Source organism: Sphingopyxis sp. 113P3 (assembly GCF_001278035.1).
Lineage (GTDB): Bacteria > Pseudomonadota > Alphaproteobacteria > Sphingomonadales > Sphingomonadaceae > Sphingopyxis.
Genome location: NZ_CP009452.1, coordinates 2,514,074 through 2,570,207 on the forward strand (window position 1 = coordinate 2,514,074; position 56,134 = coordinate 2,570,207).

Here is a 56,134-nt window from a genome sequence, read left to right on the forward strand (position 1 = left end):
GAGGCGAACCGGCTGCCGTGCATCTATCTTGTCGACAGCGGCGGCGCGAACCTGCCGCACCAGGCCGAGGTTTTTCCAGACCGCGACCATTTCGGGCGCATCTTCTTCAACCAGGCCAATATGAGCGCGAAGCGTATTCCGCAGATCGCCTGCGTGATGGGAAGCTGCACCGCCGGCGGTGCCTATGTTCCCGCGATGAGCGACGAGACGGTGATCGTCCGCGATCAGGGCACGATTTTCCTCGCCGGCCCGCCGCTGGTAAAGGCCGCAACCGGGGAAGAAATCAGCGCCGAAGACCTCGGCGGCGGGGACCTCCACGCCAGAAAATCGGGCGTCGTCGACCATCTGGCCGAGAATGACGAGCATGCGCTGACCATCGTGCGCGACATCATGTCGCATCTCTCGGGTCCGTTCTTGTCGAGCGAAGTAGAGACACCGGGAGGTGGCGCGCGGACTTCGGGCATCTCGACTTCGCTCGATGCGAACGGGTTTAGAGAGCCCAGACCACCCAAGTATGACGCGGACGAACTCTATGGCATCATCCCGCAGGACGTGCGCGCTCCCTACGATGTGCATGAGGTGATCGCGCGGATCGTAGACGGTAGCGAGTTCCATGAGTTCAAGGCGAGCTATGGGGCGACGCTGGTTTGCGGCTTCGCGCATATCTGGGGCATTCCAGTCGCCATCCTTGCCAACAACGGCGTGCTGTTCAGCGAGTCTGCACTCAAGGGCGCCCATTTCATCGAACTGGCGCAGCAGCGGCGCATCCCCCTGCTCTTCCTCCAGAATATCAGCGGCTTCATGGTCGGCGGCAAATATGAGGCAGAGGGTATCGCCAAGCATGGCGCCAAGCTAGTGACCGCCGTCGCCACAGCTGCCGTGCCGAAAATCACCGTGCTGATCGGCGGCAGTTTCGGCGCGGGCAATTACGGCATGTGCGGGCGCGCTTATTCGCCTCGCTTTCTCTTCACCTGGCCCAATGCGCGCATCAGCGTGATGGGTGGCGAGCAGGCGGCAAGCGTGCTGGCAACGGTCCATCGCGATGCCGACAAATGGACGCCCGAAGAGGCTGAAGCCTTCAAGGCACCGATCCGCCAGAAGTACGAGGACGAAGGCAATCCCTATCACGCGACGGCGCGCCTCTGGGACGATGGCATCATCGACCCCGCGCAGACGCGTGACGTGCTGGGACTGGCTTTTGCTGCCACGCTGAACGCCCCGGTCGAGGACCGCGGGTTCGGTGTGTTCCGGATGTGAGGAGATGAACCATGTACTTTAAACTGGCTTTCGCCTTCGCGCTTTGTGTTGCCGCCCCCGTTTTTGCGCAGCACCAGAAACATGGCGCCGATGACGAATCTCGGGCGGTGCTTGCCACCATCGACCGAATGTTCGATGCGCTCGCTACGAAGGACCCCGCGGCCATGGCGGCGGTGACGATCGCCGAGGGACGCGCGACCGCCGCAACGATCGGTGAAGACGGCAAGGAAAAGCTGCATTTCAGTACTTGGGGCGCGTTCGAGCAGCATCTTGCCGGAATCCCGGGCGCGCCGGTGGAAAAGCTCATCGATCCGCACGTGCACGTCGAGGGCCCGATTGCGATGGTCTGGTCTCCTTATGTGTTCACACTCGACGGCAAGCTGTCACATTGCGGGATCAATCATGTCGATCTCGTCAAGCAGGATGGTGCGTGGCGCGTCCTCAACATCACCTGGACGCAGCGCAAGACAGGATGTCCGGAGCAATGATCGCGCGGCGCTGGCATGGCATCGTTCCGAAGGCCAAGGCGGACGCCTATCGGCAGCTGATGCTCGACGTCGCCATCCCCGATTACCGGTCGGTGCCCGGCAATCGCGGGGCGTGGTGCCTGCACCGTGAAGAGGGTGACGTCGTGCATTTCGAGATGCTGACCTTCTGGGACGATCTTGCCGTTGTCGAGGCCTTCGCCGGGACGCCGGTCGACACGGCCAAATATTATGATTTCGACGCGGATTTCCTGATCGAGAAGGAACCGCACGTTCTGCACTTCGAGGTTAGCGAAGCACCATGATCCGATCCCTCCTCATCGCCAATCGCGGCGAAATCGCCTGCCGTATCATCCGCACCGCGCGCGCGATGGGTATCAGGACCGTTGCGGTCTATTCGGACGCCGATGCCCAGGCGCTGCATGTTCGCGAGGCCGACGAAGCCGTGCATATCGGGCCGTCGCCGGCGCGCGAGAGCTATCTGGTCGGTGAAAAGATCATCGCCGCCGCGAAGGCGACCGGGGCCGAAGCGATACATCCAGGCTATGGCTTCCTCTCTGAAAATGCCGAGTTTGCGCATGCGGTGACCGACGCGGGATTGGTGTGGGTCGGGCCGAAGCCTTCGTCGATCACGGCGATGGGCCTCAAGGACGCCGCGAAAAAGCTGATGGCTGACGCCGGGGTACCGGTGACGCCGGGCTATATGGGCGAAAATCAGGATCCCGCCTATCTCGCCGAACAAGCGGCGCAGATCGGCTATCCCGTGCTCATCAAGGCCGTTGCGGGCGGCGGCGGCAAGGGGATGCGAAGGGTCGACGCGGCGGCGGACTTCGCCGACGCACTCGCCTCGTGCCAGCGCGAGGCGGCCGCGTCCTTCGGCAACGACCATGTGCTGATCGAGAAATATATCCTGACCCCGCGCCATATCGAGGTGCAGGTGTTCGGCGACACGCACGGCAATGTCGTCCACCTCTTCGAGCGCGACTGCTCGCTCCAGCGCCGCCACCAGAAGGTGATTGAGGAAGCCCCTGCCCCCGGCATGGACGAAGCGACACGCGTCGGGCTTTGCGCTGCCGCGGTGCGCGCGGCGAAAGCGGTCGACTATGTCGGCGCGGGGACAATCGAGTTCATCGCCGACGCCAGCGAGGGCCTGCGCGCCGACCGCATCTGGTTCATGGAAATGAACACGCGGCTGCAAGTCGAGCATCCGGTGACCGAGGAAATCACCGGCGTCGATCTGGTCGAATGGCAGCTTCGCGTCGCGAGCGGCGAACCGATCCCGCTCAAGCAGGATGAGCTTTCGATCAACGGTTGGGCGATGGAAGCGCGGCTTTATGCCGAAGACCCTGCCAAGGGCTTCCTCCCTTCGATCGGCACGCTCGAACTCTTCCAGCTCCCCGAGCATCTCGGGCGCATCGACACCGGCGTCTATGAAGGCGCCGCGGTTTCGCCCTTCTATGACCCGATGATCGCCAAGCTGATCGCCCATGGCGAGGACCGCGACGAAGCGCGTGAGTTTCTGTCCGAGATGCTTGAGGACAGTGCGATCTGGCCGGTGAAGACCAATTCGTCCTTCCTTATCGCCGCGCTCGACCATCCGGACTTCGTGGCGGGCACGGTTGATACGGGCCTGATCGCCCGCGACGGCGACCGCATGACCGCCGAACCGAGGCCGTCCGAACAGGCGTTGACCAACGCCGCGATGGCGATGGTGCCCCGCTCGTTACAGGCGGGGTTCCGCCTCAACGCGCCCGATGTCCGAACCGCAGCTTTCTTGCTCGACGGCAAGCGCGTCGACGTGACGCTGCACGGCCCCGGCACCGAGCAATCGGCACCGGCGATGCTCGTCGCCGAGCGCGGCGCGGTCTGGCAGCTCACGCCCTGGCGTGCCGCGGGCGGTGCTGGCGGCAGTGCGGGCGACGGCGCGATCCTGTCGCCGATGCCGGGCAAGATCATCGCGGTCGATGTCGCCACGGGCGACGCGGTGACGAAGGGACAGAAGCTGCTGACGCTCGAAGCGATGAAGATGGAGCACAGCCTGACCGCGCCATTCGATGGGGTGGTCGCCGAGCTCAAGGTGACACCTGGCGCGCAGGTGCAGGTCGAGGCGCTGCTCGCCAGGATCGAGGCGGCCGAATGAGCGGCCTTATCCTCCGCGACGCGGCGAAGGCCGACCTTCCCGCGATCCTCGCGATGCTCGCAGAGGATGTGGTCCCGCCGGGGCGCGAAGCCGATCCGTCGGACCCGCGCTATCTGACCGCGTTCGAGGCCATCGACGCCGATTCGAACCAGCGCCTGATCGCAGCCGAAGTGGACGGCCGAGTCGTGGGCACGATGCAACTCAGCTTCCTGCCGGGGCTTTCCTTCATCGGAAGCTGGCGCGGACAGATCGAGGCGGTACGGATTGCCGCCGGCCTGCGCGGGCAAGGACTTGGCGAGCAGATGATTCTGTGGGCGGTCGAGCAATGTCGCGCGCGCAATTGCAAGCTCGTCCAGTTGACAACTTCGGCTACACGCACCGCGGCGCACCGCTTTTACGCGGGGCTAGGCTTCGTACACAGCCATGTCGGCATGAAACTGCATTCGAGGGACTGACGATGGCAGGCAAATTTTTTGACGAATGGACGATCGGCGATACGCTGACGCATGACATAAGGCGCACCGTCACCGAAACAGACAATCTGCTGTTCACGACGATGACGCATAATCCGCAGCCGCTGCACCTCGACATCGAGGCGGCGAAGGCGTCGGAGTTCGGGCAGATCCTCGTCAACGGTACCTTCACCTTCAGCCTGATGGTCGGGTTGTCCGTCGGCGACACGACGCTCGGCACGCTCGTTGCCAACCTCGGTTACGACAAGCTCATCATGCCGAAGCCGGTGTTCATCGGCGACACGCTGCGCGCGACGAGCGAGGTGATCGGCCTCAAGGAATCGAAATCGCGTCCAAATGCGGGTATCGTGACCTTCCTGCACCGCTGCATCAACCAGCGCGACGAGGTCGTTTGCCAGTGCGAACGATCGGCACTGATCAAGAAGAAGGACGCCTGATGCGCCTCCGCTCGCTTCTCTTCGTCCCCGGCGACCGGCCCGAACGCTTTGCCAAGGCGGCGGCGTCTGGTGCCGACGCGATCATCCTCGACCTTGAGGATTCGGTTTCGCCCGCGAACAAGCAGGCGGCGCGTGAAGCCATTGCCGATTATCTCGCCGGCACCCGCGAAGTGGTGACGCTGGTGCGCGTCAATCCGCTCGACGGGCATATGACCGCCGCCGACGTCACCGCCGTCATAGGCGCCCGGCCCGACGCGATCATGTTGCCCAAGGCCGAAGGGGCGTCGAGCATCGCGCAGCTCGACACGATATTGCGCAGTGAATCCGCCTCCGATGCGTCGCTGCCCGCAATCCTGCCGATCGCGACCGAAACGCCATCGGCGATCTTCACGCTCGGCAGCTACCGCGAGGTCAGGGACCGGCTCGTCGGCCTGACGTGGGGCGCCGAAGACCTTCCGGCGGCGATCGGTGCGGCGACGAGTCGCGAGGCCGACGGCAGCTATACCGAGCCCTATCGGGTCGCGCGCGCGCTCACGCTGTTCGCGGGGCACGCCGCAGGGGTTGCCGCGATTGATACGGTATTCCCTGCAATCAAGGACGAGGCGGGGCTCGCGGCCTATGCGGCGCGGGCGCGGCGCGACGGCTTCACGGGCATGATGGCGATCCACCCCTCGCAGGTCGCGCCGATCAACGCGGCCTTCACGCCCTCGGCCGACGAGGTCGCGCGCGCGCAGGCGATTGTCGATGCCTTTGCGGCGAATCCGGGCGCGGGCGTGCTGCAGGTCGATGGCAAGATGGTCGACGCTCCGCACCTCAAGCAGGCTCGGCATCTGCTGTCGCTGGCGGACTGACCCCCCAAAGCCATCATTCCAGTTCGCATCGAGCGAAGTCGAGATGCCCATCGTCACGGCGCCACGTTTATGGGTGTCTCGACTGCGCTCGACACGAACGGATCGAGGATTCAGCCTTTCCGCCGAAAAGGCCGCCGGCGTTTCATCCACGCCGTGCCGCGGTGCCAGCTTTTCTTCAGGCCGCGCTCGGTCAGGCTTTCGAACATCACGTCGGGACTCGTTGGATCGAGCAGCTCATTCTCGGCGATGAAATCGTCGAACGGCCCGGGGGCAACCAAGTCGAGCAGTTCGAGCGAGCGTCCCTCACCCCGAAGCACCTCGATCGTTTCGATCAGCGACCCGCTGCGTGCGAAGTGGCGCGCGACCTCTGCCGGTTCCACGCCCAGATGTTCGGCAATCAACGATTCACGTAGCCGCGCGATCGACGGTTCGATCCCACGGTTCGCCGAAAGCGCCGCGTCGATCGTGACGTCGCACTCGCTGTCGAGCCCCATCGAGCGATTGTTCAGATTGGCCGATCCGACGCGGATCAGCCGGTCGTCAACGATCGCGGTCTTGGCGTGGACATAGATGGGATCGCCGCGCGCGGTCCGGGGATAATAGACCCGCAGCCGGTCGCCGTGCTTCGCCTTGGAGATCTCGCGCACCAGCTTCACCCGCGCGGCGTCCATCGCCACCTGTTCAAGCCAGCCGTCGGCTGTTTCCGGCATCACCATGACGAATTCCGGGGGATCGTCCTGGTTCAGACGCTCAGCGATGGCGGCGGCGATCTTGCCGCAGGTGAAATATTGATTCTCGAAATAGATGAACCGCTTGGCACCCGCAATGAGGTCGAGATAGAGCTGTTCGATCTCGCGGATTTCGGGGTAGCCGTCATATACCGCGCGGGTCCGCGAGATCGCCACTTCGACATCGCGAAAATCGGCCTCAAGATCCTCAGGCCAGCGCTCGCCAGCCCCGCGCAAGTCGCGGAGCGGTTTGTTCGTCGCGCGCTGCCAGCGTTCGTTACCAAGAGCGGCAAGCGCTTCGCCGACCGGCCCCGAGAGGATCATCGTCGAATCGTGCCACGGCATATAGGGCTTGCCGTTCGGCGCGAGACGGTGCGGGTCGTCATCCTGGTGCTCGCGCGTGTCCCAGCGGCGCGCGCCCACGTCGATCCCGCCGCACACCGCAAGATGGTCATCGAACACCGCGACCTTCTGGTGATGACTACACCCCACCGGATGCGCACTGTCGAGGCGGAAACTGATCGAGCGCGTGACCTTCCAGCGCACGATCATCGTGAGGATGCTGGGGATCGCGAAATGTTTCAACCCCCCGAAATTCCAACGCAGGATGTCGATGTCGCGCTCGGGACAATTCTTGGCGAGGCGCAGCATGTAATGGCCGAGTGCCTCGCCGCTGCCATCGGCATCGGGAGTCAGCGAAATGCGCGGATCAAAATCCCAGCCGATCAGCAGGATGCGTTCCTTCGCCTCCGCCATCAGCCGCGCGAGCAGTTCGTAATAATCCGCCGCGTCGACGATCATGCGCGCCTTAGTGGCGCGCTCGATCCGCCAGCAATTGCGCCCCGCTTCGACGATGGGGGTGGGATCGGCCTCGCTCATCGCCGACGCCACGCACGGCAGCGAAGAAGGTTGCGTGAAGGCTCCGTCAGGCCGCGAAAAATTGCGCGGGCGCAAGCGCCATCATCGCTTCGCTGCCGGCCTCGATCTTCCGCCGCAACGCGCCCGCGTCGGGCATGAAGCGCTCGCCGAAATAGCGCGCGGTGACGAGCTTGGCGTCGAGGAAGCCCTTGTCGCCCCGGCCCTCGTCCAGCGCCTTCTGAGCGGCTTCGGCCATACGCAGCCACATCAGGCCCAGCGCGACGATACCCATGATGTGCATGTAATGGTGCGCCCCCGCACCGACATTGTTCGGATTGGTCATGCCGTTCGCCATGAACCACATCGTCGCGGCCTTGAGTTCGCCGTTCGCCTTTTCGAGGCGCGTCGCGAAATCGGCGAGCGGGCCGTCCTGGGCGGCGGCGCATTCGGCGTCGACGATCGTGAAAAAGGCCTGCACCGCGCGCCCGCCGTTCTGCGCGAGCTTGCGACCGACGAGGTCCATCGCCTGCACGCCGTTCGCGCCCTCGTAGATCATCGTGATGCGCGCATCGCGGACATATTGGCTCATGCCCTGTTCCTCGATGTAGCCGTGACCGCCGAACACCTGCTGCGCGTTGGTCGCGACTTCATAGCCCTTGTCGGTGCCATAGCCCTTGATGACCGGAGTTAGCAGGCTGATGAGATCGTCGGCCTGCTGCCGCTCCTCCTCGCTCTCGGCAGCATGAGACAGGTCGACCTGGAGCGCACCCCAGAGGCAGAGCGCGCGCAGTCCCTCGACCAGGGCCTTGCCGTCCATCAGCATGCGGCGCACATCGGGGTGGACGAACAGGGGATCGGCTTTCTCCTGGGGGTCCTTGGGCCCGGTCAGCGCGCGGCCCTGGCGACGGTCCTGCGCATATTGGACGGCGTTCTGGAACGCGACATCGGCCTGCCCCAGTCCCTGAATGCCGACGCCGAGGCGCGCGGCGTTCATCATGATGAACATCGCCGCGAGGCCCTTATTCTCCTCGCCGACCATCCAGCCTTTCGCACCGTCATAATTCATCACGCAGGTTGCGTTGGCGTGAATGCCCATCTTGTGCTCGATCGAGCCGCACGAAAGGCTGTTGCGCTCGCCGAGCGAGCCGTCGTCGTTCACGAGGAACTTGGGCACGATAAACAGTGAAATGCCCTTGACGCTGTCGGGCGCGTCGGGGGTCTTCGCGAGAACGAGGTGGATGATGTTGTCGGTGAGGTCGTGCTCGCCCGAAGAGATGAAGATCTTGGTGCCCGTCACTGCATAGCTGCCGTCGCCGTTCGGCACCGCCCGCGTGCGGATGAGGCCGAGGTCCGTACCGCAATGCGGCTCGGTCAGGTTCATCGTGCCGCCCCATTCGCCCGAAACCATCCTGGGGACGTAGAGCTGTTTCTGCTCTTCCGAGCCCTTGGCGAGAATGGCCGCGATCGCACCCTGCGTCAGCCCGGGATACATGGCGAAGGCCTGGTTCGCCGCCATGCGATATTCCTCGACCGGAAAGCCGACCACGTGCGGGAGTCCCTGCCCGCCGAACTCCTCGGGCTGGGTCAGCAGCGTCCAGCCGGCATCGCAATAAGCCTTATAAGCTTCCTTGAACCCCTTGGGCGTCGTCACCGAGCCGTCCTCGTGCCGCGTGCAGCCTTCCTGATCGCCCGAATAGTTGATCGGGAAGAGCACTTCCTCGCAGAATTTTCCCGCTTCGGTCAGCACCGCCTCGATCATGTCGGGCGTCGCGTTGGCGAAGCCCGGCAGGCTCGCATAGCGCTCAATGCCAAGCACATCGTTGATCAGAAAAAGCGTGTCCTGCACAGGAGCGCGATAGGCGGGCATGGGGTATCCTTCCTGGAATCGGGTTACAGGGCGCGATCGGGTCTTGCCTGGGAGGCGCTCAGTCGGCCTTCTGGCCGGCGTCGACCTTCTTCACCATTTCGATGAAGCGTGACAGTTCATCTACAGCACTGTCAATATCATCGCGCTGACGACGCAGGAGCGCAATCCGTTCCTGGCACTTTTCGATCGTCACCTGGCGTTGCAGCTTGCGGCCATCGCCGACGTCGTAAAGATCGATCATTTCGCGAATGTCCGCGAGGCTGAAACCGGTGCGCTTGGCGCGAAGAATCCAGGCGAGGCGGGCGCGATCGCGCTTGGAATAGATGCGCGACAGCCCCTTGCGCGAAGGGCTGATCAGCCCTTCATCCTCGTAAAAACGAAGTGCGCGCGCCGTCACGCCGAATTCGGTCGACAAATCGGTGATGCTGAACTGTTCACGTCCCAGATGGTCCGGCGTGTCGATATGGGCGTGGCCGTATTCGTCGGTCATGGTGACAGAATTAGTTTCCGTTGACGTGAACGTCAAGTCTCGCAGAATCAGGAGATCTCCGCAGGCTCAATCGCTGCACGGCAGGCTCATATTGCCTTCTTGGTCGCGCATCTGCAAGCGTTTCGCATCGGCCGCCGACCAACTGGCGCGCGGCAAACGAAGCCCCGCCAGTGATGTCCGACCCGGACAAAGGCTGTCACATTGCGACGGAAGCTTGCCTGGCAGCCGCAACTCATCCTCTTCTTCGTGCAGCACGATGCTGCAATCCTCGACGCTCGTGAAGGTGAAACGCCAGCCCTCCCCTTCGCGCGCCACCGACCCGGCCGCGCGGCAGGAAAGACCCGCACCGAACGCCGCGCTGACGGCAAAGCGCCAGGACCCAGTGCCGGCCGGAACGACGCAAAGCGCGTCCCGGCCAAGCTCGTGCGAGCGCTCGAACACCCCGGTCGGCTCGGCCGCATCGCGCCGGATTACGCCGCGCTCTCGCGCTGCGATTTCGAGCGGGTTGCCTGTGTCGATGGAGCGGTCCTGCTGCTCCGGCAGAGGCCGGTTGCAGCCGGCCAGCAGCAGCGCGCTCAAAAGGAGCGGCCAGCTAGCCCTGCGCATCATCGTCGAGGAACGTCAGGGTCCCGTCGTCCTCCACCCGGCGATAAAAGCAGGAACGGCGCCCGGTGTGGCAAGCGGGGCCCGCGGGTCGCACGACCAGAAACAGCGCGTCCTGATCGCAATCGACACGCATCTCCACCATCGACAATCCGTTGCCGGAGGTCTCGCCCTTGCGCCACAGCGCGCCGCGCGAGCGCGACCAGAAATGCGCCTGCCCGGTTTCCCGCGTCAGCCGGATTGCTTCTGCATTCATATGCGCGACCATCAACAGTGCGTGGGTGTCCGCCTCGACGACGATCGCGGTTACCAGCCCCGCGGCATCGAAGCGGGGCAGGAAGCGGTCGGTGGTGTCGCGCGGGTCGGCCATGCAGGCGCTTTAGGACAGCCACAAGGTGGCTGAAAAGGCCCCTTGGCGAAAAGAGTCCAAACAAGGGGGCGACATTTGCCTTCGGCCCTCCTATATGCGCGCCAGTTGCCGCCCCCAACGCCCCGGATCATCATGCTGACGACCCATCCTTTCGACGACGACAAACTCCGCGAGGAGTGCGGCGTCTTTGGCATTCATGGCGCCGATAGCGCCGCCGCCGTGGTTGCCCTTGGCCTCCATGCACTGCAGCATCGCGGACAGGAAGCGGCTGGCATCACCGCCTTTGACGGCAGGGAGTTTCACTCGCATCGGGCAATGGGTCATGTCGCGGGCAATTTCGACCGTGACGACATCATGCGTCAGCTCGGCGGTGCATCCGCGATCGGCCATGTCCGCTATTCAACCACCGGCGAGACCGCGCTGCGCAATGTCCAGCCGCTGTTCGCCGACCTTGCAACCGGTGGTTTCGCCGTCGCGCACAACGGCAATATCTCGAATGCGACGGCGCTGCGGAAAATTCTCGTTCGCCGCGGTTCGATCTTCCAATCGACCAGCGATACCGAGGTCATCATCCACCTTGTCGCAACCTCGAGCTATCGCACCTTGCTCGACCGCTTCATTGACGCACTGAAGCAGGTCGAGGGCGCCTATTCGCTGATCGTCCTGACCGCAGAGGGCATGATCGGCTGCCGTGATCCGCTGGGCATCCGTCCGCTTGTCATCGGCAAGCTCAACGACGCCTTCATCCTCGCCTCAGAAACGGTGGCGCTTGATGTCGTCGGCGCAGAGTTCGTCCGCTCGGTCGAACCCGGCGAACTCGTCATCATCCGCGACGGCGAACTGACCTCGCACCATCCGTTCGCGGATCGGCCCGCGCGCCCGTGCATCTTCGAATATGTCTATTTCTCGCGCCCGGATTCGATCGTCGACGGCACGAGCGTCTATTCGGTACGCAAGGCGATCGGCGCGGAACTCGCGCGCGAGAACCCCGTCGAGGCCGATCTGGTCATTCCCGTCCCCGACTCGGGCACGCCGGCGGCGATCGGTTATGCGCAGGAATCGGGCATTCCCTTTGAACTTGGCATCATTCGCTCGCATTATGTCGGGCGTACCTTCATCCAGCCGGGCGACAAGGTCCGGCACCTCGGCGTCAAGTTGAAGCACAATGCCAACAAGGCGCTGATCACGGGCAAGCGGATCGTGCTGATCGACGATTCGATCGTGCGCGGGACGACCAGCCTGAAAATCGTGCAGATGATGCGCGATGCGGGCGCGGCCGAGGTGCACATGCGCATCGCGAGCCCGCCGACCCAACATAGCTGCTTCTATGGCGTCGACACGCCCGAACGCGCCAAGCTGCTCGCGGCGCAGATGACGATCGGCCAGATGGCGAATTTCATAAACGCCGACAGCCTCGCCTTCCTGACCATTGACGGTCTCTATCGCGCGCTTGGCGAAGTGAAGCGCAATGACGATATCCCGCAATATTGCGACGCCTGCTTTACCGGCGACTATCCGACCACGCTGACAGATTTCGATGAGCACGCGCTGGAGGATCAATTTTCGTTGCTTGCTGAACGAGTTGTCTGAAATAATGAGCAGAACGTCACAAGAGCTTGCTGGCCAGGTTGCGCTCGTTACCGGCGCGAGCCGCGGTATAGGGGAAGCGATTGCCTTTTCGCTCGGGACCCGCGGTGCCCACGTCGTCATTACCGCGCGCACTGCGGGAGGACTCGAAGAGCTTGAGGACCGCATTCACAACGCCGGCGGTAGCGCGACCATTGCGCCGCTCGACTTGACCGACGGCGATAGCATCGCCCGCCTCGCGAGTGCGATGGCCGAACGCTGGCAACAGCTCGACATGCTCGTCCTCAACGCCGCAATGCTCGGCACGCTGACCCCCGTGGGCGCGATTGATGGCAAGGAATTCAACAAGCTGCTGACCTTGAATCTGGTCGCGCAGCAGGCCTTGATCGCCAACTTCGACCCGCTGCTCCGTCGCGCGGCAAGCGGCCGCCTGCTCGCGCTGTCGACCGGCGTTGCGCGCGAGCCCCGCGCCTATTGGGGCGCCTATGCAGCGTCGAAAGCGGCGCTTGAGGTGCTGGTGACCAGCTACGGCGCCGAAATGCGCAATATCTCCAACGTTCGCACCGCAATCCTCAATCCCGGCGGCACCCGCACCCAGATGCGCGCGCGCGCCTATCCGGGCGAGGATCCACAGAGCATCAAGGAACCCGCCGCAGTCGGCGAGTTCGTTGCGAAACTAATGATCGACGGCTTCGACAGCACCGATTATCACGCGCTGCCCAAGGTGATGGCCGACGCTTAACGCGATCTTTGCTTTCCCCTGTATAGGAAGCCGCTGGTTCGCATTTTGCAAAAGGCATCGCCATGGCCAGCACATTTCTCCGTTCGATCATCGCAACCGCCGTCGGGATTCTCGTCGCTTTCGCTCTCATCCTGCTCGCGCAATATGCGGGCGGCGAGGTGTCGCCCGAGGCCTATGACCCGGCAACCGGCGAGATATTGATCCCCGCGGGCGCCACCGTCGCGCTGGTCATCGGCTGGTTTGCGGGCGCCTTCGCCGGCGGATGGGTCGCGATGCGCGTCTCGGGCCGCGCCGGACCGGGCTGGATCGTCGCGGGCGCGGTGATCGGCGCCGGCATCTACCGCGCGGTCACCCTGGCCGATGCCGGTTGGATGATGGCGCTCGGGGTTCTTGTCCCGCTCGCGGCCGCCTGGGCGGCGCAGCGCACGACGAGCCTCGCTGCGAGTTAAGGGCCCGTCACCCCAGCGCGTGCCGGGATGACGAGATAAGGCAATCTCAGTCGGCTTCGCGGTCCACCGCAGCCTGCACCGCCCTGTAAAAAGCCTCGCGCGCCGCGCCGACGCCCTCGGGGTCGGTGGCTGCGGGCCAGTTGCCGTTCGAGGCGATCACCAGCTTTCGCTTCGGGTCGATGAAAATGCCCTGGCCAAAGATGCCCTGCGCGGCAAAGCTGCCATCGTCGTTGGTCCACCATTGATAGCCATAGCCGCGGCCCGGAATGTCGATGTCCGCCTGCTTGGTGGTTGCCGCGGCGAGCCAGTCGTCCGGCAACACTTTCTGACCATCCGCAACGCCGCCACCGAGGATGAACTGACCGAACCGCGCATAGTCGCGCAGGCTGGCCGACATGCAGCAGCCGCTGATCTCGTGGCCCGTCGGCCCGAGCATCCACACCGCGTCCTGCTCCATGCCAAAGGGCTTCCAGACCTTTTCCGACAGATAGTCGGACAGCGTCTTGCCCGTCGCGCTCGACACCAGAACGCCGATCAGATTGGTTTCGCCGGTCTTGTAGACCCACTTTGAACCTGCGGGCGCTTCGCGCGGTAAGGTCTTCATATAGCTGACGGTTATATCCTCGCCTGCAACCGGCTTCTGGAGGTTGAACTGCGCGACATCGGACTTGGGATCGGTATAATCCTCGTTCCATTTGACGCCGGAGGTCATGGTGAGCAGCTGGCGCACGCTGACATCGTCATAGGCCGATCCCTTGAGACCGGGAATATAGGCCGTCACCTTGTCGTCGAGGCTCTTGATATAGCCATCCTTCACCGCCGCACCGACAAGGGTCGAGGTGAAGCTCTTTGCGACCGAAAAGCTGGTCCAGCGGCCCGTGGCGCCATAGCCGAGCGCATATTTCTCGAGCCGGACCTTCCCGTCCTGAACGATGATCAGTCCAGCATTGCGCTGCTTCGCCATATAAGCGTCGACATCGACGCCGACGTCGAGCGCAGGGCCATCGGGCAGCGGATAGGCGGTCCCGCCCGCCTTGATCGTGTGGACGACGACCTTGGGAACGGTTTCCATGGTACGAAAGGCGGCGTCGCGTTGATCCTGGCTCCAGAACAGCACATTCAGATCCTCTGGCAGATTATCGGTGACCTGGGTTGCAGCGGGCGTTCCATAGCCCACCGCAGCGGCGCAGAGCAGCGCCGCCGCTAGATATCGTCGCATCAACCTTCCTCTCCCCTGTTTTCAGACATTCTTTTCGAGTGTTACCTGGGCGACGTCGATACCGCCGCCGCGGAAGCCGCCTTCGCAATATTGGAGGTAATAGCGCCACAGTCGCACAAAGCGCTCGTCGAACCCGGCGGGAAGCTGCCCCGACGCGACGACGGCGTCGAAGCGCTCGCGCCACCGACGCAGCGTTTCGGCATAATCCTCGCCAAAGCGCCGCACATCACGCCAGGCCAGTCCTCGCGCCTCCGCCAGCGCGCGGAAGCGGCTTTCGGAGATCAGGCAGCCGCCGGGGAAGATATAAGCCTGGATGAAGTCGCTGCCCGCCGCATAGGCCTCGAACAACGTGTCCTTGATCATGATGTACTGGATCGCTGCCTTGCCGCCGGGGCGCAGCAAGCGGGCGATCGCGTCGAGATAGGCGGGCCAATAGGCGTGCCCGACCGCCTCGACCATCTCGACGCTCGCTATCGCGTCGAACGGTCCCTGCACGTCCCGATAGTCGCAAAGCTCGACCTTCGATCGGCCGACAAGATCGACCGCCGCAATACGCGTCGCAGCGACCTCTGCCTGCGCAGGCGACAAGGTGATGCCCGTGTAAAGAACGTCGTGCCGCTCGACGGCGCGCTCGGCAAGGGCGCCCCAGCCGCAGCCGATCTCGAGCAACCGGCTGCCCGAGCGAAGGTCGAGCCGGTCAAGGATCGCGTCGACCTTGGCATTCTGCGCCTCATCGAGCGTCATTTCGGGGCTTGCGAACAGCGCGCTCGAATAATTCATTTTGGAATCGAGCCACAAGCGATAGAAATCATTGCCTAAATCATAATGAGCATGGATGTTTCGCTTTGCCCCGCGGCGGCTGTTGCGGTTGAAGGCGTGGACCAAGCCATTCACCCAGCGCCACGGTCCGTGCGCGCGGCCGACGCTGCCGAGCGCTTCGCCGTTGCGCATGAACAGGTCGAACAGCGGCACGGGGTCGGGCGACGACCATTCGTCGTGCTCCCAGGCGCGATACCACCCAACGGACCCCGTTAGCGCGAGTCGCGCCAGCGCGGCCCAGCTATGCAGATGGACGACGGCGGTGGGCCCTTCATCCCGCGCGCCCAGAATCCGCACGCTGCCGTCGGGCAGATGGCCCTCCAGCGTGCCATAATCGAGGCCGCGGTCGATGCGGTCGAGCATGCGGTGGAACACGCCCGACGGCGCGTGCGCCATCAGCCACGCCAGCCCGCCGCCCGAGCGAAACACCCGGTCGGCACGCAGCAATTCCTTGCCGCGGCGGGGACTGACATGCGTGTTCATTGCATCTTTGTGCCGCAAATGCAGCGGCCTGACAATCGCCTGTGGCATGACGTCATGCCGCCGGTTGGCGTATTCGGCGCAGGAAATGCCCCGTCGCGTCGCAAGTCACGCGGTACGATAGACGTCGGCGTCCATGTCGACTTGTGCGCGGCGTGCGCTTACCAGCCCGGGCAGGAGCCCCTGGCGATCAGAGCTCGGGTCCGCCTTCCTTGACGGTCCACGTCTGCCCCTTCTTGAGCAACCCCTGCAGATCGGCAGTCTTGCCTTCACGCGCCGCCTGGTTCTGGCGAACGACGTCGGCCTCGAAGGTCGGACGCGGGTCGTCGTAGAGGACGCCGAGCGCCATCGGAAATTCGCCGAACCGCATCTCGACGAGCATGTGCGCAACGCTGCGGTTGGTGACGTCATGGACGATCACGCCCGCGGCCTTCCAGTCGCCATCGGCGACGTCGACGACCTTCAGCGTCAGTGCCTCATTGTCGAGCGCGATGCCCTTCGTGCCCTTCGCGAACAGCATCGGCTCGCCGTTCACCAGCCAGAGCTGACGATCTTCGGCGCCCTTGGGCGCGGCGAAGTCCTGGAACACATCCTTGTTGTAGACGATGCAATTCTGAAAAATCTCGACGAACGCCGTTCCCTTATGCGCGTGCGCTGCCTTCAGGACGTTCGGCAATTCCTTCGACACGTCGAAGCCCCGCGCGACGAAGCGGGCGCCCGAGCCCAGCGCGAAGGCGCAGGGCTGCGCGGGACGATCGACCGAGCCATAGGGGGTCGAGGGGCTGTTGGTGCCGACGCGACTGGTCGGCGAATATTGCCCCTTGGTCAGCCCGTAGATCTCGTTGTTGAACAGCATGATCTGGCAATCGAGATTGCGGCGGATGAGGTGCATCGTATGATTGCCGCCGATCGAAAGCCCGTCGCCATCGCCGGTGACGATCCAGATGTCGAGCTCCGGATTGGCGAGCTTCAGCCCCGTGGCGAACGCTGGCGCCCGGCCGTGGATCGTGTGGAAGCCATAGGTTTCCATATAATAGGGAAAGCGCGACGAGCAGCCGATGCCGCTGATGAACACGGTCTTTTCAGGCGGCGTCCCGGTTTCGGGCATGGTGCGCTGCACCGCCTTCAGGATCGCATAGTCGCCGCAGCCGGGGCACCAGCGGACCTCCTGGTCGCTTTCCCAGTCCTTGAGCGTGGTCGTCTTCGCGATGGTGGTCATCTCGTTCATGGTCGTTCCTCTCGGGGCAACAACGCTTTCGCGTCAGCCCAGCGCCTCCTCGATGGCGGCTTCGATTTCGGCGATGCGGAAGGGCTGCCCCGACACCTTGTTGAGCGGCTTCGCATCGACAAGATACTGGTCGCGCAGCACCGTCTTGAGCTGCCCCGTGTTCATCTCGGGGACGATTACCTTGTCATAACTCCTGAGCAGTTCGCCCAGATTGCCGGGGAGCGGCCAGATGTGACGGATGTGGATATGGCTGACGTCATGGCCCTCGGCGCGCTTACGGCGCACTGCCTGATGGATCGGACCGAAGGTCGAGCCCCAACCTACCACCGCGAGATTGCCACCCTCGGCGCCGAGCTCGACGATCTGGTCGGGAATGCGAATGCCGTCGACCTTCGCCTTGCGGAGATTGGTCATCGCCTGATGGTTTTCGGGGTTGTAGTTGAGGTGGCCTGTATCGACCTCCTTCTCGATGCCGCCGATCCGGTGGAGCAGCCCGGGCGTGCCGGGCTTGACCCAAGGCCGCGCCAGCTTTTCGTCGCGGCTGTAGGGTTTGAAACCGCCTTCGGGAACCTCGGTCAGAAACTCGACCGGGAAAGCCTCATAGGCCGTCAGATCGGGCACTGCCCACGGCTCGGCCGCATTGGCGATATAACCGTCGGTCAGCAGCATCACCGGGGTCATATATTGCGTAGCGATCCGGCACGCCTCGATCGCACATTCAAAGGCGTCCCCCGGCGAGCGCGCTGCGATGACGGGCATCGGCGCGTCGCCGTTGCGGCCATAGACCGCCTGATAAAGGTCCGACTGCTCGGTCTTGGTGGGAAGGCCTGTCGAGGGGCCGCCGCGCTGCGAATTGACGATGACGAGAGGGAGCTCGGTCATGATCGCAAGACCCATCGCCTCCCCCTTCAGCGCGATACCGGGCCCCGACGAGCTGGTAACGCCCAGCGAACCGCCATAGCTTGCGCCGATCGCGGCGCAGATCGCGGCGATCTCATCCTCGGCCTGGAAAGTCGTGACGTCATATTCCTTGAGCCGCGACAGATGATGGAGGATCGCCGACGCCGGCGTAATCGGATAGCCGCCGAAGAACATAGGCAGTTTCGCCAGCTGCGCCCCCGCGACAAGGCCGAGTGCGATGCCCTCGGCGCCCGTCAGCGTCCGGTAGAGGCCTGGCGCGACCGGCGCAGGCGCGACATGATGCTGCTTGAGTGGACCCGCCAGTTCGGCGGTCTCGCCATAGGCATGGCCTGCGTTGAGCGCGGCGATATTGGCTTCGGCGAGTTCGGGCGCCTTCGCAAACTTCGCCTTGAGCCATTCGATCAGCGGCGCGCGATCGCGGTCGAACATCCAGAGCGCAAGCCCCAGCGTCCACATATTCTTGCAGCGCAGCGCTTCCTTGTTGCCGAGGCCGAAGGGCTTCACTGCGTCCATTGTCAGCTGGCTGATGTTGAGTTTCAGCAGCTGCCACTTCGCGAGACTGCCATCCTCGAGCGGGTTCGACTCATATTTCGCCTTGGCGAGATTGCGGTCATTGAACTCTCCGGAGTCGGCGATGATCAGCCCGCCGGGCTTCAATGACGGGACGTTGGTCTTGAGCGCTGCCGGGTTCATCGCGACGAGCACGTCGGGCGCATCGCCCGCGGTCGTGATCTCGCTCGACCCGAAGTTGATCTGGAAGGCCGAGACGCCAAAGAGCGTTCCCTGCGGGGCGCGGATTTCGGCGGGAAAATCGGGGAAGGTCGCAAGGTCGTTGCCCGCGAGCGCGGTGGAAAGGGTGAACTGGCCGCCCGTCAACTGCATCCCGTCGCCGGAGTCGCCGGCGAACCGCACCACCACCGCGTCGGAAAGGGGGGACTGCCGCTTGTCGGCTAGGTCCTCAACCGCTGTCGCCATTATGTCTTCTGCCTTCACCAAGTTTGCCAGTTTGCGAGATGGGCCTAGGCCCCTCGACCGCAAGCCGCAATTCAGAAAAAATTGTGCACTGCAAAGCGCGGACCCCCGGTGAGTTTCATTTCGCCATTGAAGTTTGACTGGCGATGACGAATAGCTGGCATCCGAAAATGATGATCGAAAAAAGAGAGGGACCCGACAGGATGACCGACGGCACCACCCATTATACGCGCCCCGACGTGGCGGCCTTTCTCGCCTTCCTCAACGCGCAGGAGGGACCAAAGATGGAGGAACTGCCGCCCGAAGCCGGGCGCGCGATGATGCGCGCAATGGGAGAGCTTGCCGACGCACCGCGGGGGGAGATCGCGCATGTCGAGGACCGGACGATTCCCGGACCTGCGGGTGATATTCCGGTCCGCATCTATGATAATCGTCCGGGCCGCGAAGCGGGACCGGTGATGCTCTTTTATCATGGCGGCGGCTGGGTGATCGGCGATCTGGAGACGCACGATCCCTATTGCGCCGAAGCCGCGCGCCAGCTCGACATGCCGGTGATCGCGGTCGATTATCGCCTCGCGCCCGAACATCCCTTTCCCGCTGCGCCCGAGGATTGCGAGGCGGCGACGCGCTGGGTCGCCGACAATATCCCCTGCACCGGCCTCGTCCTCTCGGGCGACAGCGCCGGGGGGAACCTGACCATCGCGACCGCGCTGACGCTGCGCGACAAGCCGGCGTCGAAGGCGGTGATCGCGATCCACCCCATTTATCCCGCCGTGACCACCCATTATGACTGGCAGAGCTATCGCGACTTCAAGGAAGGGCATCTGCTGACCGAAGGCGGGATGAAATGGTTTGGCGACCAATATGCTGCCGACCCCGACGATTATCGCGCCGCGCCGATCGATTTCCCCGCCGAGGGCCTTCCGCCGACGCTGCTCGTAACGGCGAGTCTCGACCCGCTGCGCGATCAGGGCCGCGCCTATGCCGCAAAGCTGATCGAGGCGGGGGTGCCGACCACATATCGCGAGGCGAAGGGCAGCATTCACGGTTATATCTGCCTCACCAAGGCCATCCCGAGCGCAGCCGTCGACGTCAGGGGCAATCTGGCTGTGCTCAAGACTATGATCGCCGAAGCCACCGCATGAACGGCTACAGCCACCTTCCCTATCGCCCCTGCGCCGGAGTGATGCTCGCAAACCGCGACGGGCGCGTCTTCGTCGGCCAGCGACTCGATACGACGAGCGAGGCGTGGCAGATGCCGCAGGGCGGCATCGACCCCGGCGAAGAGGCGGAGGAGGCTGCGATCCGCGAGCTGGGCGAGGAAACCGGCGTGCACGGCGGGCTGGTCGAGATCATCGCGCGCAGCCGTCAGGAATATTTTTACGATCTGCCCGACCATCTCGTCGGCAAGATGTGGGGCGGCCAATATCGCGGCCAGCGCCAGTACTGGTTCCTGATGCGCTTCATGGGGGAGGACAGCGACGTCAATATTCACACCGAGCACCAGGAATTTCGCGCCTGGCGCTGGGCGGAACTGGACGAGATCGAAAGGCTGATCGTCCCCTTCAAGCGCGCGCTCTATCGCGGGCTGGTCGAGGAGTTCGGCCCGCTCGTCTGATCCCGGAGGGCGAGTGCGGCGCGAAAGACGTCGGCCAACATCTGGGGCGTCAGCCGCCCCGTGTTCGTGTTGTAGCGTGAGCAATGATAGCTGTCGACGAGGTGGCACCCGTCAGGAAGGCAATGCACGGCCCCGTGCGCGAAACGAAAGGCCCCGAGTCGCAACCCGGCGGCTCGCAGCGCCGCATCATGCGCAATCCGTCCCAGCGCGATGATTACCCGAACCTGGGGCAAGGCGGCGAGTTGCGGTTCGAAGAATGTCCGGCATGCGGCGATCTCGCTCGGCAGCGGCTTATTCTGCGGGGGAAGGCATTTGACGCTGTTGACCATGATAGCGCCGTCGAGGGCCATTCCGTCGTCGACGCGTGCTTCATATTGACCCTTGCTCAGACCGAAAGCGGTGAGCGTCGCGAACAACAGATCGCCGGCATAATCGCCGGTGAAGGGCCTTCCCGTGCGGTTGGCGCCATGCTTGCCGGGCGCGAGCCCCACGATAGCAAGCCAGGCATGGGGATCACCAAAGGCCGGGACAGGCGCATTCCACCAGTCCGGATGCTCGGCCCGGCACGCATTGCGCAGCGCCACCAGCCGCGGGCAGCGCGGACAATCGCGTGGCGGTTCGGTACCGGGAAGCGGGCTGGCAATCGCCATCCCGCTGCGATAGGCGCAGCAGCATGACCGGCGCAACGCCCACTCGCAGCGACCCGCTTGCCCTTTACGCCATCGGGCTTGGATCAAATCGCCGCCATGCGCGGCTCGGAGATCCTCGACGCGTACTCATGGCAGCGCTCGCAGCGATAGAGGCCGACGACATCGAACCGGTCGACGCGAGCCCGATCATCGCGACCGCGCCGCTCGGCCCGTCACGGCGGCGCTACGCCAATGCGGCGGTGCTGGTGGCGTCATCGCTCAGCCCGCCCGAAATGCTCGCGCGGCTGAAAGCCATCGAAGCCGCGTTCGGCCGTCGCACCGGCCAGCGGTGGAGCGCCCGCACGCTCGACCTCGACATATTGCTCTGGTCGGGAGGCGCGTGGAGTGACGGCGCGCTCACGATTCCGCACCCGGCGATGACAGAGCGCGCCTTCGTTCTCGGCCCGCTCGCCGCCATCGCGCCGGGCTGGCGCCACCCGATCGCGACGCGCAGCGTCCGTCAGCTCGCCGCGCATCTTCGCCGCCCAAAGCCGGTTGACCACGCCGCCGCACCGCACTAGGGCGGCGGCTCACTTTCGCACGCCGACCGCGGCGATGCGACGGGCCCTTAGCTCAGTCGGTAGAGCAACTGACTTTTAATCAGTAGGTCGCTGGTTCGAACCCAGCAGGGCTCACCATCATCTTCCCGCCATTTCCTGCAGATTTTGCGAGGCAGTGATCAATAATATTCTGACAGAATAAGTGAACGGGACGGACCCTCGCACGGTTTTCATTCCGCGTGAGTCGCCCTGGGTCCCCGGGGCCATTGAGGTGGGATAAACCGGATTGGTCGCTTGATCGCGGGGGCAGTGTCCTAGCAAATATCCCCGTGGCGGTCCGAACCTGGAGTCTGCAGCCGCGCGCCCCTAGTCACAATTCAAGATCGGTAATCGAAGATGTTGGGCGAGTTCGGTGGGCCGACACCGTCAGGAATCCAGCCTGCTGGCGACCCCACCATCCGCCTTGGGCTTCGCCTGATACCAATGATATCTTGGATGGCCATACCGGGCGAATGCGGCTAGTTTGTCCGGCGCCGATCGGTGGCGGCAGGTTGTGGCGGATCCATGCCGTGATGCTTCACCCAAGCAGGATGTCGCACGCCGCATTTCATGCCTATACCGATTCCCCCCGCCTTAGATTCCGCTGCCAGGGCGAGTATGGAATGCTGCACTTGATGCGAACGCATTACAGGAGTTGATGGTGGGAAATCGTTCGAGCTCAAATCCAGGGTTGATGAGACGTCTGACCCTCACTCACGCCGTGCTATACGGTGTCGGGGTCACCATTGGGGCTGGCATATATGTTCTGGTCGGGATCGCTGCTGGCCGCAGCGGCATGCACGCTCCACTGGGCTTTTTGATCGCCGCTGTAACCATGGGTCTGACTGCGGCTTCGTTCGCAGAACTTGGTACCCGCATGCCGGTAAGCGCGAGCGAAGCAGCATATGTGGACGCGGCGTTCGGTCGTCGCTGGCTTACTGTCGCGATAGGACTCCTCGTAGTCGCTTCAGCCGCGATTTCGGCTGCGACAATTGCGGCAGGAAGTGTCGGCTATCTCAAGGTTTTCCTCCCGCTACCCTCTGCCTGGATCGTTGTCGGTGTAATTCTTTCGATGGGCGCCATAGCCTGCCTGGCGACGACCCAATCGGTCGCCTTCGCCGGGGTGATGACTCTAATTGAAGTGGGCGGTTTGGCGTTGGTCGTCGCGGCTGGCCTCGCGCAGGGTAGCGAGGCTATCACGCGCTTGCCCGCTATGGTTCCCGCGGCTCTCGATGGTGCCGCGTGGGTCGCAGTCGGCAGCACGACCATAATTGCCGTCTTTGCCTTCATAGGCTTTGAACACCTGGTGAATATTGCCGAAGAACTGAGGGAGCCGAGCCGTACTCTGCCCCGTGCGTTATTCATCACGCTTGGTGTCACGACTCTGCTTTACATGCTCGTCGTGTGGATCTCGGTGATCACCGTTCCGCCAGATGAACTCGCGGAGGCAGCTGCCCCGCTGGCGCTGGTCTTCCAGCGCCTCACCGGCCAACCCCTCGTCTACATGAGTCTCATCGCGATCGTTGCCACGCTCAATGGAATCGTCGTGCACATGATCATGATTGCCCGGGTGCTCTATGGCTTGGCCAAACAGGGCAATCTTCCCGAGCATTTGACCCAGGTGCACAGGACCGCCCGAACACCCATAGTCGCGACAGCCTATGCAATCGCTGCCATTCTCATCTTGACGTTGGCTGTTCCACTTGAAGGACTTGCTGACCTTGCAGCCCAAGGCACGATGATGATCTTCGCGGCGATCAACCTTGCGCTCATCGTCATAAAGCAGCGGAAGGAACCGGCGCCGGCGGGCGCGTTTATTTGCTGGGGCTGGTTGCCATATGCGGGGCTGGCGTCCTCAAGCTTGATGCTGATGCTCAGCGCCTTCGTCTAGCAGGATAAATCATCGTTCCGGCAGTATAAGGATGATCTCACCTTTTGCGGCACGCGCGGTTGATTCCCGCAATTCCCGCGATAAGCACTGATCCGCGCCGCCGTGCCTTCGCCAGGCCGATGCTGCAAATGGGCTTTCGCGCTTATCTTAAGGGCCCATCCACCCGGAAGACCGAACGTCAGCACGCCGTGCCACGGCGCGGCATCGGTACGTTAGTTCTTGTACGGATGAGAAACTGATTGATCCACCCTGCCACCAGCTCGCGGTCGTTTGGGCACCGCAGGCTGGAAATTGCACGGTCTATGTCTTCGTCCCGGATACCCCGGCCACGCCGGCCTTCGGCCAGCGCGATGGCAAAATTAGTTTCGAATTCCGGATGCAATTGCAGCGAAATCGCGGGCTGGTCCTGGTAGGCGATAAAGCCAAGAGGGCAAAACGCGTTGCCCGCGACCACCTCCGACGCCGGGGGCAGTTCGACCACCTGATCCTGATGGGACGCCGTTAGGGTGATTTCGGTCGTTCGGCCTGCCCAAGGCTGTTGCCTCACGATGACGTAGCGATGGTTTCCCATGCCCCACCCTTTGGGCGACCTTGCGACCTTTCCACCGAAAGCTTCTGCCATGACCTGGTGTCCGAAGCAGATTCCGACGAAAGCTGCGTTGCCCTTGGCTGCATTCAAGAACCGCTTGAGGTTGGAAATCCAGGGCGACGCGCCATAGGCGTCACTCGCGGAACCCGTGATGAGATAGGCGGGGCAATGATCAGCGTGCCGAGGCAATTCGCCCTGTTCAACGTCGAATTCGATATAATGATAACGTTCCTCGCCCAGCAGCTTTCGGAACATGTCAGCATAGCTGCCGTAGGCCGAGGCGAGGGCTCGTGGCGGTCCGCCCGCCTTGAGGATGCCAAGCTTTTCCTTGCGTGCTCGCAGGGGCTTGTCCGCCTGGGGACGAGGTCCTGGACCGTGATTGCCACTCATCGGGCGATTATTCTACCGGCGCGCCTTGCAGGCAACCGCCGGGTGGCCCCCCGGGGCCGCGCTGAGCGTGAAGGCCGCTAGGTGAGCGCCATATCCCGCAAGCAAAGGGCCGAAATCGAACGTGCAAACGGGCGACCTCCATTTTCGGCTATGCTGCGGGAATGACCCTGTATCCGAAGATATAATTCTCCCGCCTGCGTAGTATCGGATGGGCCTGGGGTCCTATTCGACTGGCGCAAAACGGGACGCTCTGAGGGCGGCGCCGACGGCAATGATAGTTACCCGCTCCACGCTCCCAGCATGATGTCTCACGGCTCCTCAATGGATGAAGCTGCCCTCTACCTTGCCGACATGGTGTCCAAGCGGATGGGGCTTTCTGGTGGAGACACGAGCGCCGCAACGGCGACGGCCCAAGCGATAGCCGACACTCTCGTATCTTTGCCGATTGGACCGCTGACCTGAAGATGTTCATGGCCTCAGCGCTTAATATTTCCCCCATTGAAGAAGGGCCTGCTGATTGGGCCAGCACGTCGCTGCCTCAAACCCGGCAGGCCTTACCATAACCTTCCTCGATTTATCGCCGGAAGCCGGCGAGGCGCTGGTCAATGATGACGTCCGCCTCGCCGATGATCCGGTCTATGAGTTCCTGGCAGCTGGGGATGTCGTGGATCAGCCCCTGGACCATGCCCGCCCAAAAGACGCCCTTGGACAGGTCGCCGGTTTCGAGGAGTTCGCGGCCCGCCTTGCCGTTCACCAGCTCGGCGACGTCGGCAAAAGTCGCGCCGGGGACGGACAGGCGGCGCACCACCTCTTCAGACACCGCACTCTTGCCGACGCGCGCGGTGTTCTTGAGGCTTCGGAAAATGAGGAAGCTCCCGCGCTCGTCATTGTCGACATAGGCTTGCTTCACATTGTCGTGGATCGGCGCTTCCCTGGTCGCACAAAAGCGGGTGCCCATGTTGATGCCCTCGGCGCCGAGCGACAGCGCTGCAACGAGCCCGCGGCCATCGCCAAAACCGCCCGAGGCGAGCATCGGGATCTTCACCTTGTCCGCGGCGGCCGGAATGAGGATCAGCCCCGGGATATCATCCTCGCCCGGGTGCCCTGCGCATTCGAAGCCGTCGATCGAGATGATATCGCACCCCGCCTTTTCGGCCGACAGGGCGTGGCGAACCGCGGTGCATTTGTGGAGAATGGTGACGCCATGGGGCTTCAGCATCTCCCAAATCTCACGTACCGCCTGGGTGCCTGCGGTTTCGACAATCTTCACCCCGCCATCGATGATCGCCTGGGCGTAGGCCTTGTAGTCTGGCGCGTTGATCGTCGGAAAGACTGTCATGTTCACGCCGAAGGGCTTGTCGGTCATCGACCGGCATTTTTCGATCTCGTCGCGCAGCGCTTCAGGACTCGGCTGAGTGAGTGCCGTCAGAATGCCAAGGCCGCCCGCGTTCGACACCGCGCTCGCCAGTTCGGCATAGCCGACGCTCTGCATGCCACCCTGGACGATCGGGTGTTCGATCCCAAGCATCTCCGTGATCCGCGTCTTGAAAGCCATGCGTTGTTCTCCCTTCCCGATCTTGCCGCTACGGCATTGCTGACTTCACCCTTGAATTAAGTTGACGCTTACGTCAACGTCGGCTCATAGCAAAATGATTAGATAGCGAAGGGAATTGAAATGTCGGCAACAAGAACGGGCATATCGGACCGGGCGCTTGAGATCGCGGTGCGGGTCGAGGCGTTCGTCCGCGAAACGGTGATCCCGTATGAAAAAGACCCACGCCGCGACCATCATGGCGCGCCAACCGACGAGCTGGTGATGGAAATGCGCGAAAAGGCGCGCGCTGCGGGTGTGCTGACGCCGCACATCCTTGACGACGGCAGCCACCTCAATCAGCGCGAGACCGCTGTGGTGCTAATCAAGAGCGGTCTTTCCCCGCTCGGACCGCTTGCCTGCAACACGATGGCGCCCGACGAGGGCAATATGTATTTGCTCGGCAAGGAGAGCAGCCCCGAGCTCAAGGAGCGTTTCCTCAAACCAATGATTGAGGGCCGTGTGCGCTCAGCGTTCTTCATGACAGAACCCGCTGACGAAGGCGGCGCAGGATCCGATCCCTCGATGATGCAGACGACATGCCGCCCCGACGGCAATCACTGGGTCATAAGCGGGCGCAAGACCTTTATCACCGGGGCGGAAGGCGCGCGGGTTGGAATCATCATGGCGAAGGCCGAGGAAGGTGCGTGCATGTTCCTTGTCGACCTGCCTGACCCTGCAATTCACATCGATCATATACCCAATACGATCGACAGCTCGATGCCGGGCGGCCACGCGACGCTGACCATCGATAATCTGCGCGTCCCTGCGGACCAGATGCTCGGCGAGGCCGGCGAAGGCTTCCGCTATGCACAGGTCCGTCTCTCCCCTGCCCGCCTGTCACACTGCATGCGCTGGCTCGGTGCGTGCATCCGGGCCAACGAGATTGCGACCGATTATGCCAATCGCCGCCATGCTTTCGGCAAACCGCTCGTTGATCATGAGGGTGTGGGCTTCATGCTCGCGGAGAATCTGATCGACCTCAAGCAGGCCGAGTTGATGATCGACTGGTGCGCAAGCGTGCTCGATACCGGGTCGCTCGGCACCGCCGAAAGTTCGATGGCGAAGGTCGCGGTATCGGAGGCGTTGATGCGCATCGCCGATCGCTGTGTTCAGGTGATGGGAGGCACAGGTGTGACCGACAAGACAATCGTCGAGCAGGTGTTTCGCGAAGTCCGCGCCTTTCGCATTTATGACGGGCCGACCGAGGTCCATAAATGGAGCCTCGCCAAGAAGATCAAGCGCGACTGGAAGGCGCAGCAGGACTGACCGACGCTCACGCCGCCGACCGCCAGTCCATATCCGTAGCGTCAAACCACTTGACGTTTACGTTAACGTACGGATGATGGGCGGCCACCAGGGCGGAGGAATCGGGAGTCGCATGTCGATATTGTACGATGAGGGACAGGAGGCGATAGCGACGGAGTCGCGTCGTGTTTTGGAGGCGCGAGTGAGCAAGGAGGATATGCTGTCCTTGCTTGAGGGCGTTGGGCGTTATCATGAGGGTTTCTGGAGGACGGCGAAGGAGCAGGGCTGGACGGCGCTGGCGCTTCCGGAGGCGTATGGGGGGCTCGATCTGGGGCTGGTCGAGCTTGGTCTGATTGCGCATCAGGTGGGGCGGACGCTGAGCGGGGCGCCCTTTCTGACCGCGAGCTTTGGGGTTGCCAAGGCGATTGCGCTTTACGGATCGGACGATCAGAAGGCGGCGTGGCTTCCGGGTCTTGCGCGCGGCGACACGATCGGTGCGGTGGCTTTTGCCGAGGGGGCGAACGCCCTTCCCGCGGCGCCTTCGCTGACGCTGGCGGCGGGCCGGCTCGAGGGCCGGGTGAGCGGGGTTGCGGGCGGTCTTGCCGCCGAGGTTGCGCTGGTCTTTGCGCAAGGGCCGGAGGGCCCGGTGCTCGCGATTGCCGATCTCGCAGAGGCCGAGCGCAGCGCGATTGCGAGCTTTGACAACAGCCGTCTTTACGCCGATCTTGCCTTTGCCGGGACGCGTGCCGAGCTGCTTCTGGCTGGCGAGGCGGCGCGCGAGGCGGCGCTTCACATTCTGGCGCTCCAGGCGGTGATCACCGCGCACGAGCAGACGGGCGGCGCCGAAGCCTTGATGGAGATTGCGCGCGACTATGCGGTGACCCGCAAGGCGTTCGGCCAGCCGATCGGCGCCTTCCAGTCGATCAAGCACCGCATCGCCGAGCTTTACGCGCTCGTCGAGCTTGCGCGCGCCAACGGCATTCATGCCGCCTCGCGCGAGGGCAAGGATGATTTCATCACCGCAGCGGCCGCGGCGCGCATCTCGGCGACCGAGGCCTATGACACCGCCTCGCGCGACTGCGTGCAGATCCACGGCGGCATCGGGGTGACGTGGGAGCTTGGCCTCCACCTCCACACCCGCCGCGCGCGCAGCCTTGCGATCGAGCAGGGTCCTTTATTCTTCTGGGAAGACGTTCTCGTCGACCGCCTGACGGGAGAAGCGGCATGAGCGACCTCGAAGCCTTTCGCGCCAGGGCCGCCGCCTGGCTCGAAGCGATGGTCCCCCTTTATGGCAAGGCCGCGCGCGAGGGCCTCACCGAGGCTGAAGACCTCGCGCTGGCCCGCCGCTACCAGAAGGCCAAGTTCGATGCAGGCTATGCCGGGATCAACTGGCCAAGAGAGTTCGGCGGCCAGGGCCTGGGCCATCTCGAGAAGGTCACCTTCGATACCGAGGAGATGAAGCATGGCTTTCCAAGCTTCTATTTCGGCATCTCGCTCGGCATGCCGATCCCCGTCCTCATGCAGTTCGGCCAGGACAAGGCCTGGGTGAAGGAACGCGTGCTCAAGGCGCTCCAGGGCGAGGAGATCTGGTGCCAGCTCTTCTCCGAGCCATCGGGGGGCTCCGACCTTGCCGGGCTGCGCACGCGCGCCGAGCCCGACGGCAATGGCTGGAAGATCAACGGCCAGAAGCTGTGGACGAGCTGGGCCCAGTACAGCGACTATGGCGTCATCGTCGTGCGCACCGATCCCAATGTGCCCAAGCACAAGGGCCTCACCTACTTCTGGGTCGACATGAAGGCCCCCGGCGTCACCGTCCGCCCGATCAAGCTCGTGGGCGGCGACAGCCACGTCAACGAGGTCTTCTTCGACGATGTGAAGATCAGCGACGATCAGCGCATGTCGCCCGTCGGCGGCGGCTTCGCGGTCGCAATCGCAACGCTGATGATCGAACGCTATGTCGCAACCGACAGCGCAGGCTTTGGACCCCACCTCGATCTCTTCACAAGCCTCGCCAAGAACACCGACCTCAACGGCAGACCCGCAATCGAGGACGGCCGCATCCGCCAGCAGATCGCACGCAACTACGCCATGCGCAGCGCCCTCCAGTCGATCACCGCACGCGCAATGGCCATGATGCAGGCCGGCATGACACCCGGCCCCGAAGGATCCCTCAACAAACTCGTCGCCGTGCGATCGCGCCAGAAACTCTCCGAACTCGCCATCGACCTTCAAGGCACCAACGGCCTCCACTTCAACCCCCACGCCTCCCAAAAGGAAGACTGGGCCGCAAGCTGGATCAACGCACCAACCGGACGCATCGCAGGCGGCTCCGACGAAACTCTCCTCAACACCATCGCCGAAAAAATCCTCGGACTCCCACAAGATCACCGACCCGACAAAGGCATCCCCTTCAACCAAATTCCAGCCTGACAAGGAGCCTCCCCATGAAAATCGATTCTTCCGTTTCCGCTGTCGTGACCGGGGGCGCCTCCGGCCTCGGCCGTGCCACAGCCGAAGCGCTCGCCGCCGCGGGTGTCAAAGTTGCCATCTTCGACATCAACGACGCGCTCGGCGAGGAGGTCGCTCAGTCGATCGGAGGACTTTTCGTCCATGTCGACATCACTGACGAGCAGTCGGTCGTCGATGGCTTCGCCAAGGCGCGCGCGGCGCACGGACAGGAACGCGTTGCGGTACACTGCGCGATGACCTCGCGCCGCGGCAAGACGCTCGCGTTCGACAAGGAGACGGGAAAATACCGCCGCACCCCCACTGAGGATTATGAATTTGGTGTCGCAGGCATTCTGACCGCCAGCTATCGCGTAGGCTCGATTGCCGCCGAGGGTATGGCGACCTTGCCCGAGCTTGAGGATGGCGAACGCGGCGCGATCATCTTCACCGCGTCGGTCGCAGCGCAGGACGCGCAGATCGGGCAGGTGATCTACGGTTCGGCGAAGGCGGGCGTGAACGGCCTCGTTCTCCCGATGGCCCGCGACCTCATGGATCTCGGTATCCGCGTGAACTCGATCATGCCAGGGGTGTTCGGCACACCGCTGCTTGGCAACATGAACCCGAAGGTCAAGGAAAGCCTCGAAGCCTCGGTTCCTTTCCCGAAGCGGCTCGGCAAGGCAGAGGAGTATGCGAGCCTCGCGATGGAGATGGTGCGCAATACCTATTTCAACGGTCAGGCCGTGCGCCTCGACGGCGCGATCCGCATGGCGCCGCGCTGACCTTCCTCTCTCACAAAAAGGAACCGAATATGTCCGAAGCCTATATCATCGACGCCGTCCGCACCCCGCGCGGGATCGGCAAGCCTGGCAAGGGCGCGCTCTCGCACCTCCACCCGCAGCATCTCGCCGCGACGGTGCTCAAAGCGATCCGCGACCGCAATAATCTCGACACCGCGACCGTCGACGACATCGTCTGGTCGACCTCGACGCAAAAGGGCAAGCAGGGCGGCGACCTGGGCCGGATGGCTGCGCTGTCGGCGGGCTATGACATCAAGGCCAGCGGCACGACCCTCGACCGTTTCTGCGGCGGCGGCATCAGCAGCGTGAACTTCGCATCCGCATCGGTGATGTCCGGCATGGAAGACTGCGTCATCGCGGGCGGCACCGAAATGATGAGCTACACCGCGCAGATCGGCGCTGAGGAAGCCAACGCCGGCATCAAGCCGCTCGGCATGGGCTCGGGCAACGCAGCGCTCGACGAACTGCACCCGCAGTCGCACCAGGGCGTGTGCGGCGACGCAATCGCAGCGCTGGAAGGCATTAGCCGCGAGGCGCTCGACGCGCTCGCGCTCGTCAGCCAGCAGCGCGCCGACCGCGCGATCAAGGAAGGCCGCTTCGACAAGTCGGTGGTTCCCGTTTACAACACCGACGGCAGCGTCGCGCTCGACCATGAGGAATTTCCGCGCCCCGACACCACCGCCGAAGGCCTCGCTGCCCTGAAACCGAGTTTCGCCGCACTCAAGGACTTCGATCTTGGCAATGGCGTGACCTTCGCCAAGCAGATCCAGCGCCGGTACCCAAATCTTGAATGGGAAGGTGTCCACCACGCCGGCAACTCCTCAGGCGTAGTGGACGGCGCGGCGGCGGTGCTCATCACCTCCAGGGATTATGCCGACAAGCATGGCCTCAAGCCGCGCGCGCGCATCGTCGCTTATGCCAATATGGGCGACGATCCGACGCTCATGCTCAACGCGCCGGTTCCCGCAGCGAAGAAGGTGCTCGAAAAGGCCGGCCTTACGACGGACGACATCGACGTCTGGGAAATCAACGAGGCCTTCGCCGTCGTCGCCGAAAAGTTCATCCGCGATCTCAAGCTCGACCGCGAGAAGGTGAACATCAACGGCGGCGCCATGGCGCTCGGACACCCGATCGGCGCCACCGGCTCGATCCTCATCGGCACCGCGCTCGACGAGCTTGAACGCTCGGGCGGCCGCTACGGCCTGGTCACCATGTGCGCCGCGGGCGGTATGGCCCCCGCAATCATCATCGAACGCATATAAGATTGTCACGCGCGAGGCAGCGATCGAGAGCGGTTTCGCGCTTCGGATCGCGCCTCGCCTGAGCTCGACCCATGAGGACGAGCACACAAAGATAGGAGAGTGATATGGCAGGACCCCTCAAGGGCATTCGAATCATCGAGTTTGCAGGGATCGGCCCCGGTCCCTTTTGCGGCATGATGCTCGCCGACCATGGTGCCGAGGTGATCCGCATCGACCGACCCGGCGGGTTCATGGATCCGCGCGACCCCCTGTCGCGCGGACGAACTTCAATTGCCCTCGACATGAAGAACCCTGACGCCGTGCAAACCGCGCGCGATCTCTGCAAGAGTGCAGACGGCATCATCGAGGGCTATCGCCCCGGCGTGATGGAACGCCTGGGACTAGGCCCGGAGGTACTGCTCGGTGATAATCCGAAGCTCGTATATGGCCGCATGACCGGCTGGGGGCAGTTCGGTCCTTACGCCCAGGCGGCAGGGCACGACATCAATTATATTTCGCTCTCGGGCGTGCTCCACGGTATCGGCCGCGCTGGTGAGAAGCCGGTGCCACCGGTCAATTATGTCGGCGACTTTGGAGGCGGCGGCATGATGCTCGCCTTCGGCATGGCAAGCGCCCTGCTTCATGCTGCGAAAACCGGCGAAGGACAGGTAATCGACTGCGCAATGACCGACGGCTCGGCCCTCCTCGCGGGAATGACCTGGGGGTTTCGGGCGATGGGCCGCCTCAAGGACGAAGCCGGCGTCAACATGCTCGACGGCGGCGCGCATTTCTATGACACGTACCGCTGCGCCGACGGCAAGTTCATCTCGATCGGCTCGATCGAACCGCAATTCTACGCTCTGCTGCGCGAAAAGACCGGGCTGGACCGCGACACTGCGTTCGATGCGCAAACGGACCCCTCGCAATGGGGTCCGCTCAAGGAACGGTTGACCGTGCTCTTTGCGACGAAAACGCGCGACGAATGGTGCGAGCTCATGGAAATGACCGATGTCTGCTTCGCGCCGGTGCTGTCGCTGGAGGAGGCGCCGAAGCACCCGCATAATATCGAGCGGGAGACCTTCATCACCGTCGGCGGTGCGACCCAGCCCGCTCCCGCGCCGCGCTATTCGGCAACTGTGAACGACACGCCGCGCGCAGCGCCCGAGGTGGGAGCCGACGCCGACAAGGTGCTCGCGAGCCTCGGATATGACAGCGCGAAAATCGCGGCATTGCGAGACGGCGGCGCGGTGCGCTGATCGGTCATTCGGCGCGCGCGGTCAGGTTTTCCCACAGACCGCGCCCGCCGAAACCGGAGACTTGCCGCCCCAGTCGCTCGGCCCAATAGGCGTCGTTGCCGTGCATCCCGCGCCAGCGCATCAGCGGGATTGTCGCGCGGTGGAGGTCATACTCGCGGGTAAAACCGATCGCGCCGTGAACCTGGTGCGCGACCGCCGTGACGACACCGACCGCGCGATTGGCGCGCAACTTCGCCGCCGCAATCTCGAAGTCTGCGGCTTCGGCATCGAGCCCGGTCGCGTCGAGACGCGACGCCATCGCCGCTGCCGCGGCATCCACTGCCGCGACCTCGCACGCCAGGACGGCGAGGGACTGCTGCACGGCCTGGAACTTGCCGAGCGGTCGCCCGAACTGCTGGCGCGTATTCACATGCTCGATCGACAGTGCAAGCGCCTGTCCCATCGCCCCCGCCATCAAGCCGACCGTCGCGGCAGCACGGAGCGCTTCCGGGGCGTCCTTGAGCCCCGACAGGATCAGATTGGCCACCGGCAGGTCCGGCACCACGACGCCCGCGATGCGGAGCACCGCGTTCACGTCGCCCCAATCGCCGCCGAACCCGCCGTCGGCCTCGGGAACGAGCAGGAGGACGAACCCCGCTGTCTCGATCGGCGCCATGCCGGCTTCGGTGGCATCGCCGAACACCGCGCGCGCGGTGTCGCACAGCATCTCGCGCGCCGCGCTCATCGCAGCCCCAACCCGCGCGCGATGATCCCGCGGATCACCTCGCGCGTTCCGCCGCGCAGCGAGAAGCTGGGCGACGCGATGAGAAGCGCGCGCAGCAACCGCGCGAGATCGTCCGGGTCGTCCCAGCCGCACTCGACCACCGCCTGCACACGTCGGGGCAAGTCCTGTTCGAACGCATTGCCCAATTCCTTGACCACCGACGCCTCGACCATCGGATCTTCGCCTGCCGCGAGTTTTGCCGCGGTCGACATCGACAATTGGCGCAGCGTCCACATCTCCGCAGTCAACTCGCCGATCAGCACTGCAAGTGCGGGCGCGGGATCGGGCCCCGCGGCGTCGATGAGTGCCGCGAGCAGCGCGTGGCTTGACAGATAACGCTCCGGCCCCGACCGCTCGAGCCCGAGTTCGGCGGTGACCTGTTTCCACCCCTGCCCCCGCTCGCCGACCAGCGCGCCGTGCGGGACGAGGACATCGTCGAAAAAGACTTCGTTGAAGTCGTGGTGTCCCGCCATGTCGATGATCGGCCGGATGGTGATGCCGGGCGTATCGAGATCGATCAGGAACTGACTGAGCCCTGCATTGCGCTCGCTCCCCTCTTCAGTCCGCACCAAGGCGAGCATGATGTGCGACAGGTGCGCGCCCGTGGTCCAGATCTTCTGTCCATTGATCCGCCAGCCCTCTGCCGTTTCGCGAGCGCTTGTCCGTACGGCGGCAAGATCCGAACCGGCGCCCGGTTCGGAAAGTCCGATGCAGGCGTAGGTTTCGCCGCGGGCAATGCCTGGGAGATAGCGCTCCCGCTGCTCCTCAGTGCCATAGCGCAGAATCAGGGGACCCGTCTGGCGGTCGGCAATCCAGTGTGCGCCGACAGGTGCGCCGGCGGCGAGCAATTCCTCGATCACCACATAGCGTTCAAGTGGATGCCGCTCGCCGCCGCCATAGCGGGCGGGCAAGGTCATGCCGATATATCCCGCAGCGCCCAGCGCTCGGCTGAAATCGGGATCGAAGCTCGCCCAGCAGTTCGCGCGCCGAACGGCATCGTCCTGCGGCTGATGCTCGGCGAGCCAGCGCCGCAGACCGGTTCGCAATGCCGAGCTATCGCCTGGCGGGTGGAAAGGGTAGAGTGCAAAGCCTTGCATGTCCCGCCAGCCATGCAATAGCTTTTCGAAACTGAAAAGGATGAATTGGACGATGGGTGAATTTCTGAGCGTCGAGCGGCGGGGCAAGATCGCAATCCTGACAATGAGCAAGCCTGAAAGCATGAACGCGATCGGAACGCATGCCGATTGCGACGATATTATCGACACACTGCGCGTTCTGGGCGAGGATCGGGGTGTCAGCGCGATCATCCTCACCGGTACCGGCAAGGCGTTCAGCGCCGGCGGCAATCTGAAATCGATGCAGGAGCGCAAGGGCATTGGCGTTCTCGACCAGCCCGACTCGACCCGCGCCAACTATCGCCGCGGCGTCCAGGCCGTGATCCGCGCGCTGATGGACTGCGAGATTCCGATGATCGCCGCGGTCAACGGTCATGCCGTGGGGCTGGGCTGCGATCTCGCGTGCACCTGTGACATCCGCATTGCCGCACAAAGCGCTCAGTTCGCATGCAGCTTCATCAAGGTCGGGATCGTTCCAGGCGATGGCGGTGCGTGGCTGCTTCAGCGCGTGCTCGGTTATCCGCGCGCCGCCGAACTGTTCCTGACCGGTGACCGCTTCGATGCGCAGGCCGCAAAGGACTATGGCCTGGTTTCCGAGGTCGTACCCGACGCCGATCTCCTCGACCGCGCACTCGCCATTGCCGACCGTATCGTCTGCAATCCGCCGCGCGCGCTGCGGCTCACCAAGCGGCTGCTGCGCGAAGCGCAGCATAGCCGAATGAGCGATATCCTCGAACTCAGCGCCGCTTATCAGGCCATCGTTCACGAAACCGCCGACAACCGCGAGGCCATCAACGCCTTCGTCGAAAAGCGGGCGCCGGTATTCACGGGAGAATGACCATGCTCGCCGATCGCGTTCTGTCCCTGTCGGGCGTCCATAATTTCCGCGATTATGGCGGCTACGCCGTCGAAAGCGGCGGGCGGCTGCGTGACGGCATCCTGTGGCGCTCGGCGCACCATGTCGAAGCCGCCGATGACGACCTCGCGACGATCGATGCGCTCGGCATCGAAACGATCATCGATCTGCGCGGCGACGATGAGCGCCAGATGCATCCGTGCCGTCGCAGCGAGAATTTCGCGGGCCGCGTGCTGTTTGCCGGCGGCGTCACCGCGGGTCTTGCCCCGCACCTACAGGCCGCTGGCGGTGCAATCGACGCCGCGACGGCCCGGGCGCGGATGGTCGATACCTACGCCGGCATGCCCTATCGCCCCGCGCTCGTTGCGACGCTGCGCCTCTACCTCTCGGCGCTTGCTGAATATGACGCACCCAGCTTGGTCCACTGCGTCGCCGGCAAGGACCGTACCGGCTTTGCGGTCGCGATCGTCCATCGGCTGCTCGGCGTGCATGAAGACGATCTGATGCACGACTATCTGCTAACCAATACTGCCGGCAAAATCGACGAGCGCGTGAGCCAGGGTGCAGCGCATATTCGCGACCGCTACGGCGCCGAGATCGGCGAGGACGCGATCCGCGCATTGATGTCGGTCAACCCTGCATATCTCGACGCGGCTCTTGCCACGGTGCGCCGCGATCATGGCGACATTCCCGCCTACGCCGAAGCGGTCCTTAATTTTACGCCCGAAATGCGCGAGGCGATGATCGATCGGCTGGTCGTCTGATGCCTGCGCTCAGGGCATCAAATGGTCCGCGGTGATCGTCTTGCCATCGGTCGACACCGAGGCATAGCCGGTCTCCTTGATGTCGTTCGCCGCGAGCCGTCCGGTCAGGTCGAGACGCAGCGTATGCCTGTTGTTGAAGGGGCCGGGCGCCGAAAGGCGGACTCCAGACCAGGCATAATTGCCGTACACGCTGCTCAGTCGCCCTTTTTGCGCGGCCATGACCGAGGAAAGCGCAGCGGCGTCGACCTGCGACAGCGGAATCAGATAATCATCCAGCCGAAAATCCGCGGCATTGCCGCCCATCACCGTTATCTCGACCGGACTGGGGGGTGAGAATTGACCGCTGTTGAGGTCGAGGCGGGTATTCAGGAGCTTTCGCGGATCATCAGGGTTCTGATACTGCACCGAACAGCTGGTCATCTCGCCTGCGGGCTTGCCGTCACTGGGGTCAATTTCCTTGCCGACGCTGAAGAACGAGGTAATCTCGGACACCTTGGCATCTGCGCCCAAATGCTTGGCGATGGCGCGAAAGCACACGTCGGATCCGTCGGCCAGTGTGGGAATGCTGCCCTGGGCCGCATCGGTCTCGCCGGACGTTCCGGTCATCGCGGCGTCTGGCGCGTCGCCCGGCGCGGTGTCCGCATCTCCGCAGGCGGAAAGGCACAGAGATGCCGTCAAGGACAATAGGGTCGCTCGCAACAATATCATCGGTCAATTCCTCGCTTTTCGAAAAGGAAAGGCGTTAAAGCAACGGCTCGCGGCGCGACATTCTGCCTTCGTCCGCAAGCGTGAGCGACCTTTGGCAAGCCTAGAATCTGCTGTTGCCGATTTCCACCCCATTTTTACGGCCTATTCGCGCTTCATCAGGACCCCGCCCTTCACCACAGCTGCGACATGCTGGAGCCGCGTTACGTCCGCGAGCGGGTCGCCCTCGATGGCGATGATGTCAGCAAAGCGGCCGACCACTATCGCACCTATGTCGCCGCCCATCCCCAACGCTTCGGCCGCGTTCAGCGTCGCGGCGCGGATCGCCTCGATTGGCGTCATTCCCCACTCGACCATCTTCGCAAATTGTCGTGCATTGTCGCCATGGGGAAACACCCCGGCATCGGTACCAAAAATCATCCGCACGCCCGCGTTTACAGCGCGCTGGAAAGTCTGGCGTTGTGCAAGGCCGATCGCCTTTTCCTTGTCGAGGCTTTCCTGCTCGGTGCCGTTGGCAGTACCCGTTGCAAGGATATAATCGTCATTGTAGATATCCATCGCGAACCAGGTTTTGCGTTCGGCCGCGAGTTTGAGCGTCTGGTCGCTTGCCAGGCTGCAATGCTCGATGGTGTCGATGCCCGCGAGGATCGCGGCGCGAATCCCTTCATCCCCATGAGCATGCGCCGCGACCTTGATCCCCAGCATATGCGCCTCTTCGGCAATCGCCCTCATTTCCTCGAGCGTCAGCTGCTGCGCGCCGACACTGTCACCAAGGGAAAACACCCCGCCGGTCGCGCAGATCTTGATCGCGCGGGCGCCATATTTGTGCAGCCAGCGCACCTTGCGGCGAGCCTCCTCGGGGCTGTCGATCACCGAGGGCTCCTTGCGGTCCATCGAGGGCGGCAGTCCCCCGCTGTCGCAATGCCCTCCGGTTGCACCGAGCGCCCAGCCTGCGGGAATGATGCGCGGCCCGATGATATAGCCCCCTTCGATCGCCTGCTTGAGGCCGACGTCTTCGAAATCGGCCGATCCGACATTGCGTACAGTTGTGAAACCCGCCTCGATCGTCGTCTTGGCATTGGCGACACCAACGGCCGTCCAGAAACTGTCAGTGTAGCGCAGCCCCTGATAACCGCCGACCTCCGCAAGGGCGGTCAGGTGGACGTGCATGTCAATAAGCCCAGGAAGCAGGGTCCGCTCGCCAAGGTCGATATGCTCGACGTCCGCGCTCCAGCGCACGGTGCGCGCGTCGGCGATCTGGGTGATGCGCCCGTCAGCGCCGACAAAGATCGCTGGATGCTCGATCGTCTTCCCACTGTTGACGTCCAGCATGCGGGCGGCGGTGATCACGGAGGATCCTGAACCTCCTGCCTGCTCTGCCGCTTCCCCCTGCGGCGCGAGAGACGCCGTCGCCGCAAAGGCCATTACCCGCAGAATATTGCCGATCGTCCCACGAAAGCGCATGGTCCCCCTCCCCACTCAAACCCCGCACCCCTGATGACAAAAAGAAAGATTTCGCGACAGCGAAAAAAGCAGGCTCCGCGCAAATCGAGTGCAACATTGCGAGGGCGGCAGGGCCATGGCAATTCATCGGACACAAGGCGGCGAAGCGACTCGCTCCACAAGCCGCCGGCAAGAAAAGGAACGTCACGATGGGCGACTGGAAGCTACCTTGGGCGGGCGGTTGCCGGTGCGGCAAGCTGCGGTTCGAGATCAGCACGCCGCCCCTGCTCACCATGGCGTGCCACTGCACCGGCTGCCAGAAGATGAGCGCGAGCGCCTACTCCCTTTCCATGGCGATACCGGACAGCGGATTTCACGTGACCGAAGGCGAGCCGGTCCTTGGGGGTCTGCACGATCCCGATCTGCACCATTGGCATTGCGACCACTGCAAAAGCTGGGCTTTCACCGAGGTCGAACCCAGCCTAGGTTTCACCAACGTTCGCCCCTCGATGCTTGATGACTTCAGCTGGTTCGCGCCGTTTATCGAAAGCTATACCAGCGAGGCACTCGCCTGGGCGAAGACCGGCGCGCTGCACAGTTTCGAGGAATTTCCCGCAATGGAAGATTATGCGCCGCTGGTCGCCGAATTCGCCGAAAAGGGCGCGCGGCCTGGCCGTTGATGCAGCGGAGGCGATACGCCGCCGAGCGCAGGGCGACTCGGTAGGCGCGAGCTGCGATGTCTTTGCTTTCGCTCAGCCTGGTCGTCCTCGCCGCCCTGTTCCACGCCACATGGAACCTCCTCGCCAAGCGGGCGGCCCACGCAGGGACAGCTTTTGTCTTTGCCTATAATCTGGTTGCGACCGTCGTCTATGCGCCGTGGGTCGTCTGGATCCTGCTCACCGAGGGAATGGCGTGGAGCGGGGCGGCGGCTGGCTTTGTTTTCCTCTCCGCGCTCGTGCACCTCGCTTACAGTCTTTGCCTTCAGCGCGGCTATCAGCTTGCCGATCTGTCGGTCGTCTATCCGGTCGCGCGCGGCACTGGACCGATGCTGGCATCGGTCGGCGCTTTCCTGCTGCTGGGCGAGGATATCCGTGCGTCCGGACTGGCCGGCCTGATACTCGTTGTCGCAGGGATCGCGCTGATCGCGACGCAGGGGCGCTTCGCGGCGTTTCGTACCCCCGAGGCCCATCGCGGAGTGCGTTGGGGCATGGGGACGGGCGCGCTAATCGCAGCTTATACCGTGGTTGACGGTTGGGCGGTAAAGATGCTGGGCGTGGTGCCGGTGGTACTGGACTGGCTTTCGAACATGCTGCGCTTCCTCTTCCTCTTGCCCCTCGTCCTGCGCGATCGCCGCAACGTGATGGCGCGGATGCGCGGTCATTGGGGGCGGGCCATAGCTGTGGGACTGCTCTCGCCAGCTTCCTATATTCTCGTGCTGACGGCGCTCAAAATGGGTGCGCCCTTGCACGTCGTGGCGCCGACGCGCGAGATGTCGATGATGGCAGGCGCATTGTTCGGAATGATCTTCCTCGGCGAAGCGGTAGGACGCTGGCGCCTTGCAGGCTCCATATTGCTGATCGCCGGCGTCGTCCTGCTCAGCGCCTGACGCGCCGATCGGTCGCGGATGCGGCGAGAGCGAAGGCAGCACCAAGCATCGTTCCGCCCAGCACATCACTCGGCCAGTGGACTCCCAGCATGACTCGCGACAACGCGGTCGACAGAATGGCGGCTGCCGCGCACCATGCCGCCACTCGGCGCCATGGCCGGGGCGCGAGGAGCGCCAGAATGAGCGCGATTGCAGTGACGCTGGTGGCGTGGCCGCTCGGATAAGACCAGCTCGATACTTGGTCGAGATGGGGAATGAGGCTGGGTCGCGGCCGGTCAAAAATATTCTTGAGCACGCTCGATGCCAGATTGGCCGCGACAGCAGTGCACGCGAGCAGCAGCGCGGGTCTCCGCCCGGCCTTCCGCCAGAGGAACGCAACCAGAAACAGGACGAGCGTCCAGCGGGGAATTCCGCCTCCGAACCAGCTGATGCCCTGCATGAAGGCAATGAGCGCGGGAGGCGCGGCGTCCGCTCGGAGGAGAACGGGGGTTGCAAGGGCGACATCGGCCGCTATCAGCGCGGGACCTTGAACGAGCAAGCCCAGCAGCAGCGCCGCTCCAAGAAGCAGCGTCGAGGCGAGCCAGCGGCCCAAGGCGGAGCGTTCAGATATGGAGTGCGCGTCCGTACGCAGAAAGGACCGCCTCGTGCATTGTCTCGCTGATTGTCGGATGCGGATAGACCGTGTGCATGAAATCTTCCTCGACCAGCTCGGCCGTCTTGCCCACGGTGTAGCCCTGGATCATTTCGGTGACTTCGGCGCCGACCATATGCGCGCCGAGCAGTTCGCCGGTCTTTGCATCGAACACGGTCTTCACAAAACCCTCGACCTCGCCCAGCGCGATCGCCTTGCCGTTGCCGATAAAGGGGAAATTGCCGACCTTCACCTCATATCCCGCTTCCTTCGCCTTCGCCTCGGTCAGGCCGACGCTGGCGATCTGCGGGTGGCAATAGGTGCAGCCGGGGATGTTGCGCACGTCCATCGGATGCGGGTGGACGTCCTTGTTTCCAAGCTCCTGTGCGATCGCTTCGGCGGCGATTACCCCTTCGTGGCTCGCCTTGTGCGCGAGCCAGGGGGGCGCGGTGACGTCGCCGATCGCCCACAGACTTTTCACATTGGTGCGGCAATAGGGGTCAGTGTCGATATGCCCCTTGGTCGTCTTCACACCAAGCGTATCGAGTCCGATGTCCTCGGTATTGGGAACGATACCGATAGCGACGATCGCATGGCTGAAATCGCCCGCCTCGACCTTTCCGTCCTTCGTCTTGATCTTCGCCGAAACACCGGTCGCGGTCGCCTTCAATTCCTCGACACCGGCCCCGGTCAGGATCGTCATTCCTTGTTTTTTAAGCGCTTTTTCAAGGAAGTTCGACACATCGGCGTCCTCGACGGGAACGATGCGATCGAGCATCTCCACGACCGTCACTTCGGCGCCCATGTCCTTGTAGAAGCTTGCAAATTCTATTCCGATCGCCCCCGAGCCGATAACGAGCAGCTTTTTCGGCATTTCGGGCGGGGTCATCGCATGGCGATAGGTCCAGATGCGCTTGCCGTCGGCAGGAGCAAAGGGCAGATCGCGAGCGCGAGCGCCCGTCGCGACGATGATATGTTTCGCGGTCAGCGTTTCGCTGCCCTTCGCGCCCTTCACTTCGAGCTTGCCTGGAGCGGTGAGCTTGCCTTCGCCCATATGCACGGTGATCTTGTTCTTCTTCAACAGGTGCGTGACGCCCTGGTTGAGCTGCTTCGCTACCCCGCGGCTGCGCTTCACCACCGCCTCGAGATCGGCGCTGATGCTCGCCGCGGCGAGGCCGTAGTCCTTCGCGTGCTGCATGTAATGATAGATTTCGGCCGAGCGCAGCAGCGCCTTGGTTGGGATGCAGCCCCAATTGAGGCAGATGCCGCCCAAATTCTCGCGCTCGACGATCGCGGTCTTCAGCCCTAATTGCGCCGCACGGATCGCCGCGACATAGCCGCCGGGGCCCGAGCCGAGGACGATGAGGTCGTAGCTGGTATCTGCCATGTTACGCCACCAGTCCGAGCGGGTTTTCGACAATCTGCTTGAACGCCTGCATCAGCTGCGCGCCGTCGGCGCCGTCGATGGCGCGGTGGTCGAAGCTGCCCGTCGCCGACATGACGGTTGCGATCGAGACAGCGTCGTCGACGATCCACGGACGCTTCTCGCCCGCGCCGATCGCCATGATCATGCCCTGCGGCGGATTGATGACCGCGTCGAACTGGGTGATGCCAAACATGCCCATATTGCTGATGCTCGCGGTGCCGCCCTGATATTCGTGCGGCTGAAGCTTGCCCTCCTTGGCGCGCGCGGCGAGTTCCTTCATCTCGGTCGAGATCTTACTCACCGATTTCTCGTTGGCACCGACGATGATCGGGGTGATCAGGCCCGCGGGAACGCTGACCGCAACCGAAATATCGGCGCGTTGATAGCTGATGAGCTGGTCGCCGGCGTAGCTGACGTTGCATTTGGGCACCTGAATCAGCGCCTTGGCCAGCGCCTTGATCAGCAGGTCATTGACGCTGAGCTTGACGCCCTGCGGCTCGAGCGCCGCGTTGAGCTCGCCGCGCAGCTTGAGCAGCTTGTCGAGCTGGATATCGACGGTCAGGTAGATGTGCGGGATCGTCTGCTTCGCCTCGGTAAGGCGGCGCGCGATCGTCTTGCGCATGTTGCTGAGCTTTTCCGCGGTGTGCGGAATGTCGGTCTCGAAGGGCTGCGCAGGCGCGGGGGTTGCTGCGGGCGCTGCTGCTGCGGCCGGGGCGGCCGCAGCGACGCCTGCGGAAGCGTCCTCGAGGTCGGCCTTGACAATACGGCCACCGGGGCCGCTGCCGGTCACGGTGCTGAGGTCGATGCCCCGTTCGGCTGCGATACGCTTGGCAAGCGGACTCGCCTTGATCCGGTCGCCCGAGGCCGCCGGTGCGGGCGCCGCGGTGGCGGGAGCAGGTGCGGAAGCCGGTGCAGGAGTGGGGGCAGGAGCGGGCTCGGTCTTCGCCTCCGGCGCCGAAGCAGCGGCGGGAGCAGGCGCAGCTTTCGCCGTGCTGGCATCCTCGCCTTCGCCCGCGATTACCGCGATTACGGTGCCGACCTTCACATTGTCGGTGCCCTCGGGGACCAATATCTGCGCGATCGTTCCCTCGTCGACCGCTTCGAACTCCATCGTTGCCTTGTCGGTCTCGATCTCGGCGAGCAGGTCGCCCGATTTGACCTCATCGCCTTCCTTGACCAGCCATTTGGCGAGCGTGCCCTCCTCCATCGTCGGCGAAAGAGCGGGCATTTTGAGTTCGATCGGCATCGTCTCTTTGGTTCCTGTCAGTCTGGGGAGGCCGGGGCCTGCCGTTACGGCTTCTCCCTCGCCATAAGCATAAGCGGGGTCAAGGTCCAGCGGGGGCGAACTTGCGTTTCATACGAATGTGACGCAGTCTCCCAGCGAAAAGAATAGCAGGGGTCGGGGCTGATGCGGACTTATCTGGTGGTGATCGACGACAGTCCCGAAGCGACGCTGGCGCTACGCTTTGCGGCGCGGCGTGCAGCGCGGACGGGCGGCGGAGTGATGGTGCTCGCGATCGTCCCGCCGCAGGATTTTCTCGCCTTTGGCGGTGTTCAGGCGACGATCGAGGCCGAAGCGCGGGAACAGGCCGAAGCGCTCGCTGCCGCCGCTGCCGAAGCGGTCGCGCAGGAAGCCAATGTCGTGCCCAAAATCCTCGTCAAATCGGGCAAGCCCGCCGAGGTGGTGCGCGAAGTGATCGGAACGAGTGACGAGGTCGCCGCCCTCGTCCTCGCCACCGCGCCGAGCGGCGCGCCGGGGCCGCTCGTCGCCCATTTCACTGGGCACGACGCGGGCACCCTGCCCTGCCCGGTGATGCTGGTGCCGGGCGGCATCGACATCGAGCGTCTCGACGCGCTGAGCTGAAATCCGCTCCATGACGAAAGCCGTGCTCGCGCGGGGGCGGGAGTCTGGAGCGTCGCAGCTGAGCCTTGATTGCACAAACTCTGGGTCCCCGCCTTCGCGGGGACACATTCCCCCGCTTATCGCCGCGCCAAGACCGCCGACTGGTCGACCGGGACGACAGGAAGCAGTACGCCACTCGCCGTATCGCCGCCCTGCAGGACCGTCACTTCCTGCTTCTTGTAATCCTCAGGCTTCGCGAGGAAGATGTTGGGCACGAATGTCTGCGGGTTACGGTCGTAAAGTGGGAACTGGCTCGACTGGATCTGCACCATGATCCGGTGCCCCGGCTGAAACACATGGTTCACCGTCGGCAGGCGGAACTTGTAGGCCTGTGTGACGCCCGATGGAATTGCGGTCGGGTTCGAGAAACTGTCACGATAGCGACCGCGGAAAATGTCCTGGCTGATCGCGAGCTGATAACCGCCCATCTTCGGATCGGTCGCCACCTCGGCCGGATAGACGTCGATCAGCTTGACGATGAAATCGACGTCTGATCCGGTGATCTGAGCGAATATATTCGCCATCGGCGCGCCCGACACGCGCACCGGCTGGGTGAGCACGTCGGTCTGGAAGGTCAAAACGTCGGGACGACCATCGACGTGGCGCTGGTCGCTGACCAGCCAGTCACCCCAGCGCCCGTCGCCGAAATTCACCGGGCGCGACAGGTGCGGCACGGGCTTCGCGGGGTCGGAAATATAGCTGGTCTTGCCGGGCGCCGGCTTGCCAAAGCCCAAGCTGCCCTCCGGCCCCACGTAGATCGGGGTGAGCGGCGCCTGGCATCCGCTCTCACAGGCGAGCGGCCAGGTCGTGAAACGGTCCCAGTGATTCTCGCCGGTGTTGTAGATGGCGGCGGCGGGGAGCTTCGCAGGCGGACCATCCTTCAGATACTGGCTGAAGAAGGGCAGCACCATCTCCTCACGGAACTGCGCCGCCGTGTCACCGTCCCACTGGAACGGGCCAAGCGAGCGCCCCTCGCGGTTGATCTGGCTGTGGCGCCACGGACCCATGACGAGGAAGTTGTTGCCCATCTTCCCCTTTGCCTTCAGGGCTTCCCAGCTCATGATCGCGCCATACATATCCTCCTGATCCCACAGTCCCTGCTCCCACAGCGTCGGAACGTTAGAAGGGTTTGCGGCGACCAGCTTGTCGAGCGCCTGCTGCTGCCAATATTCGTCATAGGCGACGTGCTTCAGCATCTTCTGCCAGAAGGGCAACTGGTCATAACCAACCTTCTTCGCCCAATCGTTCGCAGAGCCTTGTCGGAAATTCTCATAATCATCGTAGCCGCCGGTTGAGGGGACCTTGCCGTCGCCCTTGTAGCCCGTCTGGCCGCCGATCCACGCGATATTGGCAAGGCGGAAAGCGCCGTGGTGGAACCAGTCGTCGCCCATCCAGCCGTCGATCATCGGGCTTTCGGGCGCCGCTACCTTCAGGGCCGGGTGGGGGTTCAAAAGAGCCATAACGACGGTGAAGCCCTCGTAGGACGAGCCAATCATCCCCACGCGGCCGTTCGATTCGGGCAGGTTTTTCTTGTTCACCAGCCAATCGATCGTATCCCACGCGTCGGTCGTATGATCGACCTTTGTCGGGTTGAGCGGGCCCACCGGGGGACGGTTGACGATATAATCGCCCTCCGACCCATATTTGCCCCGGATGTCCTGATAGACGCGGATATAGCCGTCCTTTACGAAAATCTCGTCAGAGAGCGGCAGAGTCGACAGCATGCTGGGGCTGTCCTTGCGGTTTGCACGACTCTTCGCGTTATAGGGGGTCCGCGTCAGCACGATCGGCGCGTTCTTCGCGCCTTTGGGCACGACGATGACGGTGTAGAGCCGGGTACCGTCGCGCATCGGGATCATCTCGACGCGCTTTTCATAGTCGGCGTTCAGCTCGGGAATGACGAATTTGTCCGGAATGTCGCTGGTGACAGTCGCCGATTTGGGAGCGGCAGCCTCGGCCGCGCCGGTGATCGAGGCGCTGGAGAGAGCGCAGGCAGACAGAGTGACGAGCAGGAACGAGCGGATCATGCGAACCCCTTATTATCGATTTGGCATATCCCATCCTTGGCCCGCTGAGCGAAGTATTGCAACCTTTCGGCGTAACGATCTTGCGCAAGAAGCGGGGCAGCCCGCGGCTGCCCCGTAAAGATCAGGATGCTCGCGGCCAGCCAGCGGCGGCAGCACGCGGCAACGTGGCCGCGCCCTTCGCCTCGATCAGCGCGAACTCGAGCACGACCAGTGCCTGAACCACGGTCGCCGCGATACCGAGCCAACTCATCTGCCCCGCGAAGATGGCAAGCACTGCGAAGCTCGCGACGACCCAGCCGAGATTGCCGACGGCGATCAAATTGGTAAGCCCTCGGCTTGGCACCCGCTGCGCCGCCACGCCCACCATCGGCAACGCGGCGGTGAGGCAGATCCAGCCCGCCGCGGTCACCACACCGGCGGGAAGGCCGAACAGCGGAGCGAGAGTGGCCGCGGCGAACACGCAAAGCAGGAACATTGCGGCACAGGTTACCGCGTCGAGCATCAGGATGGTCTTGATGTTGGGACTCAGCATGGAACATCTCCTTTCGAACCCGGCCCAACTGCCCCTTGCAACGCACGGAGTCGATTACGTGCGAGGTAATGGAAACCGGAACGCGTCCGGGCTAACGGGAAGCGAAGGAGAGACGGGATGCAGGTCGCACCGCTGGGCGAGCAGCTTCGCGAATGGCGCACGCGCCGCCGGATGAGTCAGATGGATCTGGCGCTCGAAACCGACATGTCGGCGCGGCACCTGAGCTTCATCGAGACCGGCCGGTCGCGACCGAGCACAGCGATGCTGCAACGGATCGCCGATCGGCTCGAAATCCCGCACCGCGCGCGCAATGCCCTGCTCCTCGCCGCGGGCTACGCGCCCGACTATCCAGAGCGGCCGCTCGACAGCCCGGAGATGGCGGGGATGAAAGCGATCGTCGAGCATGTGTTGAAGGGTCACGAGCCCTATCCCGCGCTCGCGGTCGACCGGCACTGGAATATGGTCGCGGCGAATGACGCCATCGCGATCCTCATAGAACAGGTTGCTCCGGCCTTGCTTGCCCCGCCCGCCAATGTGCTGCGCATCGCGCTCCACCCCGATGGTCTTGCGCCGCAGATCGTCAATCACGCCGAATGGCGCGCCCATATCCTGCACCGCCTCGACCTCCAGATCGAGGCAAGCGCCGACACCGATCTCATGGCGCTGCGCGAGGAACTGGCGGGCTATGCGGTGCAGGCCAACGATAATGAGGGCAAAGCCGTGAGCGGCATTGCGGTGCCGCTGATCCTCGACACGATCGCGGGGCGAATCCGCTTCGTCTCGACGGTGACGATCTTCGGAACCCCTGTCGACATCACGCTGTCGGAGCTGGCGATCGAGGCCTTCTTCCCTGCGGACGCAGCGAGCGCAGCGCTGCTCGCACGGCTGGCCATTCGCCCCTGATCCGCGTCCTTGCGCGCAGCGCAGCCGCGCGGAAATCCGCAGTCTGGTAAACCGGCCTGGATTGTTTGCGTAGCTCGCAATGACGGAGTTTTAGCGGCGCTTTCCCTGATGGCGGATATTGGACGGCCGTCCGCGCTTGCCGACCATATGCTTGCCGGCCTTGTCTTTCCGGACGTCCTTCCTGACGCCGTCACGCCGTAGCGGGCGGTTCCGAAAGCCGCCTTCGGGTGCATCGGGCAATTCGAAGCGCAGCGCGCCGCTGATCGGGTTCGCTTCCATCAGCCGCAGGTCGAGCCGCTGACCGATGCCATAGCTCACGCGGCCATGCTCGCTGTCGAGCGTCCGCGCGGCCTCGTCGTAAAAAAAGCGCTCGCTGCCCAGCGTCGACACAGGCACCAGCCCGTCGCCGCCGAGGCCGTCGACGGTCGCGAAAAAGCCGAACGGCTGCACCCCGGTGATCCGGGCCTGTACGATTTCGCCTACCTTCCCAGCCAGATAAGCTGCGACATAACGGTCGATTGTCTCGCGCTCGGCCTCCATGGCGCGGCGTTCGAGCGCACTGATCGTTTCGCCGATACGCGACAGCCCCTTGCGGTCAGCCTCACCCAGCCCCGTCCGCTCGGGCAAATTTGCAGCCTTTCCAAGCACTTCAAGGCGATAGCTGTCAACGAGTGCGCGGTGGACGATCAGGTCGGCATAGCGGCGGATCGGCGAGGTGAAATGCGCGTAGGACCCGAGTGCAAGCCCGAAATGGCCCGCATTGGCGGGGCCATAATAGGCCTGCGTCTGGCTGCGCAGGATCGCCTCCATGATCTCGAAAAGTCGGTCGTCGCCCGAAAATCCGTCGAGCAGGCGGTTGAACACGGCCGGCGTTATGACCTGCCCCAGTGCAAAACTCTGATCGAAGGTTTCGAGATAATCCTTGAGGCTGACGAGCTTTTCGCGGCTCGGCGGCTCGTGGATGCGGTACATGACCGGTGATTTCTTTGCCTCAAGCGCCTTCGCCGCCGCGACGTTTGCCGCGATCATATAATCCTCGATCAGCCGGTGCGCGTCGAGCCGTTCGCGCACGCGGATCTCCGCAATGCCGCCCTTGTCGTCGAGAATCACCTGCCGCTCGGGCAAGTCGAGGTCGAGGGGCGCGCGTGCAGCCCGCGCCTTTGCGAGCAACGCCCAGCACCCCCACAGATTTTTCAGTGACGGGAGAACGTCGGCATCCCAGTTCCTGTTGGCCGCGTCGGCATCGAAAGCGGCCTGTGCGCGCTCATAGGCGATATTCGCGCGAAGTCTCACTAGTGCGCGCGTAAAACGCCATGACGTCACCTTGCCGTGGCGATCGACGGTCAGATGGCAGGCCATCGCCGCCCGGTCCTCGCCCGCCTTGAGCGAGCAGACGCCCGCCGAGAGGGTTTCGGGGAGCATCGGGACCACCCGGTCGGGGAAATAGACGCTGTTGCCCCGCCGCCGCGCCTCGCGGTCGAGCGCGCTGTCGGCGCGGACATAATAGCTGACGTCGGCGATTGCGACGATGGCACGCCAGCCGCCCTTGTTGCCGGGGTCCTCGTCAGGCGCCGCCCAGACCGCATCGTCATGGTCGCGCGCATCGGCGGGGTCGATCGCAACGATCGGCAGGCCGCGCAGATCCTCGCGCCCTTCGGGGGTGAGCGGCAGCCCCGCGGCGCGTTCGGCTTCCGCCAGAGTCTCGTCGCCAAAGATGTGCGGGATTTCGTGTTTCGCGATCGCGATCATGCTGAGCGAACGCGACGCGAAGGGATCACCGATCCGCTCGACCACCCGCGCCTTTGTCGCGGCCCCGCGCCCGGACAATTCCGCGCGAACGAGGTCACCGATGCCGGCGTCGCCCATGTCAGAGACAATAAAATCGAAACGCGCGCGTTTGTCAGTCGGGCGCAACCAGGTGATGGGCTTGCCCCCGGGACCGGTATCGGCGACGAGAACACCGATGATCGTCTCGCCACCTGCCTGCAGCCGCTTCATCGGGTGCGCAACGTGGCCGCTGCCTCGCTCTTCGGTACGGGCGAGAATCCGGTCGCCGAGACCCAGCGCGCTGCGCCGGCCCTTCTCCATGACCCGCAGACGTGGTGGGGGCGCTGACCCTTCCCAACGTTCGGGCACCGCCCAGACGGTATCACCCTCGACGGCCGCCACGCGCAGCACCGTGACCTTTGGCAGCCCGCCATGTTTGTGGAAGGCGCGGCCCGGGGCCATGTCGACGAGCCCCGCGTCGGTCATGTCCTTGAGCAGTGCCTTCAGCGCGATCTTGTCGGCGCCGTGGAGGCCGAAATGTTTAGCAATCTCACGCTTGCCGACCGCACCGGGGCTGCCCTCAACGAACCGGAGAATCTGCTCGCTCGTCGGAAGCCCGGCGGGTTTCGGCCGTTTCGGTCCTTTGGCCAATTAATAGGTCCGCCCGATCAGCACGCGCTCGACTGCGGGCTCACCGGTGAAGAAGCAGGCGCCATCAGCGGGCGCAGCGTCGAGCGGGGTGTTACGCATCGTCAGTTTTAACGCTTTGAGCTGCTCAACGATCCCGTCGAGCACCGCACCGGTCGGGCGCGCCCATTGCACCTCGACCCAGCCGACGAATTTGTCATCGCCGCTGAAATGCGCGGCAAGGTCGGTCACGTCGCGCCGGATATTCGCGTGCAGACGCTCCTTCGCCTCGGCATAGAGGCTCCGCTGAATATCCTCGATCATCGCAACCGCATCGGCCACGAACGCGTCCTTTGCGACGAAGGCCGTATTGAGCTTGCCGTCATCCTTGTAGAGACGGTCGCGCCGGACCACGGCGACATTGCCGCCCGCGACGTCGCGCGGACCGACCTCGACGATGATCGGCGCACCCTTCTTGACCCAGCCCCAACGCTTCGTCTGCGCCTTGTTCGCGCCGGTGTCGAGCAGCACGCGCACGGGCTCACGGAAGGCATCAAGCGCCTTCAGCTTCGTTTCGAGGTCGCGGCAATAATCCAGGATTGCGCCGTCCTCATCATTGTCGCGCAGCATCGGGACGATGACGATCTGGTGCGGTGCGATGCGCGGCGGGCAGCGCAGCCCGTCGTCGTCGCCATGCGTCATGATGACGCCGCCGATCATCCGGGTCGAGGTGCCCCAGCTCGTCGTGTGGCAGAGGCTATGGCCGCCATCCTTGTCCTGATAGCGGATCCCTGCGGCCTCGGCGAAGCCGGTGCCGAGATAGTGCGAGGTGCCGGCCTGCAGCGCCTTGCCGTCCTGCATCATCGCTTCGATCGAATAGGTCGCAACGGCGCCTGGGAACCGCTCATTCTCGGGCTTCTCGCCCGCGATCACCGGCATGGCGAGGATATCCTCGGCAAAAGCACGGTACATTTCGAGCGCACGCAGCGTTTCTGCCATTGCGTCGTCCTTGTCGGCGTGCGCCGTATGGCCTTCCTGCCACAGAAATTCGCTGGTGCGCAGGAACATGCGCGTGCGCATTTCCCAGCGCACGACATTGGCCCATTGGTTGACCTTCAGCGGCAGGTCGCGCCAGCTCTGCACCCAGCGGCTCATCGCCGAGCCGATCACCGTTTCCGACGTGGGGCGGACGATCAGCGGTTCTTCCAGTTTCGCCTCGGGATCGGGAACGAGCTTGCCCTTGCCGTCCGCGATCAGACGGTGATGGGTGACGACCGCCATTTCCTTTGCAAAACCATCGACATGATCGGCTTCCTTCTCGAAGAAGCTCAAGGGGATGAAGAGCGGGAAGTAGGCGTTTTGAACCCCCGCATCCTTGATCGCGGCGTCCATGACCTTCTGGATACGCTCCCAGATCCCGTAGCCCCACGGCTTGATAACCATGCAGCCGCGCACGCCCGATTCCTCGGCGAGGTCGGCCTCGGCAATGACATCCTGATACCAGGCCGCGAAGTCGGCCTGACGGTTTACGCTGAGCGCATGCTTGATCATCTGTCCTGTTTCTGTGCTGGGGGGCGGGAGGAGCCCCGGATTATTTCTTTCTGGCGAGTTCGGCCCGAAGCTCGGCGATTTCGGCCTTGAGCGCCGCAATTTCGGCATCCTTTGTCTTGCCACCCACCGCGCCTGGCATGAAGGCGCTGGTGGCCTGCTGGAACATTTCCAGATTGCGGCGGGTCAGTTCGGCGAGCGGGTTCGCCCCCAGCGCCCCCTCCAGCGCCGCGCGAACATCCTGTTGGTTCTTGCGAAAGGTCGCCATTGACGCTTCGAGATATTGCGGAACCATCGACTGCATCTTGTCGCCGTACATGCCGATGAGCTGCCGCAGAAAATTCACAGGAAGCAGGGTTTCGCCCCGCGTCTCGGTATCCATGATGATCTGCGTCAGGACATTATGCGTTATGTCTTCACCGCTTTTCGCGTCCACAACGCGGAAATCGCGGCCGTCGCGGACCATCGCGCCCAGATCGTCGAGCGTGATGTAACAACTGCGTTCGGTGTCGTAGAGCCGCCGGTTGGCGTATTTCTTGATGGTGACGACATCGCCGTCTGCTGCCGTCTTTGCCTTCGCCATGCTCGCCCGCGCTCCTTGATTGCCTGGTGCCGCATTAGCATCAATTTATGATGCGTCGCAACATGGGCCGCGCCACCGTCCCGCTATGGTTCACGGCTTGTTGACCATTTCGCGATAGATGTCGCCCGCCGCCGACCCGTCCCCCTGCGGCACGGAGTTTCACATGACCAAGACGCGCCTTCTTCTGAGCGCTGCTCTCTTCGCGCAGACCGCCGGCGCCGCGCACGCGCGGGAAGCCCCGCTCTGCCCCGCCGATAACCCCGACTGCGCTGATGCAATCATCGTCACCGGGTCGCGCATTGCACGTCCGCGCTTCGAGACCGTCGAACCGGCGCTCGTCGTTTCCTCGGACGCTATCGAGATGCGCGGCTTCGACTCGATCGGCCAGGCGCTGAAGGAGCAACCCGCGTTTGGCACCCCCGGCGCGACGCCGATCGGCGAGCAGTCGCCGCTGGCGCAGGGACAGAGCTTCGTCAATTTCCTCGGCCTCGGCTCGCAGCGCACGCTCACGCTCGTCGACGGGCGGCGTTTCGTGTCGTCGAACACGGCCTCGATCTTCGGCCCGACCGGCGCCGGGAACCAGGTCGACCTCAACCTCATCCCGACCAAGCTGGTGGACCGCGTCGAGACGATCGCAGTGGGCGGGGCCCCCATATACGGCGCCGACGCCATCGCCGGAACGGTAAACATCCTATTGCGGCGCGACTTCGCGGGCTTCGAACTCGACGGTCAAGCCGGGATTTCAAGCCGCGGCGACGGAGCAAGCCAGCGCGTCCGCGCGCTCGCAGGGCATAATTTCGGGGGCGGCCGCGGCAATATCACCATCGCGGGCGAGTATAGCCGCGCCGAAGGGCTGACCGGCGCTGACCGCGCCTTTTTTGCGCAGGGCGGCTTCTTCGGCAACGCGAGCGATCCTGCCTCGCCCTTCCTGCAGGAGCTCTACCGCGACCGCCGCCTGCCCGCAGTCTCCGAATCCGGCATTCCCCTCGTCGGCGACGGCATCCCGCTGAGCGTCGAGCAGCAGATTGCGACCTTCGGGTTTCCGGGCTTCCACTTCGGGATCAGCGACGCGAGCGGCAGCCAGCTCCGATTCGACGAGAATGGGGGGCTCACCGCGATCGACTTCGGCCGTTACGCCGCGGCGCCGGGGACGTTCGGGGTGGATTTCGAGGGCGGCAACGGCTTCAGCGCGGCGCCGTCGACCAACCTCCTTGCCTCGACGCGGCGCTACAGCGGCGTCGCGCTCGCCCGCTATGACCTGTCCGACAATGTGCGGCTGTTCGGCGAAGCCTGGTATGCGAACAGCAAGGGGCGCAACCTGCGCACTCAGCCGGTGTTCAACACCGGCCTCGCCGGGCCGGGAGGGTCGCCCGACGGCAATATCATCGTGAGCATCGACAACCCCTATCTGTCCCCCGAAGCGCGCGCCGCGATCCTCGCCGCGATCAACATGAATCCGCTCTCGGACCAGAATCTCGGAGGGTTTCCGCAAGACTATTTCTACCTCTCCCGCGCCAACAGCGATCTTACCACCGGCGAGTCGACTGGCGAGGTCGAGCTGATGCGCTTCGTCGCGGGTCTCTCGGGCGCGCTCGATTTCGCGGCGGGGCGTTGGGATTGGGAAGTCGCGGGCAATATCGGCCGATCCAAATCTACGAGCCGTTCGCGCGAACTGGTACAGCAAAATTTCCTCAATGCGGTCGATGCGGTGCGCGATGGCAACGGGGATATCGTCTGCCGCCCTGGCGCCGTGAACGCACCGGTCGCGACGGTGAGCAGTATCTGCGCGCCGCTGAACCTCTTTGGCACCGGCAGAAGCTCACAGGCCGCGCTCGATTATATCACCGCGATTGCAACGCCCGTGTCGCTCAACAAGCAGAAGCAGTTCACCGCTTCGCTGACCGGCCCGCTCTTCGCGCTTCCCGGCGGCGATTTCGCGGTCGCCTTCGGCTACGAGCATCGCGCTGAATCGCAGGATTTCGATCCCGGCGCCTTTTTTTACGGCGCGGACGACCCCGATCCGCTGACCGACAGCAACGGCGACGGCGATCCAGCGAACGACCGCATCGGCTATGGCCGCGCCACGCCGGTTCTGCCGGTCTATGGCAAGTTCAATACCGACGAGTTTTCGGCGGAGTTCCTGGCGCCCATAATCTCGCCGGCAAGCGGCGCGCCGATCAACCTGATCGAGGTCAAGGGCGCCGCGCGCTACGTCGATCACAGCCTCGCAGGCGGGGACTGGACGTGGACCCTCGGCGGGCGGCTCGGGATCGTCCCCGATCTGGTCTTCCGCGGCAATTTCACCCGGGCGATCCGCGCGCCCGCGGTTACCGAGCTGTTCAATCCGTCGAGCAGCTACTTCGGCTTCGCGGCCGACCCGTGCGACGCGGCGAACCGCGGCAACGGCCCCGATCCTGCGACGCGCCAAGCGAACTGCGCCGCCGACGGCCTGCCCGCCAACTTCCAGTCGCTGTCGAACAGCCGTACCTTTGCGCAGGCGATCGCGGGCAACCCTGCCCTCGCCAATGAAAAGGCGAACAGCTGGACACTGGGCGTCGTCCTTGAGCCGCGCTTCGCACCGCAGCTGCGGGCGAGTGTCGACTATGTCGACATCCACCTCAAGGACGCGATCAGCAATGGCGGCGCCAGCAGCATCGTCGCGAACTGTTATGACTCATCCGACTTTGCGAACGCCGCCGATTGCGCGCGCTTCACCCGCGGTTCCGACGGGCAGCTCAGCTTTGTCGAGGTGCAATATCTGAACCTCGCCGAGCAACGTTACAAAGGCTATCTGGCCACGCTCGACTATCGCGTTCCGCTCGGCAGCGGAGCTCGCTCGGTCGGGTTCAGCGTCGCCTATCAACATATCGACGAACTCAGCACCCGCGCCGATGCCGCGTCGCAGCGGGTACAGCTCGACGGAATGATCGGCTATGCCAGGGACCAGGCGCTGGCGACGTTCGATTACAGCGCCGCCGATCTGGGTCTGTTCGCGCAGGTCAATTATATCGGCAAGGCGCGGATCAATCCGCAGGCGGCGCCGAATTTCTACCCCGGCGGGCTCGACCGCGTATCGGCGATCGCCTTCGTCAACCTCGGCGCCAGCGTGCGCGCCGATGACCGCTTTACCCTGCGCGTCGCGGTCGACAATGTCTTCGACCGCCAGCCGCCCTATCCCTATCCGGCGACGGGCGGCGGCACGACCTATTTCAGCGGCGTGCTCGGTCGCTATGTGCGGTTCGGGGCGAGCGCGAGCTTTTAGGTCCAGTAGCGTTCGAAGCGCGAGCCGAGGCCTGTCAGCAGTTCATATTGCGACAAGCCGCTGCGCGCCGCGGTCGTGGGCAGGTCATAGTCGAGCGTCAGCCAGTCGCCCTCGGCAAGCCCCGGGGCGCCGCTTGCATCAAAGGCGATGAGGTCCATCGACACGCGGCCGATCAGCGGCAGGGCATGGCCTTGCCATCTCGCCCCGCCCGCCCCGGCATGGCAGCGCAGGTAACCGTCGGCATAGCCCATGTTCGCGACCGCAACCGGGCAATCTCGGGGCGCCGTCCACGTCGCGCCATAACCCACCGTTTCACCCGCAGGCACGACCCGCATCTGGAGCACCCGCGCCTCGGGAGAGGCAACCTGGCGTATATGTCCTTCGGCCTCGGCGCGCGGTA

At 63.8% G+C, this 56,134-nt stretch carries 52 protein-coding genes and 1 tRNA gene (2 of these 53 cut by a window edge); 28 read left to right on the plus strand and 25 right to left on the minus strand.

All coding sequences use genetic code 11. The features are described from left to right. The 7 genes in view from LH20_RS12295 to LH20_RS12325 are tightly spaced (at most 11 nt apart) and all read left to right on the plus strand, a layout consistent with a single transcriptional unit that may run on beyond the window. On the plus strand, positions 1-1,257 hold the 3' portion of the coding sequence (locus tag LH20_RS12295) for a carboxyl transferase domain-containing protein (RefSeq protein WP_442800464.1). It extends 324 nt beyond the left edge of the window; 1,257 of the gene's 1,581 nt are visible here — the last part of the coding sequence; the start codon falls outside the window, past its left edge; it ends in the stop codon at positions 1,255-1,257. A gap of 11 nt (positions 1,258-1,268) precedes the next feature. After that, positions 1,269-1,745 carry a hypothetical protein gene (locus LH20_RS12300; protein ID WP_053554444.1) on the plus strand — a complete coding sequence of 159 codons (477 nt, stop codon included), beginning with the start codon at positions 1,269-1,271 and terminating at the stop codon, positions 1,743-1,745. Continuing rightward, positions 1,742-2,047, plus strand: coding sequence for an antibiotic biosynthesis monooxygenase (locus tag LH20_RS12305; protein WP_053554445.1), 306 nt, complete (start codon positions 1,742-1,744; stop codon positions 2,045-2,047). The genes LH20_RS12300 and LH20_RS12305 overlap by 4 nt, the downstream gene beginning before the upstream one ends. Then, the gene (locus tag LH20_RS12310) at positions 2,044-3,882 is read left to right on the plus strand and encodes an acetyl/propionyl/methylcrotonyl-CoA carboxylase subunit alpha (protein ID WP_053554446.1); all 1,839 of its coding nucleotides are present in this window, start codon (positions 2,044-2,046) and stop codon (positions 3,880-3,882) included. The genes LH20_RS12305 and LH20_RS12310 overlap by 4 nt, the downstream gene beginning before the upstream one ends. Further along, a complete protein-coding gene (locus tag LH20_RS12315) occupies positions 3,879-4,337 on the plus strand; it encodes a GNAT family N-acetyltransferase (RefSeq protein WP_053554447.1) in 459 nt (152 codons plus the stop codon). The genes LH20_RS12310 and LH20_RS12315 overlap by 4 nt, the downstream gene beginning before the upstream one ends. 2 nt (positions 4,338-4,339) lie before the next feature. Beyond that, positions 4,340-4,792, plus strand: a complete 453-nt coding sequence (locus LH20_RS12320; protein WP_053554448.1) for a MaoC family dehydratase — start codon at positions 4,340-4,342, stop codon at positions 4,790-4,792. After that, positions 4,792-5,643, plus strand: coding sequence for an HpcH/HpaI aldolase/citrate lyase family protein (locus tag LH20_RS12325; RefSeq protein ID WP_053554449.1), 852 nt, complete (start codon positions 4,792-4,794; stop codon positions 5,641-5,643). The genes LH20_RS12320 and LH20_RS12325 overlap by 1 nt, the downstream gene beginning before the upstream one ends. 110 nt (positions 5,644-5,753) lie before the next feature. On the opposite strand, the gene LH20_RS12330 is transcribed toward LH20_RS12325, so the two are convergent. From LH20_RS12330 to hisI, 5 genes are all read right to left on the minus strand, one after another. Beyond that, the gene (locus LH20_RS12330; RefSeq protein WP_053554450.1) at positions 5,754-7,250 is read right to left on the minus strand and encodes a phospholipase D-like domain-containing protein; all 1,497 of its coding nucleotides are present in this window, start codon (positions 7,248-7,250) and stop codon (positions 5,754-5,756) included. Between the two features lie 46 nt (positions 7,251-7,296). Further along, positions 7,297-9,096, minus strand: coding sequence for an acyl-CoA dehydrogenase C-terminal domain-containing protein (locus tag LH20_RS12335; RefSeq protein ID WP_053554451.1), 1,800 nt, complete (start codon positions 9,094-9,096; stop codon positions 7,297-7,299). Between the two features lie 58 nt (positions 9,097-9,154). Further along, positions 9,155-9,586, minus strand: coding sequence for a MerR family transcriptional regulator (locus LH20_RS12340; protein ID WP_053554452.1), 432 nt, complete (start codon positions 9,584-9,586; stop codon positions 9,155-9,157). A 66-nt stretch (positions 9,587-9,652) separates the two neighbouring features. Then, on the minus strand, positions 9,653-10,165 hold the full coding sequence (locus LH20_RS12345) for a hypothetical protein (protein ID WP_235526967.1): 513 nt from the start codon (positions 10,163-10,165) through the stop codon (positions 9,653-9,655). A 13-nt stretch (positions 10,166-10,178) separates the two neighbouring features. Then, on the minus strand, positions 10,179-10,559 hold the full coding sequence (gene hisI / locus LH20_RS12350; protein ID WP_053554453.1) for a phosphoribosyl-AMP cyclohydrolase: 381 nt from the start codon (positions 10,557-10,559) through the stop codon (positions 10,179-10,181). Positions 10,560-10,691: 132 nt separating this feature from the next. Here hisI and purF point away from each other — a divergent pair, with 132 nt between their 5' ends. The 3 genes from purF (at position 10,692) to LH20_RS12365 (ending at position 13,337) form a co-directional block, all read left to right on the plus strand. Further along, positions 10,692-12,149: an amidophosphoribosyltransferase gene (gene purF / locus LH20_RS12355; protein ID WP_053554454.1), complete on the plus strand. Its 1,458-nt coding sequence runs from the start codon at positions 10,692-10,694 to the stop codon at positions 12,147-12,149. 4 nt (positions 12,150-12,153) lie between these two features. Next, the gene (locus LH20_RS12360; protein ID WP_053554455.1) at positions 12,154-12,888 is read left to right on the plus strand and encodes an SDR family NAD(P)-dependent oxidoreductase; all 735 of its coding nucleotides are present in this window, start codon (positions 12,154-12,156) and stop codon (positions 12,886-12,888) included. Positions 12,889-12,950: 62 nt separating this feature from the next. Then, positions 12,951-13,337 carry a hypothetical protein gene (locus LH20_RS12365; protein WP_053554456.1) on the plus strand — a complete coding sequence of 129 codons (387 nt, stop codon included), beginning with the start codon at positions 12,951-12,953 and terminating at the stop codon, positions 13,335-13,337. A 46-nt stretch (positions 13,338-13,383) separates the two neighbouring features. Here the strand turns inward: LH20_RS12365 and LH20_RS12370 are convergent, their stop codons facing one another. From LH20_RS12370 to LH20_RS12385, 4 genes are all read right to left on the minus strand, one after another. Then, positions 13,384-14,556 (minus strand): serine hydrolase domain-containing protein, encoded by a 1,173-nt coding sequence (locus LH20_RS12370; protein ID WP_053554457.1) that lies wholly within the window; start codon positions 14,554-14,556, stop codon positions 13,384-13,386. A 21-nt stretch (positions 14,557-14,577) separates the two neighbouring features. Then, positions 14,578-15,858, minus strand: coding sequence for an SAM-dependent methyltransferase (locus tag LH20_RS12375; protein WP_053554458.1), 1,281 nt, complete (start codon positions 15,856-15,858; stop codon positions 14,578-14,580). Between the two features lie 187 nt (positions 15,859-16,045). Then, entirely contained in the window at positions 16,046-17,083 is a 1,038-nt protein-coding gene (locus LH20_RS12380; RefSeq protein ID WP_053554459.1) for a 2-oxoacid:ferredoxin oxidoreductase subunit beta, read from the minus strand. A 33-nt stretch (positions 17,084-17,116) separates the two neighbouring features. Beyond that, positions 17,117-18,979: a 2-oxoacid:acceptor oxidoreductase subunit alpha gene (locus LH20_RS12385; protein WP_053554460.1), complete on the minus strand. Its 1,863-nt coding sequence runs from the start codon at positions 18,977-18,979 to the stop codon at positions 17,117-17,119. Positions 18,980-19,179: 200 nt separating this feature from the next. Between LH20_RS12385 and LH20_RS12390 the strand changes: the two genes are divergently transcribed. Beyond that, positions 19,180-20,121 carry an alpha/beta hydrolase gene (locus LH20_RS12390; RefSeq protein WP_053556272.1) on the plus strand — a complete coding sequence of 314 codons (942 nt, stop codon included), beginning with the start codon at positions 19,180-19,182 and terminating at the stop codon, positions 20,119-20,121. Then, positions 20,118-20,594 carry an RNA pyrophosphohydrolase gene (locus LH20_RS12395; RefSeq protein ID WP_053554461.1) on the plus strand — a complete coding sequence of 159 codons (477 nt, stop codon included), beginning with the start codon at positions 20,118-20,120 and terminating at the stop codon, positions 20,592-20,594. Before LH20_RS12390 ends, LH20_RS12395 begins: the two co-directional genes overlap by 4 nt. Here LH20_RS12395 and LH20_RS12400 read toward each other — a convergent pair. Then, positions 20,555-21,244 (minus strand): uracil-DNA glycosylase, encoded by a 690-nt coding sequence (locus LH20_RS12400; protein WP_053554462.1) that lies wholly within the window; start codon positions 21,242-21,244, stop codon positions 20,555-20,557. The genes LH20_RS12395 and LH20_RS12400 overlap by 40 nt on opposite strands. Positions 21,245-21,267: 23 nt before the next feature. On the opposite strand from LH20_RS12400, the gene folK reads away from it, so the two are divergent. The 3 genes from folK to LH20_RS12415 all read left to right on the plus strand — a co-directional run bounded on the left by folK (position 21,268) and on the right by LH20_RS12415 (position 23,713). Further along, positions 21,268-21,804: a 2-amino-4-hydroxy-6-hydroxymethyldihydropteridine diphosphokinase gene (gene folK, locus LH20_RS12405; RefSeq protein WP_053554463.1), complete on the plus strand. Its 537-nt coding sequence runs from the start codon at positions 21,268-21,270 to the stop codon at positions 21,802-21,804. 41 nt (positions 21,805-21,845) lie between these two features. Then, positions 21,846-21,921, plus strand: a tRNA-Lys gene (locus LH20_RS12410). A gap of 595 nt (positions 21,922-22,516) precedes the next feature. Continuing rightward, positions 22,517-23,713: an APC family permease gene (locus LH20_RS12415; RefSeq protein WP_200905370.1), complete on the plus strand. Its 1,197-nt coding sequence runs from the start codon at positions 22,517-22,519 to the stop codon at positions 23,711-23,713. 178 nt (positions 23,714-23,891) lie between these two features. Here the strand turns inward: LH20_RS12415 and LH20_RS12420 are convergent, their stop codons facing one another. Next, positions 23,892-24,557: a glutamine amidotransferase-related protein gene (locus tag LH20_RS12420; protein WP_200905371.1), complete on the minus strand. Its 666-nt coding sequence runs from the start codon at positions 24,555-24,557 to the stop codon at positions 23,892-23,894. 709 nt (positions 24,558-25,266) lie between these two features. Beyond that, positions 25,267-26,247 carry an NAD(P)H-dependent flavin oxidoreductase gene (locus LH20_RS12425; RefSeq protein ID WP_053554465.1) on the minus strand — a complete coding sequence of 327 codons (981 nt, stop codon included), beginning with the start codon at positions 26,245-26,247 and terminating at the stop codon, positions 25,267-25,269. Positions 26,248-26,367: 120 nt separating this feature from the next. Between LH20_RS12425 and LH20_RS12430 the strand changes: the two genes are divergently transcribed. From LH20_RS12430 to LH20_RS12455, 6 genes are all read left to right on the plus strand, one after another. Beyond that, positions 26,368-27,552, plus strand: a complete 1,185-nt coding sequence (locus tag LH20_RS12430) for an acyl-CoA dehydrogenase family protein (protein ID WP_053554466.1) — start codon at positions 26,368-26,370, stop codon at positions 27,550-27,552. A gap of 112 nt (positions 27,553-27,664) precedes the next feature. Beyond that, a complete protein-coding gene (locus LH20_RS12435; protein ID WP_053554467.1) occupies positions 27,665-28,759 on the plus strand; it encodes an acyl-CoA dehydrogenase family protein in 1,095 nt (364 codons plus the stop codon). After that, on the plus strand, positions 28,756-29,961 hold the full coding sequence (locus LH20_RS12440; RefSeq protein WP_053553820.1) for an acyl-CoA dehydrogenase family protein: 1,206 nt from the start codon (positions 28,756-28,758) through the stop codon (positions 29,959-29,961). The genes LH20_RS12435 and LH20_RS12440 overlap by 4 nt, the downstream gene beginning before the upstream one ends. A 14-nt stretch (positions 29,962-29,975) precedes the next feature. Further along, positions 29,976-30,758 carry an SDR family NAD(P)-dependent oxidoreductase gene (locus LH20_RS12445; protein WP_053554468.1) on the plus strand — a complete coding sequence of 261 codons (783 nt, stop codon included), beginning with the start codon at positions 29,976-29,978 and terminating at the stop codon, positions 30,756-30,758. Between the two features lie 29 nt (positions 30,759-30,787). Beyond that, positions 30,788-32,038 (plus strand): acetyl-CoA C-acetyltransferase, encoded by a 1,251-nt coding sequence (locus tag LH20_RS12450; protein ID WP_053554469.1) that lies wholly within the window; start codon positions 30,788-30,790, stop codon positions 32,036-32,038. Between the two features lie 104 nt (positions 32,039-32,142). Beyond that, positions 32,143-33,273, plus strand: coding sequence for a CaiB/BaiF CoA transferase family protein (locus LH20_RS12455; protein WP_053554470.1), 1,131 nt, complete (start codon positions 32,143-32,145; stop codon positions 33,271-33,273). Positions 33,274-33,277: 4 nt separating this feature from the next. Here the strand turns inward: LH20_RS12455 and LH20_RS23755 are convergent, their stop codons facing one another. Continuing rightward, complete coding sequence (locus tag LH20_RS23755; protein WP_053554471.1) at positions 33,278-33,997, minus strand: acyl-CoA dehydrogenase family protein; 720 nt, start codon at positions 33,995-33,997, stop codon at positions 33,278-33,280. After that, positions 33,994-35,133 (minus strand): acyl-CoA dehydrogenase family protein, encoded by a 1,140-nt coding sequence (locus tag LH20_RS12465; protein ID WP_053556274.1) that lies wholly within the window; start codon positions 35,131-35,133, stop codon positions 33,994-33,996. The genes LH20_RS23755 and LH20_RS12465 overlap by 4 nt, the downstream gene beginning before the upstream one ends. A 52-nt stretch (positions 35,134-35,185) precedes the next feature. On the opposite strand from LH20_RS12465, the gene LH20_RS12470 reads away from it, so the two are divergent. Then, entirely contained in the window at positions 35,186-35,989 is an 804-nt protein-coding gene (locus LH20_RS12470; protein ID WP_053554472.1) for a crotonase/enoyl-CoA hydratase family protein, read from the plus strand. After that, on the plus strand, positions 35,986-36,771 hold the full coding sequence (locus LH20_RS12475; RefSeq protein WP_083455395.1) for a tyrosine-protein phosphatase: 786 nt from the start codon (positions 35,986-35,988) through the stop codon (positions 36,769-36,771). Before LH20_RS12470 ends, LH20_RS12475 begins: the two co-directional genes overlap by 4 nt. 9 nt (positions 36,772-36,780) lie before the next feature. Here LH20_RS12475 and LH20_RS12480 read toward each other — a convergent pair whose 3' ends face one another. Together LH20_RS12480 and LH20_RS12485 are read right to left on the minus strand one after the other, a co-directional pair. Then, on the minus strand, positions 36,781-37,449 hold the full coding sequence (locus tag LH20_RS12480; protein WP_235526969.1) for a hypothetical protein: 669 nt from the start codon (positions 37,447-37,449) through the stop codon (positions 36,781-36,783). A gap of 171 nt (positions 37,450-37,620) precedes the next feature. Then, positions 37,621-38,940 (minus strand): Xaa-Pro dipeptidase, encoded by a 1,320-nt coding sequence (locus LH20_RS12485; protein WP_053554475.1) that lies wholly within the window; start codon positions 38,938-38,940, stop codon positions 37,621-37,623. A 188-nt stretch (positions 38,941-39,128) separates the two neighbouring features. Between LH20_RS12485 and LH20_RS12490 the strand changes: the two genes are divergently transcribed. Together LH20_RS12490 and LH20_RS12495 are read left to right on the plus strand one after the other, a co-directional pair. Further along, positions 39,129-39,599: a GFA family protein gene (locus LH20_RS12490; RefSeq protein ID WP_053554476.1), complete on the plus strand. Its 471-nt coding sequence runs from the start codon at positions 39,129-39,131 to the stop codon at positions 39,597-39,599. A gap of 56 nt (positions 39,600-39,655) precedes the next feature. Then, positions 39,656-40,525 (plus strand): DMT family transporter, encoded by an 870-nt coding sequence (locus tag LH20_RS12495; protein ID WP_053554477.1) that lies wholly within the window; start codon positions 39,656-39,658, stop codon positions 40,523-40,525. Here LH20_RS12495 and LH20_RS12500 read toward each other — a convergent pair. Genes LH20_RS12500 through LH20_RS12510 form a run of 3 tightly spaced genes read right to left on the minus strand, consistent with a single transcriptional unit; the run spans position 40,515 to position 43,828 of the window. Next, positions 40,515-41,117, minus strand: coding sequence for a phosphatase PAP2 family protein (locus LH20_RS12500; RefSeq protein WP_053554478.1), 603 nt, complete (start codon positions 41,115-41,117; stop codon positions 40,515-40,517). The two genes, LH20_RS12495 and LH20_RS12500, sit on opposite strands and share 11 nt — an antisense overlap. A 10-nt stretch (positions 41,118-41,127) precedes the next feature. After that, positions 41,128-42,543: a dihydrolipoyl dehydrogenase gene (gene lpdA / locus LH20_RS12505; protein ID WP_053554479.1), complete on the minus strand. Its 1,416-nt coding sequence runs from the start codon at positions 42,541-42,543 to the stop codon at positions 41,128-41,130. Position 42,544: 1 nt separating this feature from the next. Next, positions 42,545-43,828, minus strand: coding sequence for a pyruvate dehydrogenase complex dihydrolipoamide acetyltransferase (locus tag LH20_RS12510; protein ID WP_053554480.1), 1,284 nt, complete (start codon positions 43,826-43,828; stop codon positions 42,545-42,547). Positions 43,829-43,990: 162 nt separating this feature from the next. Here LH20_RS12510 and LH20_RS12515 point away from each other — a divergent pair, with 162 nt between their 5' ends. Further along, the gene (locus tag LH20_RS12515) at positions 43,991-44,446 is read left to right on the plus strand and encodes a universal stress protein (RefSeq protein ID WP_053554481.1); all 456 of its coding nucleotides are present in this window, start codon (positions 43,991-43,993) and stop codon (positions 44,444-44,446) included. 116 nt (positions 44,447-44,562) lie between these two features. On the opposite strand, the gene LH20_RS12520 is transcribed toward LH20_RS12515, so the two are convergent. Continuing rightward, on the minus strand, positions 44,563-46,512 hold the full coding sequence (locus LH20_RS12520; protein ID WP_053554482.1) for a CocE/NonD family hydrolase: 1,950 nt from the start codon (positions 46,510-46,512) through the stop codon (positions 44,563-44,565). 121 nt (positions 46,513-46,633) lie between these two features. After that, positions 46,634-47,044 carry a hypothetical protein gene (locus LH20_RS12525; RefSeq protein ID WP_053554483.1) on the minus strand — a complete coding sequence of 137 codons (411 nt, stop codon included), beginning with the start codon at positions 47,042-47,044 and terminating at the stop codon, positions 46,634-46,636. A 117-nt stretch (positions 47,045-47,161) separates the two neighbouring features. On the opposite strand from LH20_RS12525, the gene LH20_RS12530 reads away from it, so the two are divergent. Beyond that, positions 47,162-47,947 (plus strand): helix-turn-helix domain-containing protein, encoded by a 786-nt coding sequence (locus tag LH20_RS12530; RefSeq protein ID WP_053554484.1) that lies wholly within the window; start codon positions 47,162-47,164, stop codon positions 47,945-47,947. Between the two features lie 90 nt (positions 47,948-48,037). On the opposite strand, the gene LH20_RS12535 is transcribed toward LH20_RS12530, so the two are convergent. From LH20_RS12535 to phaR, 3 genes are read right to left on the minus strand one after another with little or no spacing between them, the layout of a single operon-like run. After that, the gene (locus LH20_RS12535) at positions 48,038-50,365 is read right to left on the minus strand and encodes a ribonuclease R family protein (protein WP_053554485.1); all 2,328 of its coding nucleotides are present in this window, start codon (positions 50,363-50,365) and stop codon (positions 48,038-48,040) included. Continuing rightward, positions 50,366-51,892 carry a proline--tRNA ligase gene (gene proS / locus LH20_RS12540; RefSeq protein WP_053554486.1) on the minus strand — a complete coding sequence of 509 codons (1,527 nt, stop codon included), beginning with the start codon at positions 51,890-51,892 and terminating at the stop codon, positions 50,366-50,368. Positions 51,893-51,932: 40 nt separating this feature from the next. Continuing rightward, entirely contained in the window at positions 51,933-52,472 is a 540-nt protein-coding gene (phaR, locus tag LH20_RS12545) for a polyhydroxyalkanoate synthesis repressor PhaR (protein ID WP_053554487.1), read from the minus strand. 163 nt (positions 52,473-52,635) lie between these two features. Here phaR and LH20_RS12550 point away from each other — a divergent pair, with 163 nt between their 5' ends. Then, positions 52,636-55,734 carry a TonB-dependent receptor domain-containing protein gene (locus LH20_RS12550; protein ID WP_053554488.1) on the plus strand — a complete coding sequence of 1,033 codons (3,099 nt, stop codon included), beginning with the start codon at positions 52,636-52,638 and terminating at the stop codon, positions 55,732-55,734. Here LH20_RS12550 and alr read toward each other — a convergent pair. Next, positions 55,731-56,134, minus strand: the 3' portion of a protein-coding gene (gene alr / locus LH20_RS12555; RefSeq protein WP_053554489.1) for an alanine racemase. The gene runs 640 nt beyond the window's last position; only the last 404 of its 1,044 coding nucleotides appear in the window; the start codon falls outside the window, past its right edge; the stop codon is at positions 55,731-55,733. The genes LH20_RS12550 and alr overlap by 4 nt on opposite strands.

What these genes read in the sequence shown, in the direction of transcription:
- LH20_RS12330 (WP_053554450.1), bottom strand. Translation starts at nt 7,250, where the DNA reads ATGAGCGAGGCCGATCCCACCCCCATCGTCGAAGCGGGGCGCAATTGC.
- LH20_RS12470 (WP_053554472.1), top strand. Translation starts at nt 35,186, where the DNA reads ATGGGTGAATTTCTGAGCGTCGAGCGGCGGGGCAAGATCGCAATCCTG.
- LH20_RS12475 (WP_083455395.1), top strand. Translation starts at nt 35,986, where the DNA reads ATGACCATGCTCGCCGATCGCGTTCTGTCCCTGTCGGGCGTCCATAAT.
- proS (WP_053554486.1), bottom strand. Translation starts at nt 51,892, where the DNA reads ATGATCAAGCATGCGCTCAGCGTAAACCGTCAGGCCGACTTCGCGGCC.
- LH20_RS12430 (WP_053554466.1), top strand. Translation starts at nt 26,368, where the DNA reads ATGTCGGCAACAAGAACGGGCATATCGGACCGGGCGCTTGAGATCGCG.
- LH20_RS12515 (WP_053554481.1), top strand. Translation starts at nt 43,991, where the DNA reads ATGCGGACTTATCTGGTGGTGATCGACGACAGTCCCGAAGCGACGCTG.
- LH20_RS12525 (WP_053554483.1), bottom strand. Translation starts at nt 47,044, where the DNA reads ATGCTGAGTCCCAACATCAAGACCATCCTGATGCTCGACGCGGTAACC.
- LH20_RS12365 (WP_053554456.1), top strand. Translation starts at nt 12,951, where the DNA reads ATGGCCAGCACATTTCTCCGTTCGATCATCGCAACCGCCGTCGGGATT.
- LH20_RS23755 (WP_053554471.1), bottom strand. Translation starts at nt 33,997, where the DNA reads ATGAGCGCGGCGCGCGAGATGCTGTGCGACACCGCGCGCGCGGTGTTC.
- LH20_RS12495 (WP_053554477.1), top strand. Translation starts at nt 39,656, where the DNA reads ATGTCTTTGCTTTCGCTCAGCCTGGTCGTCCTCGCCGCCCTGTTCCAC.
- LH20_RS12305 (WP_053554445.1), top strand. Translation starts at nt 1,742, where the DNA reads ATGATCGCGCGGCGCTGGCATGGCATCGTTCCGAAGGCCAAGGCGGAC.
- LH20_RS12400 (WP_053554462.1), bottom strand. Translation starts at nt 21,244, where the DNA reads ATGGCGATTGCCAGCCCGCTTCCCGGTACCGAACCGCCACGCGATTGT.
- purF (WP_053554454.1), top strand. Translation starts at nt 10,692, where the DNA reads ATGCTGACGACCCATCCTTTCGACGACGACAAACTCCGCGAGGAGTGC.
- LH20_RS12440 (WP_053553820.1), top strand. Translation starts at nt 28,756, where the DNA reads ATGAGCGACCTCGAAGCCTTTCGCGCCAGGGCCGCCGCCTGGCTCGAA.
- LH20_RS12445 (WP_053554468.1), top strand. Translation starts at nt 29,976, where the DNA reads ATGAAAATCGATTCTTCCGTTTCCGCTGTCGTGACCGGGGGCGCCTCC.
- LH20_RS12320 (WP_053554448.1), top strand. Translation starts at nt 4,340, where the DNA reads ATGGCAGGCAAATTTTTTGACGAATGGACGATCGGCGATACGCTGACG.
- LH20_RS12375 (WP_053554458.1), bottom strand. Translation starts at nt 15,858, where the DNA reads ATGAACACGCATGTCAGTCCCCGCCGCGGCAAGGAATTGCTGCGTGCC.
- LH20_RS12420 (WP_200905371.1), bottom strand. Translation starts at nt 24,557, where the DNA reads ATGTTCCGAAAGCTGCTGGGCGAGGAACGTTATCATTATATCGAATTC.
- LH20_RS12300 (WP_053554444.1), top strand. Translation starts at nt 1,269, where the DNA reads ATGTACTTTAAACTGGCTTTCGCCTTCGCGCTTTGTGTTGCCGCCCCC.
- LH20_RS12415 (WP_200905370.1), top strand. Translation starts at nt 22,517, where the DNA reads ATGAGACGTCTGACCCTCACTCACGCCGTGCTATACGGTGTCGGGGTC.
- LH20_RS12385 (WP_053554460.1), bottom strand. Translation starts at nt 18,979, where the DNA reads ATGGCGACAGCGGTTGAGGACCTAGCCGACAAGCGGCAGTCCCCCCTT.
- LH20_RS12490 (WP_053554476.1), top strand. Translation starts at nt 39,129, where the DNA reads ATGGGCGACTGGAAGCTACCTTGGGCGGGCGGTTGCCGGTGCGGCAAG.
- LH20_RS12435 (WP_053554467.1), top strand. Translation starts at nt 27,665, where the DNA reads ATGTCGATATTGTACGATGAGGGACAGGAGGCGATAGCGACGGAGTCG.
- LH20_RS12465 (WP_053556274.1), bottom strand. Translation starts at nt 35,133, where the DNA reads ATGCAAGGCTTTGCACTCTACCCTTTCCACCCGCCAGGCGATAGCTCG.
- LH20_RS12325 (WP_053554449.1), top strand. Translation starts at nt 4,792, where the DNA reads ATGCGCCTCCGCTCGCTTCTCTTCGTCCCCGGCGACCGGCCCGAACGC.
- LH20_RS12335 (WP_053554451.1), bottom strand. Translation starts at nt 9,096, where the DNA reads ATGCCCGCCTATCGCGCTCCTGTGCAGGACACGCTTTTTCTGATCAAC.
- LH20_RS12370 (WP_053554457.1), bottom strand. Translation starts at nt 14,556, where the DNA reads ATGCGACGATATCTAGCGGCGGCGCTGCTCTGCGCCGCTGCGGTGGGC.
- LH20_RS12315 (WP_053554447.1), top strand. Translation starts at nt 3,879, where the DNA reads ATGAGCGGCCTTATCCTCCGCGACGCGGCGAAGGCCGACCTTCCCGCG.
- hisI (WP_053554453.1), bottom strand. Translation starts at nt 10,559, where the DNA reads ATGGCCGACCCGCGCGACACCACCGACCGCTTCCTGCCCCGCTTCGAT.
- LH20_RS12390 (WP_053556272.1), top strand. Translation starts at nt 19,180, where the DNA reads ATGACCGACGGCACCACCCATTATACGCGCCCCGACGTGGCGGCCTTT.
- LH20_RS12395 (WP_053554461.1), top strand. Translation starts at nt 20,118, where the DNA reads ATGAACGGCTACAGCCACCTTCCCTATCGCCCCTGCGCCGGAGTGATG.
- phaR (WP_053554487.1), bottom strand. Translation starts at nt 52,472, where the DNA reads ATGGCGAAGGCAAAGACGGCAGCAGACGGCGATGTCGTCACCATCAAG.
- folK (WP_053554463.1), top strand. Translation starts at nt 21,268, where the DNA reads ATGACCGGCGCAACGCCCACTCGCAGCGACCCGCTTGCCCTTTACGCC.
- LH20_RS12485 (WP_053554475.1), bottom strand. Translation starts at nt 38,940, where the DNA reads ATGCGCTTTCGTGGGACGATCGGCAATATTCTGCGGGTAATGGCCTTT.
- LH20_RS12380 (WP_053554459.1), bottom strand. Translation starts at nt 17,083, where the DNA reads ATGAACGAGATGACCACCATCGCGAAGACGACCACGCTCAAGGACTGG.
- LH20_RS12520 (WP_053554482.1), bottom strand. Translation starts at nt 46,512, where the DNA reads ATGATCCGCTCGTTCCTGCTCGTCACTCTGTCTGCCTGCGCTCTCTCC.
- LH20_RS12340 (WP_053554452.1), bottom strand. Translation starts at nt 9,586, where the DNA reads ATGACCGACGAATACGGCCACGCCCATATCGACACGCCGGACCATCTG.
- LH20_RS12310 (WP_053554446.1), top strand. Translation starts at nt 2,044, where the DNA reads ATGATCCGATCCCTCCTCATCGCCAATCGCGGCGAAATCGCCTGCCGT.
- lpdA (WP_053554479.1), bottom strand. Translation starts at nt 42,543, where the DNA reads ATGGCAGATACCAGCTACGACCTCATCGTCCTCGGCTCGGGCCCCGGC.
- LH20_RS12510 (WP_053554480.1), bottom strand. Translation starts at nt 43,828, where the DNA reads ATGCCGATCGAACTCAAAATGCCCGCTCTTTCGCCGACGATGGAGGAG.
- LH20_RS12425 (WP_053554465.1), bottom strand. Translation starts at nt 26,247, where the DNA reads ATGGCTTTCAAGACGCGGATCACGGAGATGCTTGGGATCGAACACCCG.
- LH20_RS12360 (WP_053554455.1), top strand. Translation starts at nt 12,154, where the DNA reads ATGAGCAGAACGTCACAAGAGCTTGCTGGCCAGGTTGCGCTCGTTACC.
- LH20_RS12455 (WP_053554470.1), top strand. Translation starts at nt 32,143, where the DNA reads ATGGCAGGACCCCTCAAGGGCATTCGAATCATCGAGTTTGCAGGGATC.
- LH20_RS12530 (WP_053554484.1), top strand. Translation starts at nt 47,162, where the DNA reads ATGCAGGTCGCACCGCTGGGCGAGCAGCTTCGCGAATGGCGCACGCGC.
- LH20_RS12450 (WP_053554469.1), top strand. Translation starts at nt 30,788, where the DNA reads ATGTCCGAAGCCTATATCATCGACGCCGTCCGCACCCCGCGCGGGATC.
- LH20_RS12550 (WP_053554488.1), top strand. Translation starts at nt 52,636, where the DNA reads ATGACCAAGACGCGCCTTCTTCTGAGCGCTGCTCTCTTCGCGCAGACC.